This is a genomic window from Parvularculales bacterium (genome assembly GCA_036881865.1).
Lineage (GTDB): Bacteria > Pseudomonadota > Alphaproteobacteria > JAPOUT01 > JBAJNM01 > JBAJNM01.
On the sequence record JBAJNM010000003.1, the window covers coordinates 57,672 to 106,337 of the forward strand.

The 48,666-nt window shown below is 48.7% G+C and carries 41 protein-coding genes and 1 other RNA gene; 12 read left to right on the forward strand and 30 right to left on the reverse strand.

What is annotated here, in order from left to right:
* Positions 1-569 precede the first annotated feature (569 nt).
* The 17 genes from tilS to V6Z81_01675 form a co-directional block, all read right to left on the reverse strand.
* Entirely contained in the window at positions 570-1,973 is a 1,404-nt protein-coding gene (gene tilS, locus V6Z81_01595; GenBank protein ID MEG9861191.1) for a tRNA lysidine(34) synthetase TilS, read from the reverse strand.
* Between the two features lie 9 nt (positions 1,974-1,982).
* Positions 1,983-2,849, reverse strand: a complete 867-nt coding sequence (gene ybgF, locus V6Z81_01600) for a tol-pal system protein YbgF (GenBank protein MEG9861192.1) — start codon at positions 2,847-2,849, stop codon at positions 1,983-1,985.
* 224 nt (positions 2,850-3,073) lie between these two features.
* On the reverse strand, positions 3,074-3,613 hold the full coding sequence (gene pal / locus V6Z81_01605) for a peptidoglycan-associated lipoprotein Pal (GenBank protein MEG9861193.1): 540 nt from the start codon (positions 3,611-3,613) through the stop codon (positions 3,074-3,076).
* Between the two features lie 222 nt (positions 3,614-3,835).
* Positions 3,836-5,278 carry a Tol-Pal system beta propeller repeat protein TolB gene (tolB, locus tag V6Z81_01610; protein MEG9861194.1) on the reverse strand — a complete coding sequence of 481 codons (1,443 nt, stop codon included), beginning with the start codon at positions 5,276-5,278 and terminating at the stop codon, positions 3,836-3,838.
* Between the two features lie 28 nt (positions 5,279-5,306).
* Complete coding sequence (locus tag V6Z81_01615) at positions 5,307-5,972, reverse strand: cell envelope integrity protein TolA (GenBank protein ID MEG9861195.1); 666 nt, start codon at positions 5,970-5,972, stop codon at positions 5,307-5,309.
* 29 nt (positions 5,973-6,001) lie between these two features.
* Positions 6,002-6,433 (reverse strand): ExbD/TolR family protein, encoded by a 432-nt coding sequence (locus V6Z81_01620; protein ID MEG9861196.1) that lies wholly within the window; start codon positions 6,431-6,433, stop codon positions 6,002-6,004.
* A gap of 2 nt (positions 6,434-6,435) precedes the next feature.
* On the reverse strand, positions 6,436-7,194 hold the full coding sequence (gene tolQ, locus V6Z81_01625) for a protein TolQ (protein MEG9861197.1): 759 nt from the start codon (positions 7,192-7,194) through the stop codon (positions 6,436-6,438).
* A 28-nt stretch (positions 7,195-7,222) separates the two neighbouring features.
* The gene (ybgC, locus tag V6Z81_01630; protein MEG9861198.1) at positions 7,223-7,699 is read right to left on the reverse strand and encodes a tol-pal system-associated acyl-CoA thioesterase; all 477 of its coding nucleotides are present in this window, start codon (positions 7,697-7,699) and stop codon (positions 7,223-7,225) included.
* Positions 7,699-8,787 (reverse strand): Holliday junction branch migration DNA helicase RuvB, encoded by a 1,089-nt coding sequence (gene ruvB, locus V6Z81_01635; protein MEG9861199.1) that lies wholly within the window; start codon positions 8,785-8,787, stop codon positions 7,699-7,701. Before ruvB ends, ybgC begins: the two co-directional genes overlap by 1 nt.
* A gap of 65 nt (positions 8,788-8,852) precedes the next feature.
* Positions 8,853-9,452 carry a Holliday junction branch migration protein RuvA gene (ruvA, locus tag V6Z81_01640; GenBank protein MEG9861200.1) on the reverse strand — a complete coding sequence of 200 codons (600 nt, stop codon included), beginning with the start codon at positions 9,450-9,452 and terminating at the stop codon, positions 8,853-8,855.
* Positions 9,453-9,465: 13 nt separating this feature from the next.
* Positions 9,466-9,975: a crossover junction endodeoxyribonuclease RuvC gene (gene ruvC / locus V6Z81_01645; GenBank protein MEG9861201.1), complete on the reverse strand. Its 510-nt coding sequence runs from the start codon at positions 9,973-9,975 to the stop codon at positions 9,466-9,468.
* A gap of 88 nt (positions 9,976-10,063) precedes the next feature.
* Positions 10,064-10,810 carry a YebC/PmpR family DNA-binding transcriptional regulator gene (locus V6Z81_01650; protein ID MEG9861202.1) on the reverse strand — a complete coding sequence of 249 codons (747 nt, stop codon included), beginning with the start codon at positions 10,808-10,810 and terminating at the stop codon, positions 10,064-10,066.
* A gap of 72 nt (positions 10,811-10,882) precedes the next feature.
* Positions 10,883-11,527 (reverse strand): 5-formyltetrahydrofolate cyclo-ligase, encoded by a 645-nt coding sequence (locus tag V6Z81_01655; protein ID MEG9861203.1) that lies wholly within the window; start codon positions 11,525-11,527, stop codon positions 10,883-10,885.
* Between the two features lie 25 nt (positions 11,528-11,552).
* Positions 11,553-11,709, reverse strand: a non-coding RNA gene (gene ssrS, locus V6Z81_01660) — 6S RNA.
* 71 nt (positions 11,710-11,780) lie between these two features.
* On the reverse strand, positions 11,781-13,016 hold the full coding sequence (locus tag V6Z81_01665; GenBank protein ID MEG9861204.1) for a lytic murein transglycosylase: 1,236 nt from the start codon (positions 13,014-13,016) through the stop codon (positions 11,781-11,783).
* 96 nt (positions 13,017-13,112) lie between these two features.
* A complete protein-coding gene (locus tag V6Z81_01670) occupies positions 13,113-14,267 on the reverse strand; it encodes an AGE family epimerase/isomerase (GenBank protein ID MEG9861205.1) in 1,155 nt (384 codons plus the stop codon).
* On the reverse strand, positions 14,267-15,340 hold the full coding sequence (locus V6Z81_01675; protein MEG9861206.1) for a mannose-1-phosphate guanylyltransferase/mannose-6-phosphate isomerase: 1,074 nt from the start codon (positions 15,338-15,340) through the stop codon (positions 14,267-14,269). Before V6Z81_01675 ends, V6Z81_01670 begins: the two co-directional genes overlap by 1 nt.
* Before the next feature lie 107 nt (positions 15,341-15,447).
* Here V6Z81_01675 and V6Z81_01680 point away from each other — a divergent pair, with 107 nt between their 5' ends.
* Positions 15,448-16,422 carry a KpsF/GutQ family sugar-phosphate isomerase gene (locus V6Z81_01680; protein MEG9861207.1) on the forward strand — a complete coding sequence of 325 codons (975 nt, stop codon included), beginning with the start codon at positions 15,448-15,450 and terminating at the stop codon, positions 16,420-16,422.
* 19 nt (positions 16,423-16,441) lie between these two features.
* Positions 16,442-18,583 carry a TonB-dependent receptor gene (locus V6Z81_01685; protein ID MEG9861208.1) on the forward strand — a complete coding sequence of 714 codons (2,142 nt, stop codon included), beginning with the start codon at positions 16,442-16,444 and terminating at the stop codon, positions 18,581-18,583.
* Between the two features lie 20 nt (positions 18,584-18,603).
* On the opposite strand, the gene V6Z81_01690 is transcribed toward V6Z81_01685, so the two are convergent.
* The 3 genes from V6Z81_01690 to V6Z81_01700 all read right to left on the reverse strand — a co-directional run bounded on the left by V6Z81_01690 (position 18,604) and on the right by V6Z81_01700 (position 22,707).
* Positions 18,604-19,578, reverse strand: a complete 975-nt coding sequence (locus tag V6Z81_01690; protein MEG9861209.1) for a nitronate monooxygenase family protein — start codon at positions 19,576-19,578, stop codon at positions 18,604-18,606.
* 77 nt (positions 19,579-19,655) lie between these two features.
* Complete coding sequence (gene metG, locus V6Z81_01695) at positions 19,656-21,380, reverse strand: methionine--tRNA ligase (protein MEG9861210.1); 1,725 nt, start codon at positions 21,378-21,380, stop codon at positions 19,656-19,658.
* A gap of 112 nt (positions 21,381-21,492) precedes the next feature.
* Complete coding sequence (locus V6Z81_01700; GenBank protein MEG9861211.1) at positions 21,493-22,707, reverse strand: FAD-dependent monooxygenase; 1,215 nt, start codon at positions 22,705-22,707, stop codon at positions 21,493-21,495.
* Between the two features lie 360 nt (positions 22,708-23,067).
* Here V6Z81_01700 and V6Z81_01705 point away from each other — a divergent pair, with 360 nt between their 5' ends.
* Positions 23,068-23,490: a hypothetical protein gene (locus tag V6Z81_01705; protein ID MEG9861212.1), complete on the forward strand. Its 423-nt coding sequence runs from the start codon at positions 23,068-23,070 to the stop codon at positions 23,488-23,490.
* 20 nt (positions 23,491-23,510) lie between these two features.
* Positions 23,511-23,756: a hypothetical protein gene (locus V6Z81_01710; protein ID MEG9861213.1), complete on the forward strand. Its 246-nt coding sequence runs from the start codon at positions 23,511-23,513 to the stop codon at positions 23,754-23,756.
* A gap of 210 nt (positions 23,757-23,966) precedes the next feature.
* Here V6Z81_01710 and V6Z81_01715 read toward each other — a convergent pair whose 3' ends face one another.
* The 3 genes from V6Z81_01715 to gltB are packed head-to-tail and all read right to left on the reverse strand — an operon-like array spanning position 23,967 to position 30,690.
* Positions 23,967-24,446 (reverse strand): YHS domain-containing (seleno)protein, encoded by a 480-nt coding sequence (locus V6Z81_01715; protein MEG9861214.1) that lies wholly within the window; start codon positions 24,444-24,446, stop codon positions 23,967-23,969.
* Positions 24,447-24,493: 47 nt separating this feature from the next.
* Positions 24,494-25,936, reverse strand: coding sequence for a glutamate synthase subunit beta (locus V6Z81_01720; GenBank protein MEG9861215.1), 1,443 nt, complete (start codon positions 25,934-25,936; stop codon positions 24,494-24,496).
* A 5-nt stretch (positions 25,937-25,941) separates the two neighbouring features.
* On the reverse strand, positions 25,942-30,690 hold the full coding sequence (gene gltB, locus V6Z81_01725; GenBank protein ID MEG9861216.1) for a glutamate synthase large subunit: 4,749 nt from the start codon (positions 30,688-30,690) through the stop codon (positions 25,942-25,944).
* A 425-nt stretch (positions 30,691-31,115) separates the two neighbouring features.
* Between gltB and V6Z81_01730 the strand changes: the two genes are divergently transcribed.
* Genes V6Z81_01730 through V6Z81_01740 form a run of 3 tightly spaced genes read left to right on the forward strand, consistent with a single transcriptional unit; the run spans position 31,116 to position 33,064 of the window.
* Positions 31,116-31,319, forward strand: coding sequence for a DUF2282 domain-containing protein (locus tag V6Z81_01730; protein MEG9861217.1), 204 nt, complete (start codon positions 31,116-31,118; stop codon positions 31,317-31,319).
* A gap of 37 nt (positions 31,320-31,356) precedes the next feature.
* Positions 31,357-32,250: a DUF692 domain-containing protein gene (locus tag V6Z81_01735; protein ID MEG9861218.1), complete on the forward strand. Its 894-nt coding sequence runs from the start codon at positions 31,357-31,359 to the stop codon at positions 32,248-32,250.
* Entirely contained in the window at positions 32,234-33,064 is an 831-nt protein-coding gene (locus V6Z81_01740) for a DNA-binding domain-containing protein (protein MEG9861219.1), read from the forward strand. Before V6Z81_01735 ends, V6Z81_01740 begins: the two co-directional genes overlap by 17 nt.
* Here the strand turns inward: V6Z81_01740 and V6Z81_01745 are convergent.
* From V6Z81_01745 to V6Z81_01755, 3 genes are all read right to left on the reverse strand, one after another.
* A complete protein-coding gene (locus V6Z81_01745) occupies positions 33,056-33,451 on the reverse strand; it encodes a hypothetical protein (protein ID MEG9861220.1) in 396 nt (131 codons plus the stop codon). The genes V6Z81_01740 and V6Z81_01745 overlap by 9 nt on opposite strands.
* 97 nt (positions 33,452-33,548) lie before the next feature.
* Entirely contained in the window at positions 33,549-34,301 is a 753-nt protein-coding gene (locus V6Z81_01750) for a hypothetical protein (GenBank protein MEG9861221.1), read from the reverse strand.
* 5 nt (positions 34,302-34,306) lie between these two features.
* Positions 34,307-35,575 carry an alkyl sulfatase dimerization domain-containing protein gene (locus tag V6Z81_01755; protein ID MEG9861222.1) on the reverse strand — a complete coding sequence of 423 codons (1,269 nt, stop codon included), beginning with the start codon at positions 35,573-35,575 and terminating at the stop codon, positions 34,307-34,309.
* Positions 35,576-35,753: 178 nt separating this feature from the next.
* Here V6Z81_01755 and V6Z81_01760 point away from each other — a divergent pair, with 178 nt between their 5' ends.
* Positions 35,754-37,175, forward strand: coding sequence for an MFS transporter (locus V6Z81_01760; GenBank protein ID MEG9861223.1), 1,422 nt, complete (start codon positions 35,754-35,756; stop codon positions 37,173-37,175).
* An 8-nt stretch (positions 37,176-37,183) separates the two neighbouring features.
* Here V6Z81_01760 and V6Z81_01765 read toward each other — a convergent pair whose 3' ends face one another.
* The 4 genes from V6Z81_01765 to V6Z81_01780 all read right to left on the reverse strand — a co-directional run bounded on the left by V6Z81_01765 (position 37,184) and on the right by V6Z81_01780 (position 40,813).
* A complete protein-coding gene (locus tag V6Z81_01765) occupies positions 37,184-38,086 on the reverse strand; it encodes a site-specific DNA-methyltransferase (protein MEG9861224.1) in 903 nt (300 codons plus the stop codon).
* 23 nt (positions 38,087-38,109) lie between these two features.
* The gene (gene purH, locus V6Z81_01770; GenBank protein MEG9861225.1) at positions 38,110-39,690 is read right to left on the reverse strand and encodes a bifunctional phosphoribosylaminoimidazolecarboxamide formyltransferase/IMP cyclohydrolase; all 1,581 of its coding nucleotides are present in this window, start codon (positions 39,688-39,690) and stop codon (positions 38,110-38,112) included.
* 137 nt (positions 39,691-39,827) lie between these two features.
* Entirely contained in the window at positions 39,828-40,151 is a 324-nt protein-coding gene (locus V6Z81_01775) for an AzlD domain-containing protein (protein ID MEG9861226.1), read from the reverse strand.
* The gene (locus V6Z81_01780; GenBank protein MEG9861227.1) at positions 40,136-40,813 is read right to left on the reverse strand and encodes an AzlC family ABC transporter permease; all 678 of its coding nucleotides are present in this window, start codon (positions 40,811-40,813) and stop codon (positions 40,136-40,138) included. Before V6Z81_01780 ends, V6Z81_01775 begins: the two co-directional genes overlap by 16 nt.
* A gap of 253 nt (positions 40,814-41,066) precedes the next feature.
* Between V6Z81_01780 and V6Z81_01785 the strand changes: the two genes are divergently transcribed.
* The 4 genes from V6Z81_01785 to V6Z81_01800 form a co-directional block, all read left to right on the forward strand.
* Positions 41,067-41,495, forward strand: coding sequence for a DoxX family membrane protein (locus tag V6Z81_01785; GenBank protein MEG9861228.1), 429 nt, complete (start codon positions 41,067-41,069; stop codon positions 41,493-41,495).
* Between the two features lie 25 nt (positions 41,496-41,520).
* The gene (locus tag V6Z81_01790) at positions 41,521-43,515 is read left to right on the forward strand and encodes a prolyl oligopeptidase family serine peptidase (protein MEG9861229.1); all 1,995 of its coding nucleotides are present in this window, start codon (positions 41,521-41,523) and stop codon (positions 43,513-43,515) included.
* Entirely contained in the window at positions 43,515-45,398 is a 1,884-nt protein-coding gene (locus V6Z81_01795; protein ID MEG9861230.1) for an autotransporter assembly complex family protein, read from the forward strand. Before V6Z81_01790 ends, V6Z81_01795 begins: the two co-directional genes overlap by 1 nt.
* Before the next feature lie 38 nt (positions 45,399-45,436).
* Positions 45,437-48,666: hypothetical protein (locus tag V6Z81_01800; GenBank protein ID MEG9861231.1), on the forward strand; the 3,230-nt coding region annotated here is incomplete at its 3' end.

Consider the following 48,666-nt stretch of genomic DNA (forward strand, 5'->3'; position numbering starts at 1 on the left):
GTTACTGCATTATTTTACCGGTATTGAGCCTAATTGGAAGCTGGTATGCTTTAGTCCCTTTAAGCACTTCCTTTTTCTTTTCATAGTCAAACGGCGTTTTTCCCCGCTGGTCTCTCGCCTGCGGGTTAGCCTCGCGATTCAGTAGCACTTCCACCACCTCCTGGTGTGTTTATCCTACCCACTGAAAAATGAAGAGGCGTCCAACCAAGAGTAGTTGGGTACCTATATCGGCATTGCTTTTGAGAGTGGACTCAACATCCGCTACCGTAGCCGTATACCAAAATTCAAAACTCAACAATACATTACCCTGTATCGCTAGAGTTGCAGGCCATACAACCAGCAAAACGGGCCACCCAGTATCGCCGCTGGCGCTCTGGAGCAAGATAACAGAATGATTTTTGCTTTATTTTTACTTCTCTCCCGCCATATTCACAGATGCCTCCACATATTTCAGGATTAAGATCCTTGAGAAAATTTAACCGACTAAAAAACGTTAGTATTCTGGAGGCCTTACTGGGAATCCGTCCACTAAAGTATGTCGTTCCCCTAATTTTTGTTGGCGGATCTGGTCAAAGTGCACTACAACCCACGTTGTCCAACCCAAGCGGACGGCGTAGCTTAATCTCAAGGGCGGAATCTTTATACTCCTCGCACACCATATCTAAACAGGGAGTGGTTAGTACTTTATCTTCCCGCCATAACGCTGGTAAGCTAGATCGCGCAAAAGGGGGAATCTTGAAAAAATGTGGGGATATCCCAACCCTTCGCACCAACTGCTTAAAACCGTAGGTTCCCAAAGCGCGGATTTCTATAGGGCGTGCACTTATCCCCTGCAATGCCACGTCATAGCGCCCATCCCAAATGCCACGTCCATGAGAAGTTAAACGAAGAGGAGGCGCGCGCAATGCCCCTGTAGCCTCTCTTAAGACCAACACCTTGCTATCCCGCCACACAAGACGGCATCCTGCTAGCGTGCGGCCCTCACCCACAGACGCTGGGTTTTTAACTAGACACTCATGTAGAGATTCAAGCCGTGATAAACGTGGCCTATATCGACTCCCACTTACTGTCATCAACAAAATAGCCAAAGCCCTTAAACTGATTTCATCGGGAACATCACTAAAATGAGATGGAGTCAACCATCCATAACCCGCCTCTTCCAAAATTACCGCCTTGCGTAAAACATCCTGTGTACTCACCTCAAGGGACTTCCGCGTCCGTGCCATAACCTGCGCTACAGCTGCAAGGCGGGCCGGAGTTAATCCCTCATCAGCCAGATTCCCCATCAAGGCTCGCATGCGCACACGAGCAAAGCTTGTATCATTATTGGTGGGGTCTTCTCGCCAACTCACCCCCCCCTCTTTCAAGGTTGCCCGCAACTGAGCACGAGAAATTCCCAACAAGGGTCGCCACAACACAACAGAGTTATTCCTTCCTATACTGCTAGCAGGTGTCATGCGTGCCATAGCTGCCAGACCATCCACACCGCTCCCCCGTGCCAAACGTAACAAAACCGTTTCCGCTTGATCCTCCAGATGATGAGCCAACCCCAACACCTCAACCCCTTCACGGTCACACCATTCCATCATGAGATGGTAACGAGCCTCTCGCGCTTTTGCTTGAATGTTGGAGCGAGGTTTAGAGCCTATCCAGCGCAACACATGGTGAGGCACTCCCCATTGCTGACACAAAGCCGCTACATGATGGGTATCTGCCTCCGTCCCTTTCCGTAAACCGTGGTTTACCGTGAGTGCTATAAGGTTTGGTCTTTTATGACTGTCTTGCCACTTCTGTGATTCCCGCCACCGTACTAGCAACAACAACAAAGCCAGCGAATCCGCACCCCCTGATATGGCCACGGCCAAATGATCACATGTCGGACATTCATCCATGATGGTATCAAACTGCACCCTGTTCAGGGGTTGGTCATTAAGTAACGTGCTACCTAATCTATCCATTTTTCTAGTTATCATGTAAGCCCCCTAGCACTTGTTTTGGCGACTTTCTAAATTAGCGCGTTGCTGAATGGAAAGATCTGCCTCTGGATATTGAATTTGTAGCCGCTCAAATGTCTGACAAGCTTCGCTAACTTGTCCTAGACGAGCCAGTGACATGGCACGTTTCAATAAATTATCTGGGGCCTTATTGCCTCTATTGTTGTGCTCAAATCCGCTTTGAAAATTATCCGCAGCCTTCTGGTAATCCCCTTGAACGTAATAAGTTTCCCCCAGCCAGTAGAAAGCATTCCCGGTCAAATTATCATTGGGGTATTGTACCAAAAAGGTCTGCAACATTTCTTGAGCACGGTCTACATTGCGTTGCCGTAAAAGTTTTAGGGCCTCTTCATAATCAGTAGTCGGAACACCCGATAACAAAGCACTTTGGGAAACAAAGCCTAATGCGCGCGGGTCAGTACCAACATCAGAAACGTCCTCCGTCCCCGTCACCAAGTCATCTGAAATCTCTACACTCTTCTGGTCACCCTGATATGCAGCTGCGCCTGAGCTAGACACAGTGCTTAGTTGCACTCTTATATCTCGAATGGCCTCTTCCAAATCCTGCAACCGCAAATCCGTATCATTCTCGCGACGTACCCTATCTGCAGCAGTCAGATTCGCAAGATTACGCAACTCTTCAAGTTGTCCTGTTAGTTCGCGCAGAGCCCTTTCATACTCCTCAATGCGCGCCACTGTATCCGCCACCACTCGACTCTCCTGAGATATAAAAGAGTCATTCAGCGAAGTGCCTGTTGTTAGCGGTGGCTGTTGTGTCTGTTGTTGCTGCAAAGATTGAAATTGATCGTCAATCCAGCGCGGTTGTTGTAGCTCTGTTTGGGCTCTAATTTCCACAATTCCTGCTGTATAGCCCAACCCAGAAAGGAAACATATGAGTACAAACCACCCCCTGATGGTCAATGGGATTTTTACACTCGTAGCCACTCTTTTGATTCTCGCACAAACAACCATAAATTCTCATACATTGAGAATCGGCATTAGGGGTCACTAACAAAAAGTAAAACGTCTATTCTTTTTCATCAACAACCGATCGTAGCTCAGAGAAAACTGAACCCACATCAGTTAACTACCATAACCACCCGACGGTTTTGCTTCCAGCAACGCTCTTGGTTACACAAAGCTACAGGACGCTCTTTACCATACGAAATGGTATGCATTCTAGAGGGCGAGATTCCTAGACCCGAAAGATAGGTCTTAACCGAGTTAGCACGCCGCAAACCCAGAGCGATATTATACTCCCGTGTTCCCCTTTCATCGGCATGACCCTCAAGGGTTACACGAACATTGGGGTTGAGTTTCAACCAGGCCGCTTGACGACCAAGAATGCTACGTGCCGCTTGACTCAAATCAGAACGGTTCAGCGCAAAAAACACCCTATCGCCTACGTTAGCCCCCAAATCACCTTGACTACTTGGTGCGTGGGATGTTGACTCAACGCCTGTACTCAAACCCGTGCCATACGTGCTTCCAGTATTTTGTTCTGACTGGTCTTGTTTTTGGCTTGATTGGTCTTGCGGTTTATAGGAAGCACAAGCTGTTGCCAACACAAGAACAATCGATAACAAGAAAAGATGTACGCTCGCGCGATTTTGTTTCATTACAATTGCTCCTACAAATCTCAGGCTCTGCCAGCCGACTTCAGGCAGACATGCGAGTTCCTGTATAACACGTCTTTATTGCTTCTGCATAGGGCTCCCAGCCCATTATGAAAGTGCATAAGTTGCAACCCTGTCGGGTAGAGGTGAACACCACTCACTTACCTCTCTAATTAATGGTCAAAAATTGCTAATGGTCAAAAATTGCAGAAATATACCATAAAATCAGGGGGCTGGCGGTGACCATGACGGGTCAGAGGCAAACGTAGGGGCTGGCAACTGGCGGAGATTTTGTCCGGTCACATCCACCGTCCATAGTTCGGGGCCGCCATTTTCTCCCCGTGTTTCTCTGAAAAAAATTAATACCCGTCCATTCGGTGACCAACTGGGCCCTTCATTATGATACCCTTTCGCCAATATCCGCTCCCCTGTGCCATCTACCTCCATAACACCAACCAGAAACTGCCCTTTAGACCGCTTAGTAAAGGCAATCAAATCTCCCCGTGGTGACCAGACCGGCGTTCCATAACTACCTTCCCCAAAGCTGATACGCCGAGGGTTTGAGCCATCCACTCCCATCACATAAATTTGCTGGCCTCCTCCGCGGTCTGACTCAAACGCAATGAACTTGCCATCCGGAGACGGAGAGGGGGCAGTGTTGATAGACCGCCCCGCTGTTAGACGATTCGCCCGCCTAGTTTCCAAATCCATAATATAAATGTCTGAACTACCATCGTCCTCTACACTCATCACAACATGCTCGCCATCAGGCATAAAACGGGGGGCAAACGTCATGCCAGGGAAGTCGCCTACAATTTCTTGGTGTCCGGTTGCAACATCCAATAGATAAACCCGTGGTCCGTTAGGGCCATAGGCCATGTAAACAAGCTCTTGATCCACTGGACTAAACCGCGGGGTTATCACTAGCAGACGACCATCAGTTAGAGGTTGGGGATTAAAGCCATCTTGATCCATAACAGTGAGGATTTTTATCCTGTCATCTTTTGGCCCTGTCTCTGCCACATAGACGATGCGTGTGTCAAAATATCCTGCCTCGCCGGTAATACGCTGATAAATTTCGTCCGCTACTAGATGTGCCACCCGTCGCCAATTATCCTTCTCGGTCTGATATTGAATGCCTGCGAGTTCTTGACCAGTGAACACATCCCATAACCGTATTTCAACCCGCATAGTTGATGCTGTTTCACTCACAACGCGCCCTAAGATTAGGGCTTGTACGTTAATTACCCGCCAATCGGGAAAACTGGGTCGTAGGTTAATGTTTGGTGAGTTGCCGATAAAAGCGGCAGGGTCAACCTGGCGAAACAAACCTGTTCCCGCTAAATCTGATGATATAATTCGAGAGATATCCCGACCTATGCGCTTCTCCGCACCATAATTTGTGGCATTATTTACTACAAAACTTGGAATGGAAAACGTCAAGGGGTTCGTATGTCCTTCTGTAATATCAACCTCAAGGAGAGCATGAGCCGGTGTTGAGTTACCCACCACCCCGACCATCACTATCATCCCTGCCATCGCTGATAAAAAAACTGATACACCGTGCTGGTGCATGCCCCATAAAACCATTCCCACCCTCTCCGGCAACAGCTTTAACAAATTATCATTGTTATAATCAGCACTATGTATTGTCACTGTCTTAATCATCACTCTATTTCTCACTGTTCTTCTCTACCTATCTGTTTAGAACGGCACGTGGATCAAAGCGTAACACCATTTCGCGCCAATCTTTATACTTGTCTACATTGATGGAAAGGTCGAACGGTTGACATTGTCGTATAGCGCGGATGGCCGTTTCCACAGCACTGCGAAAATAACTATTTCCCAATGCCAATCTATCCTTATCCAGAGATTCTGGCGCTGCGGCCAGATAACCATCTGGCTTTAAGAATATCTTGATCGTAACCACAAGGGTTTCCGTATCTGGTGCGCCCCTTGGCACCGCCCAACATCTCGCCATTTGTGTCTTAATGGCTCGTTTAATGTCTACCGTTTCTCTGGCAGTTAACGAGGTTGTTCCTTTTTGTTGTTCTGGTTCGCTTTGTGGAGTGGTGGAGATTGACTTCTTATTGGTCAGAGGTGTGGGCAACTCACGTTTTGATTTTGTCTTCTTGTTGGACAGAGGTGTAGGGGCCTCACGTTTTAGTTCAGGCTCTGGCTCTGGCTCTGGATGCTGGAAAGATCGGACAGCAATCTCCTCAATAAGATCTTCCTCATTAACCAATTCAACCATTAACTCTGGAGAAACTGACGTAGGTGGTATCAACTGTGGTAGACCTATAATAGAAAAAAACAACACAGCTAAGTGCAACAGCGCCGAAAAAATATACCCACCACGCATAATACTAATCCGGCCTTGCTTTGTAGCATTTATCGATTTGGACGGGTCACCAGTGCAACTCTGTTAAATCCAGCCCCGTTCAGAGCGCCCATCACCTCCATAATTCGCCCATAAGAGAGGTCAAAATCTCCACGCACATAGATACGTTGGTCAACAACATGCCCCTCAACATTATCACTAATAGCAAAAAGACGTGGAATTAACTGTCCTTTATCTATCTTCGTCTCTTGGAGGTAAATATCGCCCTCAGCATCAATAGTAAGCGTCAAACGATCGCCCGCATCTACCAAAGCGCGCGCATCACTTTTTGGTAAATCAACTGGTACACCAACAGCCAACAAGGGTGCTGTGACCATAAACACAATCAACAGTACTAACATGACATCTACAAAAGGTGTTACGTTAATCTGGGTTATGGGCGTAGCTTGTCTTATGGCGCGACGCATAGAACGCGAAGGCATTGTTAGGATACTCCAACCCGACTTCGAGACAATATAATTGCCACATCATCAGAAAAGTTTTCCAAACGTTGCCGGTAAGACGCAATTTCATTATTCAGACGATTGTAAAAAATCACCGCCGGAATAGCTGCCAAAAGACCCAGCGCTGTTGCTAGCAATGCTTCAGCAATGCCCGGGGCTACCACCGCCAGACTCGTATCCTGATTAAGAGCAATAGATTGAAAACTATTCATAATGCCCCACACTGTTCCAAACAATCCAACAAAAGGCGCGACAGAACCAACCGTAGCCAACCCCAATAATCGTTGTTCAAGGCGCTCTAATTCGCGTTCAATTACTAACTCCATCACTTTTCCAACATGAGCGATAGGTTCAACATTGCCTCCCAACCCATCAGAAACAGACCCGGAAGACGGACGATCGGAGACCACCTTTTTAAGATGGTTCCACTCAGTCATAGCGCTCGCAAAAACAGCTGCCATAGGATGGGCATGCGAAGCATCAATCTGTTTCATCAACTTATCTAGAGAACGCCCACCCCAGAATATTTTTTCAAAATCTACGGCTTGTCTATGCAACCTCCTTATCAGGCGCATTTTTTCATAAACAACAGCCCATGTCCAAATAGACGCAAAAACTAAACCCAACATAACCGCCTGGACCACAATATCGGCACGCAAAATAAGCGTCCATAAACTAAGGTCTCCGTGTTGAGTGCCAGCAAGAACTGTTTCGGTTACAATAACGGCATCAGGATCCATTATGTCCTCTTAACTGATTAAATCTCTGTCACGATGTAGATGCGTAAGGCGATAAACAATGATATAAAGCATCAGGCAGTCGTTTCAATCGTCCTTCAAAATCAACACAGGCGACAGTGATATCTGCGCTCCATATCAAGGTTTCACCGCGCCATATAGTCTGCTGTATAACCAGTCGCACCCGCGTGATTCTATTAAATTGAGTACAAACCTCCAGCAAATCATCAATACGGGCAGGTTGATGAAAAGTCATGGTGATTCGATGAACAGTGTAAACCAGAGGAGGTTCTTCCGCCAACATCTGTTGATGGCTTCTTCCAACGAGGCGCAAAAAATCCGAACGACCCCGCTCTGCATAGCGCAGATAATTTGCATGATACACAACGCCAGAGAAATCCGTATCTTCATAATAGATACGCACCGGCAACATATGAACGTATTCCTTAGTCCTTCTGGACTTAATCTGTCCGGCGATATCAGGCCACTGTTCTTCTCCACCAGACATCACACACTTGTATCTTTTGTGTCTCTGTTTGTTCCGGTAGAGTTTTGCGTCTCTTTCTCATCAAACAACCCATCCTGATTCTCACCCCCTAATGAGGGAATAGGGGGCAACCCCAGATGAGCTAATGCTGCCTCTGTCAGCAATCGTCCTCGCGGTGTGCGGTTTAAAAATCCCTTCTGCATCAAATAAGGCTCTATCATTTCTTCAATAGCGTCCCGTGCCTCTCCAAGAGCAGCGGCAAGAGTTTCAACCCCTACGGGACCTCCCTGAAACTTGGTAGCCAAACAGTAAAGATAGCGATGATCCATTGAATCAAGGCCTAACTCATCAATCTCTAGTTGATGCAAAGCCTGACGGGCAGTCCCCTCATCAATGACCATATTACCAGCAACGCCTGCAAAATCCCGTACCCGACGTAGCAACCGCCCTGCCACCCGAGGCGTTCCCCGCGCCCGACGTGCAATTTCTGAAGCCCCCTCGTCGGCTACGTCAATCCCTAAAATCCGCGCGCCCCGATTGATAATCTGTTGCAAGGATTCTATGTTATAATAATCCAACCGAAGAGAAATACCAAACCTATCCCGCAAGGGAGTTGTTAGAAGACCGGAGCGGGTGGTAGCACCAACCAGCGTAAAGGGTTCTAAATCAATGCGCACAGAACGCGCCGAAGTCCCCTCGCCAATAACAAGGTCTAGCTGAAAGTCTTCCATGGCCGGATACAATATCTCTTCAACCGCTGGAGAAAGACGATGTATCTCATCAATAAATAACACATCGTGTGTCTCGAGGTTGGTCAAAATTGCTGCTAAATCCCCTGCCCGTTGAATCACTGGTCCTGAGGTGGCCCGAAAATTAACCCCCAACTCGCCTGCAATAATCTGCGCCAGCGTTGTTTTGCCCAATCCGGGCGGTCCTGCCAGCAACACATGATCCATGGCCTCGCCGCGCCCTTGGGCGGCCTCGATAAAAATAGATAAATTATTGCGCAAGTGCGGCTGACCGATAAAAGCTGCCAACCGCCGAGGACGTAATGCCAAAGTCCCCCCCTCTTCGTCCATCATGGAAGCTGAGTCTACCAGTCTGCTCACAAGGTCGTCTCGCTCGCTTGGGTTTGTACTATCATAATCTCTCCCTCATTGGCGCACGCCCCCATTCACACAGAGAGATCACGTAATCCTTGGCGAATAAGTTGTTTCGTTTCAGCGGTTGCGCCAAGGGTTCCCATAGCGCTTGCAATAGCGGATGACGCCTGAGTTTCGGAATAACCTAAATGAACCAACGCCGACACAGCTTCTCGCATGATACGAGAACGGTTATTACCAACCGCCACTACTCCCTTGTTATCCATAACAGGAAGGGCCTTGTCTTTCAACTCTGAGGTAATGCGTTGGGCTACCCGTGCGCCAACACCTGGTGCGCGAACCAGCGCCGGTTTATCTTCCACAGCAATAGCAGTAGATAATTCATCTGGAGACATAATGCCCAAAAGAGCCAGAGCTACCCGCACCCCTACCCCTTGCACATTCAGCAATAACCGAAACCAATGCCGCTCTGCTTCATCAATAAATCCAAATAAGCGCAGTTGGTCTTCTCTTACGTATGTCTCAATAGCCAGAGAGACCACCTCCCCTCGTTTAGGCAAATCCCGTAGCGTGCGTGCTGAGCAAATGACGTGATATCCCACGCCACCAACATCAATAATCAGCCAATCATCACCAGCATCATCAATAAGGCCTCGCAGCTTACCAATCATTTGTGTTTACCAATCATGCTGCACTGCTTCCCGCCACTGGTGTTGGGATGGGGCTATTATGGGCGTGGCAAACTGCAACGGCTAAGGCATCCGCTGCATGATCACTTTGGGGTGAACTCTTAGGCATGAGCTGGCGTATCATAAGACTCACTTGTGCTTTACGTGCATGCCCGGAGCCGGTTACGGCCTTTTTGACAACATTGGGCGGATATTCTGCTACCGGTATTTGTCGCCGTGCCGGTAGCATAAGACAAATCCCACACGCTTGTCCCAATTTGAGGCTTGAGACTATATCGCGATTACCAAACAAGCCTTCAACTGCCGCTTCCTCAGGATGCTGCTGGTCAAGAATCGCCTCCAACTCCTCCGCCAACAAAGCAAGGCGCTCTGGCACACTGATCAATGCATCCGGCACAATCACACCATTAGCTACATGGATGAGTTGATTGCCTTTTACGTCTACAACGCCCCATCCGGTATTTCTTAACCCCGGGTCAAGACCCAAAATACGCCGCACTTTCATAGGCCTATCCTAATAAAATTACCCCTTTGAGTTTCTTGGCTTGCCCAATTTTTTTCACAACAAAAATGATTTCTGCAGCAAAAAGGCATCAAGAAGAAAGTTTTTCCAGCACATCATCAGGCACATCAAAATTAGCATGAAAGGTTTGCACATCATCATTATCGTCTAAGGCATCTAACATGGCAATCAGGGTCTTAGCTGCATCTTCATCCAAAGGAACGGTACTTTGGGGCTTCCACACAAGAGTTGCAGATTGCGGCTCGCCGTAACGATCTTCCAGCGCTTTTGCAACCTGATGGAGTCTATCGGTAGCACAAAATAATTCGTGCAGCCCCTCTCTTGAGTCACATTCATTTGCTCCCACCTCAATAGCAGTTTCCAACATATCATCAGCGCTCGCCACACTTGAGGGATAAACCACTGCTCCCACATGGTCAAACATGAAAGACACCGAGCCATTTTCTCCTAAAGATCCCCCATATTTTGAAAAAATTGACCGAATGTCTCCTGCTGTTCGGTTGCGATTGTCCGTTAAGGTTTCCACGATAACGCCAACCCCATGGTTGCCGAAGCCTTCGTAACGCACCTCTTCATAGTTGGCCGTATCAGAATTAGAACTACGTTTAATGGCCCGTTGGATATTATCCCCTGGCATGTTGGCGGCCCTCGCCGCTTGTATGGCGGTGCGTAAGCGGGGATTATCTTCAGGACGGGGTGCACCCTGACGGGCAGCAACGGTTATCTCTCGCGCCAGCCGTGAAAACACACGGGCACGTTTTTTATCCTGCGCTCCCTTACGAAACTGGATATTTTTAAACTTGGAATGGCCCGCCATAGTAATTTTAATAGTATTATAAAACGTCCTACCTGTAAAAACTAGCACAGCGCATCCCGTCCATCACACCCCTTAACACCGACTATCAAGACTCCAGCGTTCCGTTACCACCATATCCAAAGGCTCATCATAAGGCTCACGGGGAGGTAGGCCTCTGTATTGTGCCGAAAAAGCCAACCCTACCGCCTCAATATTCCTTGTCCTGCGCAATTCTTTAAGGGTGCGGTCATAAAAACCGCCCCCATACCCTAAGCGAAACCCTTCATCGTCAAAGGCTAGCAGGGGAGTCAATATAATGTGAGGCACTACAGTTTTTGCATCTTGCACAGGCGCCATAATGCCTAAACTATCAGGCACAAGAGGATCCTCCTTTTGCCATGCGCGAAACATCAACGGCTCATCCCGTTCTATTACAACCGGGAGTGCCAAGCCCACACCGCGAGAGGCAAGCCAACCCATCAAAGGGCGAGGGTCTATTTCATAACCTATGGGCCAATAGCCTGCAACAACAGACGGCATAGTCTGCCGCATTCTAATTGCATTTTGAAACTGGTGCATCAATAAACGTGATGCTCTCCCAAAACTCAACCCAAGCCGACGTGCGGCCTGTTTGCGTAGTCTCCGTGCTTGTGTGCGGGCTTGGGCGCGGTCGTTCTCCAAGTGCGTGATAGGGATCGGCGACGGTGTTGAGTCTTTACCTGAAAAGAAATGGGGCATAATCAAATATGAGAAAGACCAAAGGCGCGATGCCGCTCTGGCCGTTGAAGCGCGAAACCCGAGACCTGAAAAACAGGTGGGTGCCGTATGAAGGAGACCACGGTCTCTCCCAGTGACAGCTCCCTATGGGATCGTAAGGCCCCGAGTATTATTATAGCTCCTTGCGAACCGAGCAGCACCACACAGATAAGACGAAAAACTCATCTTAACAATCACAAGTCTATCATTATAAAGTGATGAATGCCTAGCTAATCTAATCGTTTTTAATTTTGTTTAGCGTCAGCACCGTTGGAAAGCCATCTGCTGGTTCGCCATGAGCTTTCTGCCAATGACGAATAGCCGCCCGAGTCTTAGTGCCAATGATGCCATCAATTGCGCCAATATCATATCCCTGCGCTGACAAAAGCCGCTGCAAGGTTTTACGTTCTTCCCGCTTAAGTGGGCTAGCATTATCTGGCCAGCGTCCCCGAATTATATCACGACCCCGAAGCCTATCTGCCAAATGACCCACCGCCAACGCATACGACGTAGAATTATTATAACGCAAGATAACGCGGAAATTATCAAATGTCAGAAAAGCCGGGCCCCGATGCCCCGCTGGTAAAAACAATGATGCAGTATGCTCTCTCACTCTGCCTTCACTATCTGTTTCGTAAGGAGAAACTCCCAGTGCATCCCACTCTTGAAGGTTTTTGTGGACAACACTATCAGCTAGAGAATACTCAAATCCTTCTGGCACGTGCACTTCATAGCCCCATGGTTGTCCTGTTCGCCATCCGGATTTTTTTAAATAGTTAGCGGCAGAGGCCAACGCATCGGGAATAGACCCCCATATATCTTCACCTTCAACCCCATCAAAGTCCTGCGCATAGGCATGATAGCTTGTGGGAATAAATTGCGGATGCCCCATAGCGCCTGCCCATGAACCCTTCATATGTTCAGGGGCTATATGGCCTTGATTCAAAATCTGCAAAGCGGCGATCAGCTGCTTGCGAGCAAAAGTGCGCCGTCTCCCTTCATAATCTAGCGTTGCTAGAGCATGTACCACATTATATCGTCCCTGATATTTGCCATAGCTGGTTTCAATGCCCCATATAGCCGCCAGAATGTAGCGATCTACTCCATAATGAGTCTCTAGCCTATCAAACAAATCTCTATGGTGCGCTATCATGTTCTGTCCGGTGGCAATGCGAGTAGAAGAAACCGCTCGCTCCAGATAATCTTCAATCGCAACTGTCAACTCAGGTTGAGTTTTTGCAGCTATTATGATTCTATCATCCGGCTCAAAACCTTTCATGGCTTCGTCAAATATAGAGTCCGGAATATTGGCCACTATAACATCATGCCGCAAATCAGCACGCCATTCTTCCAATGACCGGCGTGGCTCAGGCACAACCGCACCCGCATCACAAGATCCGCAACCTAATAAACTCCCAAAAGTCAAAACCCCCCAAAGGTTAATTACATTCAAAACATGTCTTTTTACCATGAGCAATAGCATACCATGTTTCATGAAAAACTCAGGCGTATAATACCATAACAAACCCGTAATAATTTAGAGCAGTTCAACAGATCTCTCAGTCCATCAGGCCACACTCATCAAGGCCGCGAACGCTCCAAACAAATGATAAAACGTACTTGCTGGCACAACATGCCCCATAGGCATGCCCTCAGCGTCAACACAATCCACCCACAAGCCCGGCGTCACAAGAGGATCATTTAAGTAATATCTGAATAGAGCTTCAACAAAGTCCGTTATCGCGCTGGCCTCTGTCTGACCTGCCTTATATCGCACAATAAGTGCACGCAAGCGCTCTGTTTGAGGCCACAGCCGATGAGTTGGGCCACGTATCGTACCATCTAACCCCACACCATCCCACACAAGGCCAGTTGTAGAATTAATCCCCTGCTCTTCAGCAAACTGAAATAATCTATCTGGTAGCGCTGAAGAAAACGGCACACTCCAGCGCTTACAACACCACAACAACCAGACCCATTCATAATGATGGCCCGGCTCCCAAATCTCACCCTTTCCCGTTTGTATAGGCTGCCAGTCCTCTGCAAAAAACTCCCGCAGTACTCCTTTGTCAGCATCAAGAAAATGTCGCTCCAGCAACGTCACCAATTCAGCAGAGCGAACTATATAATCAATCTCACCGGTAGCCTCATAGAGAGCACCCATAGATTCCAATAAATGCATATGAGGGTTTTGACGACGGTGCCCCTCATCAGGCAATCCCTCCCGATAACCACCGTGGGTGGTGTCTAAAAGATGCGTATCCAAAAATAATAATGTACGTCTAATCAACGCTAATGCCCTATCATCCCTGCTCGCTCGGTAATACCAAGCTAATGCAAGCAAAACAAAAGCATGGTCATACGTATCTCGTAGCCCATCATAGACCGTACCCTCTGCTGTCAAACGATGACACCACCCCCCTGAATCTTCACGCCAACCATAAGAAATGAGAAACTCAAATCCCCGCCGTGCACCCTCAAGTCCCTCAGACCACCCAAGCATCGCGCCATGACTAAATACATAAATCTGTCGTGCCTGAACCCGAAGGCGTGTAATACCCCCATCCTCAACGTCCCCCTCACGGGTAAGGTATTCCCGAAACCCGCCGTGCTCTGGATTTACACCTGCACGAGCCCACAATGGCAAAGCTACTTTCTCAAGCCAACAGCGCACATCTTGCGCAACTTTACTCAATTCACCCGTTTGTACTCCCTGCTCCATTATACTTCATCACGGTGGCTCGCTTTAAGACGCTCCACTATGGCTTTAACATCCTGCACCCGATCACGTTGGGTTACCAACACCGCCTCTTCAGTTTCCACCACTACCATATCATCCAGCCCTACAAGAACTACCAAACGATGGTCTGCATGAACATAAGATCCTGACGTATCCTCCAACATCACATCTCCTCGCACCGCATTGCCTTCTCCATCATGGTCAGCAATGCTCCACAACGCCTGCCATGACCCCACATCATTCCACTCCATATCAGCAGGTATCACCACTGCCTTATCTGTGCGCTCCATCACCGCAATATCAAGGGGTAGGGAAGAACAATCCTGAAACATTGCCTCGTCAGGAGATAAAACATCTGCTTCCATAACCCCTGCTTCAAACGCCCTGCGACAGGTCTCTAGAATATCTGGACAATGACGTGACATCTCTCCCAACAAGATATCAACGCGAAACATGAAAATGCCACTATTCCAATAACACGAACCAGCCTCAATTAAACTCAACGCTTTCTCTTTGCTGGGTTTTTCTAAAAACTGTGCAACCGGCAAAGCGCCCCCTATCTCTTGGCCTTTCTCTGCTACAATGTAACCGTAACCCGTCTCCGGCCTATCTGGTCTTATGCCAAATGTTACCATCAATCCCTCATCGGCTGCCGTAGCGCCCGTGGCAACAACAGCATGAAACGCCGCTTCATCAGGAATATGATGGTCGGCAGGCATAACCAGCAAAACCGTTTCACCCGTATCCTGTTGTTCAAAATATATTGCTGCTAGGGCTATAGCCGCCGCTGTGTTACGTCCTATCGGCTCATGAATATAGCCGCCAGGATTATAATCCATCGCGGCTACAATCTGAGCCATCGAGTCACGATGTGCTCTACTGCCTACCATCAAAGCTGGACGGTATCCTTGAACAGAAATCCGCTGAAGAGTAGCCTCCATCAAGGACATATCACCGGTTAAGGGTAGAAATTGCTTAGGCTGTGCCGCACGAGAGGCGGGCCATAGACGTGTTCCCGCACCACCAGACAGCACAACAGGCTGAATTATTATCATAATAATGAAGTCTCATCCTCTATTCTTGGCTCAACCCGTATAGCGCACTCTTGTGGGATTATGCTAAAAGATATCTACTTTGTCTTGAGATTTTCTGTAAGCTATCTATGAACCAATCTTCTGCTAGCCCCTCGGCTGTTATTGCCTCGGCGCATCGTACTTTAACCCTTGAGATTGCTGGATTGCAGGCCTTGATGGATGCTCTTGATGGTCGCTTTGATCAAGCGGTTACTCTGCTCCACAAGGCACGGGGACGGGTCATTGTGTCAGGCATGGGGAAAAGCGGACACATTGCCAGAAAAATTGCCGCAACTTTAGCCTCAACTGGAACACCCGCCCAATTTGTACACCCTGCCGAGGCCAGTCACGGCGATTTAGGTATGATTACAGAGGTGGATATTATCCTAGCCCTGTCGTGGTCTGGCGAAACACCTGAACTCCATGACCTTGTAGCTTATGGTCGTCAGTTCTATATTCCCTTGTTGGCGGTGACGGCTAATCCAAACAGTGCTCTGGCGCAATCTGCTACAATTGTGCTGGCATTGCCGGATTCAGAGGAAGCCTGTCCCAATGGGTTGGCTCCCACAACCTCCACCACCATGCAGTTAGCCCTCGGAGATGCCCTTGCCATGGCTCTTCTTGAAAAGAACGGTTTCACTGCCGTCCATTTTCGGGATTTTCATCCCGGTGGACGTCTGGGTGCATCACTAGCGCCAGTGCGAGGTATTATGCACACAGGCGAGCATCTACCTCTTGTGGAGGCTGGTCTTCCTATGCAACAAGCCTTGATTACCATGTCAGCCAAAGGATTTGGTTGTCTGGGCGTTACCGATAAAACCGGCGCGCTTACCGGTGTTGTAACCGATGGTGACTTGCGCCGTCACATGGGGCCAGATTTGCTCAAGGCTAATGTGGGCGATGTGATGACCAGCTCTCCTCATACGGTAATACCGGATGCGTTGGCGGCAGAGGCCATGGCTCTTATGACCCGTCTTAAAATTACGAGCCTTTTTGTGGTGGAAGACACAGCGCCTATAGGCCTTGTTCATATTCACGATTTTCTTAAGCTAGACACTCAATAGACAGAGATGCAATAGGGTTGTGATCTATACTTTCTTCAACGCAAAGTGGGTGTTGCAAACCATTACCATCATCACAACCCTAACGCTAGCTCTTACCGGTATCAGTGTCTCTGCTCCTCTAGAGCCTAACTATAAGAACAATGATAAAACGAAGCCCCTTGTATCAGAGGGATTAGTGGTGACGAGTAGTGGTATTCAAACACCTATGCGCACCCACATTGGAAATATCGCCGTCCTCCCCCAGCAAGATGATGAACTTGTAGAACCCTATCATTATGCTCAAACCGTCAATCGCGCTCCTGGCGTTTTCATTCAGCAAGGAAGCGGTCAGGAGGGTTTAACCTCCATACGTTCGCCAGTTTTAACAGGTGGTGCGGGGGCCGGGTCTTTTCTTTATCTGGAAGACAGTATTTCTCTTCGAGCCCCTGGGTTCTCCAACGTTAACGGCTTGTTTGAGGCCTTTACGGAGGAAACTGGGAGCATTGAAATCGTGCGTGGGCCAGGTAGTGCTCTTTATGGGTCTAATGCTGTTCATGGACTTATCAACATATTAAGTCGTCCGCCATCTTTGGAGCCAGAGATTATTGTGGATATCTGGGGCGGTGAGCATAATCTGCGATACCTGCGCACCTCTGCTAGCACAACATTGTTGGGCGATGATGACGCGCTTTATGGCTGGCGGGGTAGTATGTTGCTGGCAAAATATAATGGTTGGCGGGAACACACCGGCTATGAGCTTCAGAAGACCCGTCTGCGCCATGATTATGAATATGGAAATACGACCATACGCGCTACCCTAACAGGTTTCAATCTGCGTCAAGAAACGGCAGGCTATATTTTAGGTCGCGATAATTATAAAACTCCGGCTCGGCGCACTAATCCCAACCCTGAGGCTTATCGCAATGCGTGGGCGATGCGGGCTGGTGTGCGATTTGAGAACACCCTAAGCGACACATTTTCTCTTGTGGTAACCCCTTATGGTCGGGTGAATCGTATGGAGTTTCTTATGCATTTTTTGCCGGGTATGCCTCTTGAAGAAAACGGCCATTGGAGTCTTGGCGTGCAGAATACACTCCATAAAAAAATCAGTGTAGGCGGACGCATAACCAGCGGACTGGATGTGGATTACACTTATGGCTTTCTCAAAGAAATTCAGGAAAGCGATACTGTTTTTGGACGTTTTGTTCAGGGTGTTCATTATGATTATGTCGTTAAATCTCTTGTGTTAGCCCCTTACACTCAGCTGCTCTGGCCTGTAGGTGATAAAGGCGAGTTGCGGTTGGGGTTGCGTTATGAATATACACGTTATGATTATAAAACCCGCAAGGCTGCTGGAACAGATGGGCAGTTTTTGCGCTCTCCTAACCGTACCGATAGTTTCCATGACCTAACGCCTAAAGTTGGTTATCTTTACAACTTCAGTGATAATCTGGCAGGGTTTGTATCTTTGGCGGTGGGCGCACGCGCTCCCCAAACCACCGACCTTTACCGTTTGCAATCTATGCAAACTCCGGGGGAGGTGAAATCAGAGCGCCTTAGAAGTCTTGATACGGGCTTGCGCGGGCAACTAAATTTTGTAGATCTCGCCGTAGATTTTGAATTCACCACCTATGTGATGCTAAAAGATCGTTTCTATTTTCGCGACGCCGATGGCCTTAATGTGCCTAACGGCAAAACAAGTCACGCGGGTGTCGAACTGGATTTTGCGGTTCCACTTTTTTCTCTTTCTTCTGACGATGGGTTTTTTCTTGCTGGTGCTATGACCTATGCCCGCCATCGTTATGAGTTTAACCGCCCTATCACTTCGTCTCCCGGGCAGTCCGAGACCATCCGCAAGGGGGCTGAAATAGATAGCGCCCCGCGCACTCTTGGCAATATTCGACTGCAATATAAGCAGCGGGATTTATGGAAAGCCGAACTGGAATGGGTGCATGTAGGTCGATACAAAACGGATGCCGCCAACACACATGATTATTCAGGTCATAATTTGTTGAACCTACGCATTCGGGGAGAGATTACTCCCGGCTTTTCAGCCTATGGTCGTATTCTCAACATAACAGATCGGGCTTATGCCGCCCGCGCTGATTATTTTCGCGGAAACGATCGCTACTTCCCTGGCGAGCCGCGCCGTATTGCGCTTGGCTTCCTGGCTCGCTTTTAGGACGAACTACTCTGCAAATATTAAGCCGCGAACTGTGACAAATTGCGGTTAATAATCTCTTCCGCTCTGCTCACGATGCGCTCTACCAGCTCCTTCACTGTTGGAATATCGTGAATAAGCCCTGCTACCATACCACAACTCCACGCGCCGGCATTCATATCTCCTTCCTGCATGATGCGTGGATAAACCCCGCCTACCAGTTCGCGAATATCATGAATGTCTACTTGCGCGCCCTTGTTCTGCTCGATCTCAATAATTTTATCTACCGCCGGGTTAACCAACACCCGCTCTGTATTACGCAACGGACGCATAATGAGACGGGTGTCTAACTCAGTTGCTCCAACAAGAGCTTGTTTTACATTCTCATGAACTGGTGCTTCTTTGGTAGCAATAAATCTTGTACCCATGTTTATACCATCCGCCCCCAATGCAAGAGAGGCTACCAGCTGCTCTGCCGTACCAATGCCACCTGATGCCACAAACGGAATAGACAATTCCTCAGCCGCCCTGGGCAACAAAATCATGTTGGGAATATCATCCTCACCGGGATGCCCTCCACACTCAAAGCCATCCACACTTACCGCGTCACAGCCAATTCTTTCAGCCTTAACCGAATGACGTACCGATGTGCATTTATGAATAACCTTAATCCTCGCTTCCTTCATAGCAGGCATATAGGCTTCAGGGCTACGTCCGGCAGTTTCTACAATCCTGACACCGCCTGTAATAATGGCCTCAATATATTCCGGATACGGCGGGTTCTCGAACCCTGGCAAAAACGTAAGATTGACCCCAAATGGCTTATCGGTCATTCCATGACAGCGGGTAATCTCTTTAGCTAAATCTTCCGGCGTTGTCTGAGTAAGGCCTGTTATAATGCCCAACCCACCCGCATTAGAAACAGCCGCTGCCATTTCAGCAAAGCCTACATAATGCATACCCCCCTGAATAACAGGGTGCTCAATGCCAAAAAGTTCTGTGATGCGCGTTTTCATGAATGTCTCCTTATGCCAAATAGAAACTATAGTATTGCGGTCCTGAAGTGTCTTGTCTACTGGCTCGTGGGGACTATTCAGCTCTTGGGAGGGAATCTCTCTATGAGGGCTACCTTATCGTCATCCTCAATTTTTTTGAACAATGGCTCCCCCACCGCAATTTTTCTACCAACCTGAAGTGCTGATGTCCCACAGTGAAGCCAATCTTTATCCTCAGCTAGGACTTCTGCCAAAGGTGTTGCCACCTTACATCCCAGCATCTCAAAAATACGCTCTGCCGAGCTCGGAATAATAGGATAAGCCACCACTGCAAACAAGTAACACAAATTGAGCGCCCAATAGATAATGGTGGCGGCTTCATCACGACTGACCTTGATTTTTGACCACGGCTCGGTGCGGGCTAAATATTCATTTCCCAATGCCCACAAAGCACGTGTTTCAGCGGCTAGTTTTTTGAACTCCATAGTTTCATGGGCTTTGATAATTTTTTCCATTTGATCTGTAACCCGCTCCTGTAGCCATGGGTCAGGCGTTGGGTGTTCCCCCGCATCGGGTATCACGCTGGCAAAGCGTGCACCTACAAAACTCGTTGTTCTGTTGACAAAGTTTCCCAACACATTAGCTAAATCAGAGTTAATCGCCACCTGAAATTCCTCCCACGAAAAAGACCCGTCAGAAGCCTCAGGCGCATTGGCTGTTAGATACCAGCGCCAGTAATCAGAAGGAAACAACTCAAGAGCGGTATCCATAAAGACACCACGTTTTTGGGATGTAGAAAACTTCTCGCCATACCAATTCAGCCAGCTAAATGCTTTAATTTTGTTTACCATTTTCCATGGCTCATCCAGACCCAACATGGTGATGGGAAAATTCACCGAATGAAATGCTACATTATCTTTGCCCATGAATTGAACATAGCAGACGTCATCGGCTCCCTTGTCAGTTTTCCACCAGCGCTGCCAGTCTCCACCTCCATTATGACTCCACTCAACAGTGGCAGCGATATACTCAATTGGCGCATCAAACCATACATAAAAGACTTTATTCTCAAATCCTGACCGCACCGCTCCATGACGCAACACCGGCACACCCCACACAAGATCACGGGTGATAGATCTATCTTGCACACCTTCTTTTAACCATTTAAGAGCTATGGATTTAGCCAGACTCGACCACTCACGAGAACGATCTATCCAGTCTTCTAACGGGCCAACCATTTTTGACTGTAGGAGAAACAAATGAGCCGTCTCACGAACTTCAAGGTCATAAGAGCCGGAAACCGCCGAGCGCGGCTTCAGCAAATCTGTAGGCTCTAGAAGTTTTCCGCAACTATCGCATTGGTCGCCTCGAGCGTTCTCGTACCCACACTCAGGGCAGGTTCCCTCAATATAACGATCTGGCAAAAACCGATTGTCTGCAGATGAAAACATCTGCCGCTCAACCCGCTCTTCTATCAGGTTGTTATCCTCCAGTCGGTCGGCAAACATTTGGGTAAGCTCGCGATTCTCCTTGCTGGACGAACGCCCGAAATAGTCAAATGACAAATCAAACTGCTCATACAGTTGCTTTTGTATAACATGTTGTTCGTGGCAATAATCCCCAACGGAGTGTCCCGCTTCCATAGCGGCTAATTCCGCCGGTGTTCCATGTTCGTCCGTAGCGCAAATTAACAACACCTCATGACCCTGCAGCCTCCGAAATCGCGCATGAACATCAGAGGGCAACATAGAGCCCGCTAAATTACCCAAATGCTTGATCCCATTGATATAAGGAAGAGCGGACGTAATGAGATATCTGCCCATGAAAACTCCAGTTTCATAAATGCATCGCTGAGCGGGGGTGGCACCTAACGTGTCATATCACAGTCAAAAACAATGCGATACGCACAAAAAAAGTGTGATACGCGCAAGCACGCTAGTTGACAGCTTTAAAAGCATCATAGCGCCAAATCCAGTTGCTTTGCGATTCTAAGACCCTCGGTGCCAGACGCGAGGTAGCCGCCAACACACCATACGCTATGCCCCGCGCAGGAAGATTGGAGAGATGAAATAATTTTCCATTGCGCCGTGCTGCAGCTTGAACGCAAGTCGTGCGTTTTCGGCGCAAAGCCTCATAGCGCTTGAACGCCGCTGGAATATCACTGCTTCCCGCCTGAACACACTGTGCCAAAACGGCGGCATCTTCAGCTGCCATACACGCCCCTTGGGCCATATAGGGCAACATACCGTGACAGGCATCCCCCAGCAGAGTCACCCGTCCTTGGCTCCAGCAAGCAAGAGGTGGTCGTTCAAACAGTGCCCACCGATAGGGTGTATCAATTGCCTCTACCACGGCTCTTACCTCCGGGTGCCAATCAGTGAAATACTGCACCAAATCGGCCTTGTCACTTAGTGCGACCCATGTTTCCTCGCGCCAATTGCTATCCTCTGTAATACCAACAAAATTGACCAACTCACCCCCTCGCATAAAATATGTAACCGCATGAGAGCGTGGTGCCATCCAACTGGTCGCTACAGGTTTCAGGTCTATATGCTGTAGATAATCTCTCGGCACCACTCCTCGCCATGCCACATGCCCCGTAAATGCTGCCTCTCCACTGCCCACCACGCTCTGGCGAATGGTGTTTAACCGCTTGCAAATGATAGAATGTATGCCATCAGCTCCCACTAGCGCTACGCCCTGCTCTGTGCTCCCATCTTTTATATGAACCTTAACACTCCCCTCATCTTCGTGAAAATCTGTAACCTCACGGCCAACCTCAACGCAATCGCCACACTGTGCCTGTACCGCCTCCCACAACACCTTATAAAGATCACCTCGGTGAACCTGCATATAAGGTGCCCCCAGACGCATCTCTACTTTATCCCCCAAAGATACTCGTGCAACCGTCCGTCCTGAATGAGCAAACCGCAGTTCAACAGCCTCTGGTTTGAACGCTACCTTTTCCAGCGCACGTCTTAACCCCAGTGCCTCAAAAACACGCATACCGTTAGGGCTTATCTGAAGACCTGCTCCTGCTTCATCAGGCGCGTGAGCACGCTCAAAGAGTCGCACCCTCACTCCTACCGAGTGCAGCGCTAAGGCTAATGTCAATCCCCCGATCCCTGCTCCCGAAATTAGAATAGTCATAAATGAACCAAAAACTAGAGTGTGTATTGTAATGCCGCATTTAGTAAAAACGATGTTACAGGTTAACAGGAGTACGATTATGGCTGTAGAAGAAAATAATAATTTTCAACGTAAGGGAGCTACAAGCAACGCCCACGTTGGAAAATTATTTGAAAAAATAAGTGAAAGCATTTTTTGAAAAAGAATATGACCAACTATATAAAATTTGGAGCTTATATACTTAAGTAACAATTTAAGGAAAGTCCCTGTTTACTGCTGTTTTTATCTTCCCGAAAAAATATATAAAATCAATAATTAACCCTACTGTAGGGTACAGTTTTTTGAGAAAAATGACATCTTTGATGAAAGAGTGTTCCTATCATGGATTGGCTAATTTGGCATATAAACTTTGCAGCACATAACATCTTGGGTTTTATGCCTATTGTTGCGATTGTTTATGGTTTGTTTTTTGTATTAAGAAGAAAATTTTCCAAACTACCCGACCCGTTCATTTTTGGGGCGCTCACATTTTTAATGTGTCTTTTCACAATTCTTTCAATTCCGAAATATATCTTTGAGTATAAGATAGTCTCCATGTACAAACACTTAGGGAAATATAAATTAGGTAATGAGGCACGCTGGGGAAATTTATCTGAGCCCCTTACTTTGTTTAGCACACCTATTGGGTTGTTTCACTTTATCAGTCCTATACCCGAGGTTGTGGTTGGATATGAAAAAACAGGGCACGTAATTCATATAGTTCGTATATCTACCGATATGATGAAGCACCTGTTATTCAGATAGTAGATGCAGATTGCGCTGATATGACAATATCAATATCAGAACCTGTAGATGGGATGTTTAAATACGGTTTGTTTTTTGAAGAGATGAACAAACATCAGCAACAAATATATTGCGATACTGACTACGAATATCAAGCGAAAATATTCTATTGTAAATACAAAATTCTAAGTAAGTTAACATTATCTAAGTCAAAAGATAATTTGATTAGAGATGTAAATGAGCAATGTAAAAGAGAAAATGCTATAATTACCAAAAACTTCTCTTGATATAGGAATCTCAAAGATAACGAAACGACACGGCTTTGATTTAGGAAGTGAAGAATCACTGATTTTGGTTGAATGCAAATCGCATACTTGGATGAAGAGTGTCAGCGTGCCTTCCGCCAAATTAACGACATGGAATCAAGCAATGTATTACTTTCATCTTGATCCAAAGAAGTACAAGAAGTTGTTTTGCATCTTTCAATCATCTGATCCTCATTCCTCCGACAATTCTGAATAAATGCCGTGCCAATTTTTATCCCCCAAAACAATATTGCCGGATACATCCTGCTCCCATTCCTTACGCACACCCTTAGAATAGTTTAGATAAAGGTTGCCATCCACAATCGTCCATGCCTCAGGGTCAATCGGCGCCGTGTATCCCCGCGAAATGGCATAAGCACAATAACCACCATATTGCGGTGCATATTTTTCTGGATGGGCGGCAAACACATCGCGGTTTTCCTCGCTGGCAAATCGCCACGTAGCCCCATGCCACACATATTCATACGCCTTACTACCCGTAGTTACCTTACCTTGTGTGAAATACGCCACAACATCCGCACCCTCAACGGCCACATGGTCCTTTGTGTTAATGCCGCCGCTTACACCTATATCAGGGGTTAAACTAACCGCTAACCCCGCCGCTAAAACTGCAATACTCACAAACAAATATGCCATACGAACCGGCGTCATTCTTACTCTCCTCGTAATCTTGAATCTTGAGAACCGTCCCTACGGCCTTACCGAGGCAGGATGCTCTCTCCCATAAGATAGCCGTCTACCGCCCGCGCCGCCTGACGGCCCTCCCGAATTGCCCACACTACCAACGATTGACCTCGACGCATATCCCCCGCCGTAAAGATTTTATCTAAATTGGTTTTATAATCCCTATCATTGGCTGCAACAACACCCTGCTCGGTTATCTCAACCCCCAATTCTTCCAATAGACCATCATAAATCGGATGCACAAATCCCATTGCTAACAACACCAGATCAGCCCTCAACACGAACTCCGTGCCTTCAATGGGCGTCATAGAACCATCCAAACGCACACACTCAAGAGTAGTGACCCGCCCACCTTCAGATTCAAAGCGTTTTGTCATCACTGAAAAATCACGCTGCGCCCCCTCCGCTTGACTGGACGAGGTACGCATTTTCAAAGGCCAATCCGGCCATGTAAGAGCTTTATCTTCGTGAGCAGGTGGTTGTGGCATAATCTCCAACTGAGTCACCGACAACGCCCCCTGTCGAAACGACGTACCAATACAATCAGATCCCGTATCACCCCCACCAATTACCACCACATGGCGTCCCCCCGCCAGAATGGGTGTTATGCCATGGGATACCTCATCAAAAACATTGTTTGGAATTTCACCACTAATTCGTCGGTTTTGTTGGGTGAGAAAGTCCATAGCGAAATGAATACCCTCGAATTCACGACCCTCAATAGGTAAATCACGAGGGGTTTCAGCTCCACCCGTCAACACGATCGCATCATGACTTTTCACCAATTGCTCCGAAGAGACTGTCAACCCGACATGAGTCTGACAATGAAAAGTTACTCCCTCGTCTTCCATTTGCTGAAGGCGGCGATCAATCAGATCTTTTTCCATTTTGAAATCAGGAATTCCATACCGCAACAAGCCACCGGGTCGTGCATTCTTCTCATAAACATGAACATCATGACCCGTCCGTGCCAATTGTTGAGCGCATGCCAACCCTGCTGGTCCGGATCCTACAATCGCTACTTTTTTGCCGGTTATGGAAGCCGCCGGTTTTGGAACAATCCACCCTTCACTCCATCCTTTATCTACGATGGCACATTCTATGGTCTTGATGGTAACGGGCTGATCTTCAATGTTAAGCGTACAGGCCTCCTCACAAGGGGCGGGGCAAATGCGCCCGGTGAACTCGGGAAAATTATTGGTTGAGTGTAACACCTGACATGCCTCTTGCCAATCATCCTGCCAAACGAGATCGTTCCAGTCAGGAATCTGATTTTCCACTGGACAGCCCGTATGACAATATGGAATGCCACAATCCATACAACGCGCTGCCTGCTGACGGGTTTGTTCATCACCCAGAGGTAAAACGAACTCACGATAGTGCCGTACGCGATCTGAAGCAGGCGCATAGTGGCGATCTTGTCGTCCAATTTCCATAAAGCCGGTAACTTTGCCCATGGATGTTATTCTCCCGCCGCCAAATGGTGATAATCGTCCCGGACGGCCCCCACTTCTTCCAAAACGCGGCGGTAATCCACCGGCATAACTTTGCGGAACAGCGGATGCCACACATCCCATGACTCTAAAATCTCACGTCCACGCGCAGAGTCCGTATAGCGCACATGATTGGTAATGAGATGATGAAGACGATCAGCATCATGCCGCACCATGTCACTCATTATGTCCACCAGACCACGCCTTTCTAAATCCCACCTCTGGTGATGATATTTTTCCGTGACGTCGTTTTCTACCGTAATTGGTTCAAGGTCTACCATGGCAAGGTTGCATCGCTTGTAAAGCTCGCCGTCTTCATCAAGCACGTACGCAATGCCTCCCGACATTCCTGCCGCAAAGTTACGACCCGTAGACCCCAACACCACCACAACGCCTCCAGACATATATTCACAACCATGGTCGCCAACACCTTCTACTACGGCAACGGCCCCTGAATTGCGAACAGCAAAGCGCTCGCCTGCAATGCCCCTATAATAACACTCACCGTCAATCGCTCCATACAAAACCGTATTGCCGACGATGATACTCTCCTCTGCTACAATCGGTGACTTACGAGGTGGATAAACCACAAGACGACCTCCCGATAACCCCTTGCCGATATAGTCATTAGCATCGCCTTCCAGCTCTAGACTTACGCCGCGCGCCAAAAATGCCCCGAAACTTTGCCCCGCAGACCCTGTAAACTTAACTGCGATAGTATCTTCAGGCAGACCTCTGTGGCCATAGCGCGATGCAATCTCGCCCGAAAGCATAGCACCTACGGCGCGGTCTGTGTTGCGCACCGGCATCTCCAGACGAACCGGAGTTTTATCCTTCAGAGCTGTCTCTGCGTCTTGAATAAGGCGACGGTCAAGAACGTCTTGAACATCATGACTCTGAGATTCGTTATGATAAACAGAAACCTCATCAGCAACGTCTGGCTTAGCAAAAACCCTAGAAAAATCCAGATGCTGTGCTTTCCAATGATTAATAGCCTCATCTTTGTCAAGAAACTCAGAACATCCTATCATCTCATTGACTGTGCGCACGCCCATGGCTGCCATCATCTCACGCATTTCTTCAGCTACGAAGAAGAAATAATTAATGACGTGCTCCGGCTGTCCTGTAAATTTTCTACGCAACTCAGGGTCTTGAGTAGCAATACCCACAGGACACGTATTCAGATGGCATTTGCGCATCATCAGACAGCCTGCCGCAATCAAGGGGGCTGTAGCAAAGCCAAACTCATCGGCTCCCAACAAAGCGCCTACCACAATATCCCGTCCGGTACGCAAACCACCGTCTACCTGTATGGCAATCCGACCGCGCAGACGATTCAACACTAACGTCTGATGAGTTTCCGCTAAGCCTATCTCCCATGGTGAACCGGCATGCTTAATAGACGTCAACGGACTAGCTCCTGTCCCACCCTCATAGCCAGATATGGTTACATGGTCTGCCCGTGCCTTAGAAACTCCGGCTGCAACAGTTCCTACCCCCACTTCAGAAACTAACTTCACACTTATGGCTGCTTGAGGATTGACGTTCTTGAGATCAAAAATCAGTTGCCCTAAATCCTCAATAGAATAGATATCATGATGAGGCGGTGGCGATATAAGACTAACGCCGGGGGTGGAATAGCGAGTCTTGGCAATAACCGCATCCACTTTATGACCAGGTAACTGTCCGCCCTCTCCGGGTTTGGCCCCTTGTGCTATTTTTATTTGTATCATATCGGCGTTGGCCAAGTATTCTGCCGTTACACCAAATCGCCCTGAGGCTACTTGCTTAATGGCAGAGCGTGCTGATTCTCCGTTGGGCATAGGACGAAATCGATCCGGCTCCTCACCGCCTTCTCCCGTGTTGGACTTGCCACCAATCCGGTTCATCGCAAATGCTAACGTAGTATGAGCTTCACGACTGATAGAGCCAAACGACATAGCTCCTGTAGAAAACCGCCGCACAATGTCCACAGCTGGCTCCACCTCGTTCAATGCTACAGGCTTGCGGCCCATCTCTGTTGCACTCTTGATGCGAAACAGGCTCCGCATGGTCATCAGCTTTTCATTTCGCTCGTTTACTTGGGCTGCAAATTTTTTATATTTTTCAAGGTCGCCCCCCCGCACCGCATGTTGCAAATCCCGCACTGTCTCCGGGTTCCACACATGAGACTCGCCACGCACCCGAAACGCATACTCTCCGCCGACATCAAGAGCGCTCTGCAACAATGGATCATCGCTAAAAGCTTGCTGATGGCGACGCATCGTCTCTTGCGCCAACTCATCAAGACCAATACCTTCGACGGCTGTCGTTGTCCCCGTGAACCATTGATCTACAAAAGCGCTATTCAAGCCCACCGCATCAAAAATCTGCGCACCACAATAAGATTGATATGTAGAAATTCCCATCTTGGACATTACCTTGAGAATCCCTTTGTTGACAGCCTTGATATACCGCCGAACGACCTCATCGTCACTGACGTCCTGCTCCATTTTGGGCTTCATGGCAGCCAAAGTTTCAAAAGCCACCCACGGATTGACAGCCTCTGCGCCATAGCCTGCAAGACAGCAGAAGTGATGCACCTCCCGTGCTTCTCCTGTTTCCACCACAAGACCTACAGAGGTGCGCAATTCGGAACGTATAAGATGATGATGCACCCCCGCTGTAGCCAACAGAGCCGGTATCGCCATACGCGTCTCGTTCATCAAACGGTCTGAGAGAATAATAATGTTATACCCCTCACGCACTGCCTGCTCTGTGCGGGTGCACAGCTTTTCAAGCATGTCCTCCATGCTGTTACCCCCATGCTTGATATCAAAAGTAATATCCAGCGTGCGGGTCTTAAAGTGATTATCAGAAATCTCGCCGATGGTGCGGATTTTCTCTAAATCCTCATTGGTCAACACGGGCTGACTAACTTCCAACCGCTTCATAGCGGGGGTTTCTTCAAGACCCAGCAAATTTGGTCGCGGGCCTATAAAAGACACTAACGACATAACCACCTCTTCACGAAGAGGATCAATGGGCGGATTGGTGACCTGTGCAAAGTTCTGCTTGAAATACGTATAAAGCAGTTGAGGTTTATCCGACAACACGGAGATAGGTATATCGATTCCCATAGCGCCGACAGCCTCTTGTCCGGTTTCAGCCATGGGCAACATTAAAAACTTCAAATCTTCTTTTGTGTAGCCAAACGCTTGTTGGCGTTTCAAAAGAGATGTATTAGAGCGCCGCGATGAGATATCAAGGCCGACGGGAATATCTTTTAGTCTAATCTGCGTGCTATCCAACCACGACTGATAGGGATGACTTGAAGTCACCGCCGCCTTAATGTCATCATCGTCAATAATCTTACCCTTCTCCAGATCAATCAGAAACATTTTGCCCGGTTGAAGTCGCCACTTTCTGATGATGCGTTCCTCAGGAACCGGCAATACACCAACCTCGGAACCCATAACCACCCGATCATCATCAGTGATGATAAACCGCGCGGGCCTAAGGCCATTGCGATCTAGCGTTGCCCCAATCTGTCGTCCATCGCTGAATGCCACCGCAGCCGGCCCGTCCCACGGTTCCATAAGAGCTGCATGATATTCATAAAATGCCCGCCGTTGTGGTTCCATAAGAGGATTGTCCATCCATGCCTCCGGAATAAGGATCATCATGGCGTGAGCCAGCGAATACCCCCCCCGCGTTAACATCTCTAACGCATTATCAAAAGCGGCTGAGTCCGATTGCCCCGCTGGAATAAGTGGCCAGAGTTTTTCTAAATCATCACCAAAAATATCAGATTTCATAGTGCCCTGACGCGCTGCCATCCAATTGACATTACCCCGCAAGGTATTGATTTCACCATTATGGCCAATCATCCGATGGGGGTGCGCCAACCTCCACGCCGGAAATGTATTGGTAGAAAATCTCTGATGCACTAGTGCTATAGCACTCATCGTTGCCGAATCATGAAGATCTTTATAATAAAGATCCAACTGATCCGACAGCAACATCCCCTTGTAAACCAATGTGCGCGCTGAGAAAGACGGCACATAGAAAAAATCATCCGCTACGTCGTTCTGTAAAGCGGCAACATTATGTTCAATGGTTTTGCGGATAACAAATAATTTACGTTCAAACTCATCAATATCTATCACCCCCGCCCCGCGAGCAACAAACGCCTGTCGGTGCACTGGCTCCGTGGGACGCACACTAACTCCTAGGCACCGATTATCCACCGGCACATCACGCCAGCCGAGAAATTTTTGACTCTCTTCTTTACCAGCCCTCTCTACACTCTCCTCAATAGCCATACGCAATGCCTTGTCCTGAGGCATAAAAAATACACCCACCCCATAATGGCCAGCCTCCGGCAAACGTACCCCTAAACGGTCCATCTCCCGTCGCATTAACACATCAGGTATCTGAAGTAAAAGACCCGACCCATCTCCCGCTTTAGGGTCAGCGCCCACTGCTCCCCGATGCTCCAGATTCTCAAGTATCTTCAAGCCATCCCGAACAATTTCATGACTGGCAATGTTCTTGATGTGTGCTATAAAGCCAACTCCGCACGCATCATGCTCATGACGAGGGTCATAAAGACCTTGCCGTTTGGGGCGTATGGAGGAGTTTATAGCCACACCCTCTTGTCTTCCTGTCAGTTTGGCTTGTTTCGTCACAATATGCTCTGCGCCTCCTGCGCTTCCTACTTCTGTTCTCTCAAGCAACTGGAACTCCCCACTCTCCCTTATAATATCTCTATCATGGCAGATGGGGGGGGGAGGAATCAAGAAAAGTAGTCAGGGTTGTTGACTTTTATTTATAACGGATCAAAACTGTCAAAAAACATCGTGTAAGACACTCCGTCGCACCCTCCCCCTGTCGTCCTCTTCTAGCACTTAACCCCATCATGCCCTAGTAACATTTTATTGTTATGCCATCTCCTTAACATTTATACTTTTTTGTTCTCAAACATAAAAAACTTTTCTATGATGGCCGGGTTAACCAACAATGACTAAAAAAGCACTAACAAAACTCGGGAGGTTACATTTATGTTGAAGAAAAGGCGATCTCAGCGGTCGCAGTTGCTGGTGACATGACAGTATCGGTAGCTTTAAATACGTCTCCCGCTGTAGCCCAGAACAATAATGCAATGGAGAAATGCTATGGCATTTCTAAAGCCGGCAAGAATAATTGTGCGGCAGGTCTCAGCACAACATGTGCCGGTACATCTACCATTTATATCAAGGTAATGCCCGTAAGCTCGTGTCCTCGGGAACATGTACCGGTATCGCATCACTTCATGGTGGCGGAAGTCTTACAGCTAAGCACGCCCCTCTGCCCGGGTAATCTCTGAAACGGGGTTTACCGGTTACTTAAAAGTGTGATCTCCCTTGGATACAGAAACCTATAACTTCAACTCAGTTCCGGCACGCACCGGGATCGGGCTGAAGGGGTGTCATTACACTGACGTGTTAGAACGCCAGCCCAATGTCGGATGGTTTGAAGTGCACCCCGAAAATTATATGGGGGCAGGTGGCCCCTCCCATTACTACCTTTCAGAAATACGAAACCATTACCCCTTGTCTCTTCACGGGGTGGGGTTATCTCTTGGTTCTGCGGGCTCCCTCAATACCAATCACTTAATGCGGTTGGCAAAACTGATTGAGCGTTACGACCCGGGTCTTATATCTGAACATCTGGCATGGTGTGAACAGAATGGCCGGTTCTTTAATGATTTACTGCCAACGCCTTTGAACGCTGGCAGCCTTGACGTTATGGTTAGCCATGTAATGCAGACGCAAGAAACTCTAGGCCGACAGATTCTTGTGGAAAACCCATCCACCTATTTACAGCCCGCGCCTGAAGATTATGACGAGCCCGGATTTTTAAAGGAACTCGCGCAGCGCACGGGATGCGGTCTGTTGTTAGACATAAACAATGTCTTTGTGTCGGCCTCTAATCATAAGTTTTCCGCTCATGCTTATCTGGATGACGTGCCGCCGCACCTTGTACAAGAGGTACATCTTGCGGGCCATACAGTACAAAACACAAAATCAGGTATTGTGCGCATAGATGATCATGGCTCACGGGTATGCGATGCCGTGTGGGATTTGTTTCACTACTTTATGGAGCGCCGTAGCGCACCGGTTCCTGTTCTTATTGAATGGGATACGGACGTACCCACTCTTGACCTGCTTTTGGAAGAGGCCGCCCGTGCAGACGCTACTATGGAACATGCATGCCAATCAACTCCGTCGGATCTCTCCCATGACAAGATTGCGTGATTTTCAAAACGCTTTTATTTATGCTCTTGAACATGGCGATGACACTTCTCTTACGCCTCATTTTCGGGAAGAGGATGTGGTCATCAAAAACCGTTTTTCTATTTATCGCAACAACGTCATTTACAGTTTGACAGAAGCGCTGAAGGCAGCGTATCCGGTTGTAGCGCAGTTGGTGGGAGATGAGTTTTTTTCTGCTACTGCCCGGGTTTGGCTTAAAGATAATATGCCTCAACAAGCATCGCTGGTTGAGTTTGGGGATGCGTTTCCGGAGTTCTTAGATGGGTTTGAGCCTGCACAGGCCATACCCTATTTAAGTGCGGTGGCGCGTCTGGAGAGAGCGCGATTGCAGGCTAACAATGCAGCAGACGCTACCCCTCTGGATCCTGTTGTTATATCGCAAATATCACCGGAAGATTTACCCGCTGTGATCTTTCGTCTTCATCCGTCTTTGCGCATGGAAACCATCGGTTGGCCTGCGCACCTTATATGGGACGCCCATCACAAAACCTCGGCGGGAGGTTATGATACAGAGAGAACAGCCGAAGCGTTAGCCACCCTTAACCTTAAACCTCAGCAGACGCACCTTGTAATCATACGCCCCCATCTGCGCATCACAATGGGCGTAGTAGATGAGGGCACTATGGTCCTGCTACGTCAATTTTCTCAAGGAGAAAAGCTACAAACCGCCGCCGAAGTTGCTCATGAAGCTACCACAAATACCGGCGCGCCGTTTAATTTGTCTGTAGCATTACAAGATTTATGGGCTAAGCAAGTCTTTACGGGTTTCCATAAAGACCGGTCATCATCACCGTGAAACTCCGCCAACGTTGTTGCCTTTGGTGACACGGCCACCACCGGGGAGATGCCACGACCTATCAAACGTATCAGGGCCGAGATTATAATTGTGTCTCGGCGTTTCAGCCTCAGTTGGTCGTGCTAACTGATTTCTCTGCTCCTGCAACGATTTATCCCGCTGTTGCTGCAGTCTAAGCTCCTCAGCAGCCTGCCTAGCCGCTTCCTGAGCAGCCCGTTGAGCAACTTGAGTAGCCCGTCTAGCCTCTTCTTGACGAAGCAAATCTTTATCACCACCGGCTAAGGCAACGCCTCCTGAGACACCCGACGTCACAATCATCAGGCAGATTAACACTCCCTTAAAAAGGCCTAGTGCACTTTCTCTGCGTAAGCCACAGTTAATCGTCATCTTCTTCTATCTCCTTCTATCTATTCCGAAGTGGTAAGGCCAAGCTGGTATCGGGATTGCCGCCTGTCTCATGGGTAGCAGTCCGATATGCGTTTTGTCAAGGTAATGCCTCCCGAGGTGGTAAGGCCGGACTGGTATCGGGGTTACCGCCTGCCTCACGAATAGCAGCCCGATATGTACTTTGTGACGTAAACGGCGCATGAGCCTTATAGCGGGAAGATGTTATAGGTTTCAACTGTCCGCCGGAGTGAGGGGGTACCTGAAACCATTCCCCCTCTCGCCCGATAACCGGAAATGATTTTCGCCGCCGCGAGAAAATCCGACGTATGGAGACTGACTGATTTATAAAAGCGTCACGTTCATCATCATCTCGTGCAAACATATATTCATATGCCGTTATAAGCTCCCGCACAAAACGTGGCTCCACAATATGAAGATTGGACATAACCCAGCACCGATCCGCAAACGTCCAATAGTAAGATAATCCTACCAATTCTTTCTGCTTCGTAAAATACGGAAAAAAAGGAAACGCCCGACAAGCCAGTGAGCGATTTTCTCGTTCACAAAACGCTGCCCCTTTACACTCGATAGCTCGACAGACGGAAGCTAGATCATCCACTACCTCCCGAGAGGCTGCATCAAATGGTTTGAACCGCCGCCATAAATCTGTCCGGCTTTTAAGCAAATGCCACTCTGCTTTGTCTACTACAGGAATGGCATTGCCAGTATCGCAACACACGGGGGTGCCTCCATTGAGGGGTGCACAAAACTGACCGCAATCATGGCGGCGAGAAATGGCACTGCCGAACATCTCATAAATGCGGGAGAAATCTTCAGGTTTAAGAGTCATAACGTTTACCGAAACGCCCGGCCTTCACGGGCATAGGCGGAGGCTGAATTAAAAATATTGATAGACATAAGTGCTGTCTCGCTGGTGGCGCGTTTGTCATATACGTCCGCAACAAGAGATTGCACAGCTTCATTCTCTGGAGCCGCCTCCAGAGCATAATCGGCCAGATGACAAGCCAGCCGCAAATCACCAGCTTTAGCCAGAGCCTGTGCGCGGGCTGCAAGGGTTTCAACACCTCCAACAAGAGTGGCTATCTCGCGGGCCAAATCAGAACGCGGGGCAGGTTTGAGTTCACTGGGACGTCCTGTCCACCAGCCACCATAAAGCCGCACGATATTACGCACGATAAACTCAGTGTCGTCATAGACCGGCTGCAACCATGGGCTCTTACTCACCGGCAATTCAACGTCATGGACAATATCCACATGAGGCGGCGACCCATTATTAAGAGCCTCCACGGTACGGTTGTGTATGGTTTCGAGAAACTCTGCTGTTTCTAGGAGCATATCTTGAAGTTTCTCTGGCTCATTGACCACAGGCCCTCCGTGTCCCGGTGCCAAAGAGCACGGACGACACGCCGCCATAGCCCGCAACCCATGGGCCCAGTCCAAAGCAAATCGTTGTACCTTTTGCGGATTACCTGCATTCGGCACACCCCAGATGAATAAATCTCCCGGACACAAAACCTCTCGGTCAGGACAGAAAACCCATGTGTGGTCATCTGTCTCTCCCCTACAATGATGAATCTCAAACGTAACGCCCCCCACTATAATATCCATGCGGTCACGATATAACGTATCTGGCGTAATGGCGGGTGCTTTGAAATTATCGTAAGCGCCGGTGTCTACATCCTGAACTGCGCCACCAAACTGACGGGCATTAAGGGCTGCATTATGGGCTGATGTTAAGGTATAGCGGGCGAAGCGAGCGGGCATATCCTCGTGGGCTATAACACGAGGACGCGTTTGCCCCGGTACCAAAAAGGCTTGCAAGCCAAAAGCGTGGTCTACGTGGCCTTGGGTGAAAATTGCCGTATGAATGGGTTTGTCGGTTTGGGAGCGCAAACTTTCTGCTAGATGGGGGCTTAGAACTTCCAGACCTGAATCTACTAACACTACACCCTCATCGGTTTCAAATCCTGTAACGCCAGAAAACCGTGACTGAAACCAGCTACGCTCTCCAACCTCTACCGGCCCGCCGGACCAGAAAAACTTAGCTTCCTCTGGGGGTTTTCCCCTCATCTGCTGAAATTTATCCCGTGGATTATCAGCCATGTTTGTGACCCACTTCTGCTTACGCACTACTCAAATTGTTTTCTCTTTTCTATAGCAAAGAGTTCGCAGATGCCAGCGCCTATATTCTATTCTCAATCTCTATTCATTGACACCTCCACCCTTGTTCAGGCTAGACTGCCGCCACTATGGCTATTCTCACAACACACCAGAATTAAATATGACCGTTGCTGACATTGAAACATCCTTAACGGGCCACAAAACCGCCAGCCGGATAGGACAAGTCAGCTGGGCACTCTTTGAGTGGGCGCGTACGCCTTATGTAATTCTCATTACCATTTACATTTTTGCCCCTTATTTTTCATCCACTGTGATTGGTGACCCCGTTAGAGGTCAGGCACTGTGGGGATATATCAATGGGTTTGCCGGATTTGTCGTTGCGGGCTTTGCACCTTTCCTTGGTGCCATTGCCGACAATGTTGGCAACCGCAAACCATGGATCATCTCCATGACGGCGATTATGGCACCTGCTCTTTTTCTCTTGTGGTTTGCCATGCCCGGGGGAGGGGTACTTGACATCGCCTTTATCACGCTTCTGATTGTCATTATCACCGTCGCCTACGAGTTCTCTACAGTATTTCACAACGCTATGTTGCCCGACATAGTCTCCTCCCGGCGAGTTGGTTTTTTGTCTGGGCTTGGGCTGTCGTTGGGCAACGCGGGTTCACTTATTTTGCTCATTTTTATGTTGTACGCCTTTGCCTTGCCCGCAAGTGGGGTTACGTGGGGTTTTATTCCCGATGCTCCCTTATTTGGTATTGACCCCTCACTCTACGAAGAGTCTCGCATATCCGGCCCCTTGACGAGCCTATGGTTTGTTATCTTTGCCCTGCCGCTCTTTTTTCTCACTCCCGATGTACCCCGTAGTAGCCTTTCCATGGCGCAATGCATACACAAAGGTCTGCGTTCCGTTATCAAAACATTGCAGCGCCTGAAACATTATAAAAATATTGCTCTCTATCTTGTGGCCCGCATGCTCTACAATGATGGCAAGACGGCAATTTTGATATTTGGTGGCGTTTATGCCTCAGGAACATTTGGCTGGGGAGCTACAGAATTGCTCATTTACGGGATATTTCTGAGCGTTTTTGCTGTGTGTGGTGGTGTCTTTGGGGGTTGGCTGGCAGATATTTTCAAAGCTAAAACAGCCATCATGATAACTATCGGTGGAACATTGATAGGGATGATAACGGCTGCCTCTATGCAGCCGGACGAGATTCTCTTCATGCCCTTTGATGCCAAAGCCGCTGACCCTGTGTGGTCATTAGGATTTCTTGACCAATGGCCCGAAATTTTTTACATGGCGGCAGGTGCAGTGCTAGCTGTTTTTATTACGGGAGCTTACGCCACCAGCCGCACCATGCTGGCACGTATTGCGCCACCTTCCATGATGACAGAGTTTTATGGTCTTTATGCTCTTTCCGGCACGGCAACCGCTTTTGTGGGACCAATGCTTGTAGCCTTTTCTACCGATATAACAGATAGTCTGCGGGCCGGGTTTTTGTCTATATCTGTGCTTCTCGCTGCCGGCATGGTGGGTATGATATGGGTGCGTGAAGAAACCTCAGTAGCTATGGAATAAGAAAGCCGTTACATCTTACGAGGCGTACACTCCATTACCGCCTTAATGCGCTGGTTGGCACGTCTCACGTAATCTGCCTCAATTTCAAAGCCGATAAATCTGCGCCCCTCCAACAGTGCCGCCTCTCCTGTTGAGCCACCACCGGCAAACGAGTCCAACACAAGAGTGCACTCTCCTTTATCACTAAAGATGCGGATTAAATGTCGCAACAACGCAACTGGCTTGGCCGTTATATGACCGTGGCGGTCTTTTGGCTTGTCGGCAGGAATAATTGTGCCGGGCATTCGGTCTGTCTCAATCACCGGATTGGAGATATCAATCAAGCCCGTTCTGTATTGTAACCAATTGTCAACAAACGTGCCCTCACGAGGTTTTTGTCCTACGATAATAAGCTCCATCCGGGGCTTGAGCTGCGGTGTTTTGCGACCGCCGAGGGCTTTAAGAGTGCATGCTTTTTTATCTTCCGACCAATCGGTACGGCGACGGACAAAATGGTCCTGACTAAACGCCTTAGCCTGTCCCTCATACGCCCAGGCACATATGTCGCGTATTTCAAAGCCCGCTCCTTCCATAGCCATCGCTGCATGATGAGAAAGCCGCGCCTGAGCAAAACACAATGCAAAACCACCAGGTTTCAAAACCCGCAACCACTCTTGCGCAACGGGCTCTAAAAATCTGGCAAGACGCAACCCTTGAGAGGAGTCAAACTTCATACCTACCGGAAGGCCCCCGACCACCCCTGCCTTGCTCCGGCTTTGTTTTATGCGTTTATCATTCCAGTCAGAGCCTAGCCCGTCCAGAAAATAAGGGGGGTCTGTCAGCACAAGATGAACGCTGTTAGCCTCCAAACCTTTAAGCAACTCCCGACAGTCTCCTTGCTTGATGGGTGCGTCTTTTTTTTCAACAGCCATATGAAGACCATCCCCCCGAACATCTAATGCCGAAAGTGACGCACACCGGTAAACACCATAGATATTGTGTGCTCATCTGCCGCTGCAATAACCTCTTCATCACGAACCGAGCCTCCTGGTTGAATGACCGCGCTTGCTCCCGCTTCCAGCGTTGCCAGCAAACCATCAGCAAACGGAAAAAACGCATCAGAAGCCGCCACAATAGAGCCACCTTTCGGACTATCATAATGTCCATGCTCCTGCGCCTTCCGGGCGGCAATACGGGCGGCATCAATCCGACTCATCTGCCCGGCACCAATTCCAATGGTTGCGCCATTGCGGACATAAACAATGGCGTTGGATTTAACAAACCCGCAAACCCGAAACGCAAACAACATATCTTCTATCTCTTCTGACGTTGGAGTGCGCTTAGTGACAGTTTTCAACATCCCCTCGGTAGTACGGGGTCTGTCACGCTCTTGAACCAAAAAACCACCTGCAACCGATTGAAACGCAAGTCCGGCTTTTCCCTCTGGTAGGCCATCGGTCAACAACAAACGTAGATTTTTTTTGGCTGATACAATGGCACGGGCTTTTTCGTCAGCATCCGGCGCTATGATGACTTCTGAAAAAATATCTACAATCCCGGAGGCCGTATCAGCATCCAACGGGCGATTAATAGCAATCACACCCCCAAAAGCACTTACAGGATCGCAGGCCAGCGCCCGCTCCCACGCATGAGACAGGGTATGGCCTACCGCCACACCACAAGGGTTGGCGTGTTTTACAATAACAACCGCCGCCGCTTCATCGGGATTAAACGAGGCTGCCAATTCAAACGCCGTATCTGCATCATTGATGTTATTATACCCCAACTCTTTGCCTTGCACCTGACGGGCGGTGGCGACGCCCGGGCGTTTATCGGACGACAAATAAAACGTTGCCTTTTGATGAGGGTTCTCCCCATAACGCAAGCGCTGACGCAACGAACCGCCAAATAACCGAATATCCGGTGCGTCATCCTCTCTTTGTTCGGCTAGCCATCCGCTAACGGCCGCATCATAAGCCGCTGTATGAGCGTAGGCTTTTTGAGCTAGACGCTGACGCAACTCCGATGAGGTTGTGCCCTTGTTTGCCTTTATATTATCCAGAACTGTTGCATAATCATTAGGGTCTGTAATGACCGTAACATAGTCATGATTTTTTGCCGCCGCTCGTATCATGGCCGGACCACCGATGTCTATGTTTTCAATACACTCGTCAAAACCCGCCCCTGAGTTTACTGTTTCGGCAAAGGGATAAAGCGTTACTGCAATCAAATCAAAAGGGTGTATGTTGTGGTTTTTCATGGCTTGTTCATGGTCTGGATTACCCCGTATTGCTAACAGGCCGCCATGAACTGCTGGATGAAGGGTTTTAACGCGACCGTCCATTATGGACGGAAAGCCGGTAATGTCAGCTATGTCTTCAACCGCCAACCCTGCTTCTTTAAGATGATGTGCTGTGCCACCGGAGGCAATCAGGCTTACGTTATAGCCCGCAAGATTGGTGGCAAATGCCGCCAGACCTGATTTGTCTGACACGGAAAATAAAGCACGACGGATGACATTGTGAGAGGCGAGCATAACGCAGACTTAATCCTAGACAAAGTAGGCACGAGATATCTGCATTTGTTATCCCCCATGAAACCCATTATGACAAGAGCACTGAATTTTATACTCTTACCGACAACCCACGGTTCATTTTACACCGACCTTGGGCGTTAAAGGGTGACAAAATACGCCAGTACACCGGCGAGGGTGGCGATGCCAGGGTCTTTACGCACCAGCATGGATGCGGCAACTGCGGCAAATCCAAAGCCGACAGGCAGAAGAGTGCTATTTTCTATAGAGGTTGAAAGAAAGGGCGCAATGATAGTGACCGCCATAGCAGCCAACAGGCAAGGTCCTAGCAGAAAAAGCCACGCCGGAGGTTGGCGGTGTGCATGTCCCCTGGAACGCCAGAACAAAGGTGCGGCGCGGGTTATGTAAGTAGCCACCCCGATGATGACTATAATTATCCAAAGGGTAGTTATTTTTTCCCCCAGAGAATAAGAGCGGCAATTGCTCCGGCAGGGATAGCAAACTCAGCATACCCAAGGACTATAGTGAGGTAGGCTAACCCTCCGGCAACAATCATGGGCCCAAGGTTTGTGCGGCTTGCCGTAGACCAGATAAATGAAAAGAAAAGAGCCGGAAGAGCAAAGCCAAGGGCTTGGTGAGTTCTAGGAGAGAAGGTGTGAAGTATATCACCGGCGGCAATTCCGAGGCTGGTTCCTACAACCCAGACGGCAAGGGCTGTCATGGAGAGACCCACAAGCCAACGCTCTGATAGGTGAGCGTCCTTATGATTGCTGGCGTTCAGGACAGTTGCAAAAACCTCATCCGTTAATCCGTAAGCGAAAATGGCGCGAGCGGGTGGTCGGGGTGAAATTCGGGAGACAAGCACAATGCCATAAAGCGTATGACGCAGGCTTGCTATGATAGAAAAAAGAGCAAGAAGAATGAGCGGTGTTCCTGAGGCAAGAGCGCTCAACATAAGCACCTGATGAGCGCCGGAGAACATAACAAGAGACCATAGCGCGCCAGTCAGGGGTGAGAAGCCATATTGTGAAGCGGCAGCCCCCACGGCAAAGGCGGCAGGCAAATAGGCCGCCGCTATGGGCAACGCCGCCTGGAGGCCACTGCTATGTGTTTCTCGTTTTATCATGGGGGTCTCCGTCACAGGTTCATATTGCCGTCATAAACTCATATTGAGAGTTGTTTTGTATCTGTTTATTAAGGGAAAATTATCTGCTATGGTCCGTGATGTATAGGGTAGGTCTTTGGGGAGGCCTCTTATTAATAGGATAACAAGCAGATACAAGGAGGCGGCCATGAATGCATCAATAAACAAAGGCCGTTTTGGCATTTTATTAACGCAAATAGTGGAGGTTTCTCTAAAAATATGTCGGATGCTCCCTATGACACTTGTCGTCTTTTTGGCAAGGTTGGCTATGGCGCGCGTGTTTTTTGTCTCTGGACAAACCAAGGTAGCTGGTCCGGAGGTCTTTGGCGTTATTATTCCAACGTCCGTGACATCAAGCACGTTCTTTCTGTTTGAATATGAATACAACCTGCCAGTTATTTCGCCCGTTATAGCAGCCTACGCCGCAACCATAGCGGAACATCTGTTACCTGTTTTGTTGGTGCTGGGGCTGGGAACACGTTTTGCTACGGTAGCCCTTGTGGTTATGACGTTGGTTATTCAGTGGGTCTATCCTGATGCTTGGTGGAATATACATATGTGGTGGGCTTTAGTCTTGATGTTTATCATATCCTGGGGACCGGGCGTTTTGTCTATAGACCATCTCATCCACAAATCTCGTGCCCGCGGGGGCAGGGGTTTGTAGGCCTGCCGACTTTGGTAGGCGGCTTATGGAGACAAATCGCTTTGGTGCGTGGTCTTCACCTCTTTCGGCAGATAGTGTTGCGCGTCAAGCCGTGCGATTGGGTATGGTTCGGCTTGGGCTGGGGGGGATTGTCTGGAGCGAGAGTCGTCCTGAAGAGGGAGGCCGTACAGCTATTTGTCATAAGCCTTTTGGGAGCCACGCCTCAGATTTGATCCCGGTCCCTTTTTCGGCACGATGCCGAATTAATACCTATGGTGGCGGTGAGTTTCTTGTGCAGGGTGGTGATGTGATTTTCACCAATGATGCCGACCAATCTTTGTATCGGGTAAGGGCTGGCTGGGAACCTCAGCGATTGGCGGGCGAAGAGGGGGTTAGTCTCGGAGATTGCTGTTGCGATGAGGTGCATGGGCGACTTTTTTGTATTGCAGAACAGGAGGTGACAAGCGGCTGGCCGATAGCGTGTTTGATGAGGGTTGATTTGGATGATGGGCAGATGCGAGAAGTGGCAAGGGGACGGGATTTTTATACAACACCACGGGTAAGTCCTGATGGTGTGCACCTTGCGTGGTTGGCGTGGGATTTACCTTATATGCCTTGGGAGGCGGCGGAATTGTGGGTGGCGGATATTGATCGGAAGGGAGATTTGGTTGACCCACGCCGGATTGCCGGTGGCCGGATTATCGGCAGTAAGGGGTATGGGGTATTTCAGCCGGAATGGAGCACTTCGGGTGACCTTTTTTTTGTGTGGGACAAAACGGGATGGGGCAACCTTTATTGTTGGCGGGAGGGTGAGGCGTGTCGTCCTCTTTGTGAGGCGCAGGCTGAATATGGTCAGCCTCAATGGATGTTGGGGATGAGCAGTTTCGCTGTGCTAGACGGAGAGCGATTGGCGGTGCGTCCTTTTAGGCGAGGGGTGGAGAGTTTGGCGGTGCTTGATTTAACAACCTCTAAAGAGAAAACCATTGAAACGACATTTCAGAGTTTTAATTCTCTGGGAGCAGAAGGAAATAGCATTGTGGCGATTGTCGGAGGAGCGGCTACAACATCATGTATTGCCTTGTTTGATGCAGAGGTGGCCTCTTACGATATTATCCATGACCCTATCGGTGATGCTGGTGGAGCAACGTTCTTGCCGGAGGAATTTCAAAAACCGCAATTTATTAGTTTCCCGACGACGGATAATGCAGAGGCCTACGGTCTTTATTACGAGCCGCGTCATTTGGCGGCTTCTCCCCCACCGATCTCTTCTTCGTTGAGCGGGTCCCCGCCGTTAATTGTATCATGTCATGGTGGGCCAACGGCCATGGCAAATCGGGCGCTTAATCTGAAAGTGCAATTCTGGACGAGCCGGGGGTTTGCATGGTTAGACGTAGACTATCGTGGCAGTTTTGGTTATGGCCGCGCCTATAGGGAGGCTCTTAATGGTCATTGGGGGGAGGTGGATGTGCAAGATGCTATGGCAGGTGCGCGCTTTCTGGCAGATAGTGGCAAGGTGGAGCCCTCGGAACTCTTTATTACTGGCGGGAGTGCCGGCGGATATACAGTTCTTTCTGCATTGGTAGCATGTGATTTATTTAGGGCGGGAGCGGTTTATTATGGAATCGGTGATTTAGAGCGCTTGCAGGCCATGACGCACAAGTTTGAAGCGGGGTATGTATCAACCCTTGCGGGCACTGTCTGGCAGAATGGGGGGGAGATAACTCCCACTGGTGAAGATATACTAAGATCCAAATCGCCTCGTTATTATGCTGACAAAATCAGCGCACCGGTTATTTTCTTTCAGGGGTGTGATGACACAATAGTGCCGCCTGAGCAATCACGGTATATGGTGGATACACTTTCCTCGCGCAATATTCCGGTAGCATGTATGATGTTTGAGGGTGAAGGCCACGGGTTTCGGGGGGCTACAGCCATTCGTCAGGCTTTGGCGGGTCATTATGCTTTTTATACTCGTGTTTTGGGGGTTCTTGGAGCACAGCACCTACAGTCTCTCAATATTGTGAACGAAGAGGCTCTTTGATGGCGTGGGCAAATGGGTTTGAAGGAATACATCGTTTTCTCATAGGGTCTGTAGTATTTTTGGCAGGATGCACATCGGGTCTTATAGAAGATTCATTACGTACGATTCTTCCCGCTGAAAGCCGCTTGTTTGAAGAAGCCTCCTCTCTTGTCTACACAATGTCTTTTGAAGACCTTGAAGATCAGGATTTGTTGGAATTTTTAGAGGAAGTATCCAGCCTGAAAGCGCAGCAAGGTAGTGGCGTATCATCCTTTGGAGTTTTGCGGGGGCGGGTTGCAGATGATGAAGTAACTTTTACCAAAGCCCTGCAGTCTGTAGGATATTTTGATGCATCGGTAACAGGGCATGTGGCCCCACCGTTGCAAAATCAAGGGGGAAGAAGAACTCACGTTATCTTTGTTTTTGATATTGGCCCTTTGTATCCCATTGCAACCTTTGACTTTGTTTATGAAAAGCTCGAAAATGTGCTGTCTGAGGATACCCTACTCCCAAAAGACGCTTTTGAAATTGGCCTTGAAAAAGATGCCCCGGCCCGGGGTGATACAATCCTCTCTTTCGAAGATAAAATAATAGAGACCCTTCAGCAAAGAGGTCATCCTGTTGCACATTTGGGAAGCCGCTCGGTGGTTGTAGACCGCAAAGCTAAAACCGTTGCGGTGACTATGAGGATTGCGCCTGAGCGGGTAGTTATTTTTGGCTCTCTGACGATTACCGGTTTGGACTCTGTGAATGAGGCGTATGTTCGTTATTTGGTGGGATGGCAAGAGGACACACTCTATGACGTTAGGATTACAAATAGAGCGTCCACCATCTTGCGGGAAACGGAGTTGTTTTCGACTGTTGATTTTGATCCTGTAAAACCTCTTGAGGAGGGAGGGGTTATTCCTATGACCCTTGAACTGAAGGAGCGCGAAGAATATTCTGTTGGGGGAGGGGTGCGTTGGTCTACGGATGATGGGGCGAGCGTTCGGGCGTTTTGGGAAAGTCGTAATCTGTTTGGTAATGGGGAAGCGTTGCGTTTGTCGTCAAATTACGGTGATAGTTTGAAAAGCATATTGAGTGTTTTTAGTCGCCCGCACTTTGCCCGTTTGGACCAGAATCTGGATCTGGGTTTGGAGGTCGCCGAAGAAGATACAGATGCTTATCTTGAGCGGCGCTTTAGGTGGTTTGCTACAATTGATCGACGGATTTCAAATAATTTGAGTGGTAGCGCCGGAGTTACCTATCTATCCCTTAGCGATAGAGCAGTAGGGGAGCGGCAGGAGGCGCGATTGATAGGAGTGCCGCTCTCTCTGCGGTGGGATTATTCTGATGATTTGCTAGACCCTCGTAGAGGATGGCGTTTGAGTATAAGGGCAACACCTTACATACGGGTTGGCAGTTTAAACGTAAGCGAAAGGACATTGTTTGTTAGATCGTCCGCTTCGGGGTCTTTTTATGTGTCACCAAACTTTTTGGAAGATTTTACTTGGGCTAATCGTATAGCTGTTGGATCTATCGGTGCGAACTCTTTGGATGATTTGCCACGGTCTTTGCGTTTTTATACAGGCGGAGATGGTTCCGTTCGCGGTTACGAACGCCAGCGGGCTGGACGTATTGACAAAAATGTACAGCCTACTGGGGGGCGCTCTTTCTCTGAAATAAGCAGTGAGGTGCGCTATTACGTCTCTGATGCCATAGGCTTTGTTGCCTTTATTGATGGCGGTAACAGTTATGAGTCGATTGTACCTGATGATACAAAAGTATTCTGGGGTACAGGCGTGGGCATGCGCTATAACAGTAGAGTAGGCCCTATCCGGCTGGATATTGCTACTCCTCTGGATCGGCGTAAAGATATAGACAGTCAGGTTCAGATTTATGTATCATTGGGGCAGGCTTTCTAAGGGGTTTTTGTTGTGTTCTCCATTACTGTCATTTACTCATGAAAGCTTTTCTCCCCGCTACATTATGGATGATAAGACTTATACTGGCAGGGGGGTTTTTGATTGCCGGGTTGGGTGTGCTGTCATCCTTTGTTGGGGTAGCGGTTTTGTTTCATCCCGAATCACGCGCTGTCCTCACAGAGTTGGTAGGAGACAGGCTGCAACGTTCCCGCAGCACAGGGCTCACAATTGATCATATTTCGGGTCTGTGGCCTATCGGGTTGCATCTTGAGGGTGTGCATTTATCTGATCATGACGGGATGTGGTTCTCCATAGGGTCGATCAATTTATCATGGCAACCCGCAGCGCTTATGGAACGTACATTCCATATAACAAATCTTCAGGCGCAAGATGTAGTGCTCCATCGTGTGCCGGATTTGCTTCCGGAGAATATTCGCTCAATTGAGAGTATTCCCGTTGAAGTTATGCTGTCTAATATTGCTATTGCTAATTCAATGGCCAGTCTTTTTTTGTCGCCGGTGAATGTACGCATTGACAACATGGAAGCCTCGTCCATGCAGATTAACTCTGTTATTAAAGAGGTGCCTGCTAGAGTGATGGTTCAGGGTGAGGCTTATTTGAGTTCCGATGTGATCGAATTCTCTCTTACGGCGTCACGGCGTGATGGAGAGCAGGGGGAATTAGATCTCTATAGTGTAGTGAAACCTGCAACCCGTGAAGGAGAGGTGGTATTAACACTGGTAGATGGACATAGGGAAGGGGAGGGGGTTGTCGCGGGGTTGGTAGGTATTCCGGCTATCGGACCGATGGCGGCGGATGTAAGGATTTCCAGCACTGTGGAAACGCTGGAGGTGGACGGGAAGATTACTGCGGGGCGTATGGGTAGTTTTACCCTGATGGGAAAAGGCAATTGGGCGGAGAATTTGTCTCTTGAGGTGGCGGGGCATGGGCAGATAGGACCCTTCTTACACCCGCATCTCACTTTTTTAGATAGCAATCGGTTTACGCTTGCATTGTCCGGTGTGTTGGAGGGGGGTCATTTGAATGCGTCCAATATTATGTTTGAATTAGGGAGTATTAACGTTGAGGGTAATGGAGAGATACATTATTTGGCCTCCGGCCGACTTCCTTTTCAGGTGTCGGGGTCGGTAGCGGGCCTGTCTTCCCTTCGGTCTTCTCGGTCCTCCTTATTGCCATCGCCGGAGAGGACAGTGCTCGATGGCTTGAGCGGAGAGAAGCCGTCAAAGGGTTTATGGAGCAATGTGCTAGGCAAACTGGCGCACCGCTTTGACGTTGATGTTTTGGAGGTCAATGCTGAGGGTGAATTGAATAGCGTACGGGAGGAACTGACTCTGTTTAAGGTTACGGCCCAGAGTGGGAGTGCGATAAAAGCGTCATTTGAGGATATAAGCGGTAGTGTGGATTCTGGGTGGCAGGCGCGGTTTTTCGGGGGCATGGACGGTCATATGTTAACGAGTCCCCTGTTGCGGCAGATTGCCGGTGCGTCTCTCGAGTTTGGGGGAGCGGTTAGTCTGGCATCTGATGGCAGTGTAACCATGGAGGGGGTAACGATTACATCAAAAGAGACGGATTTTGCTCTTGATGGTTCTTTTTCCACTCAGGCAGTCCGTGAGGGTGGGAGCGGGGCCGTAAAGGCCGACTTTACTATGTCTCTGGCCGATGTTGCTGTTCTTGATTCTTCCCTTTTGTCCGGGGCTTTGAGTATTAAAGGGCGCATAGAGGGTGTAGCACCAAATTATTTTGTTGATGTTACCGGATATCTTGAAGATGGAAGTTTTAATAATCACACCATTCGGTTTATGGAAGCGGCTTTGTCTCTTCAGGGTGATACGCCGGGCCAGGGCAGTCTTGTTATTGATGGGGGGGTGGGTCGTACTATGGTGACCATGCATCCCCGGTTACAAAATGATGCTACGCAACTGGTTCTTGAAAAAATTGAAGGTCACGTTTTTGACATACCTGTTTCTGGGATATTGCGTATTCCTCTGGAGGAAGATGCTGTAGTTACGGGGCATATTGAGGGGCAGGATGGGGCGCTTGACACTTTAGCAGAGATTGTAGGCATGTCTGTTGGGGGAACAGTTGATTACACGTTGTCCTTACAGGAACAGCAGGGCCAGCGTGCGGCTCTTACAGTGAAGAGTGACGTTATTACATCATCTTTTGGTGGTATTTTGCTTGAAGAAGTGCAACTTATAGCATCACTTTTGCCACTCGGGGAGGCTTTTTCAGGCCAGATAGAGGCTCAGCTAAAAGCAACGGGAGGCAGTATTGCAGGACTTGGCCTTGAGGCTGCAACAGTTTCTATAAAAGGTGTATCGGATAATTTCAACTTTGCGGCAGACATGCAGGGGGTTGCCGGTATTCCATCGGGTCAAGCCTTTGCAAGTAGGTTCAGTGGCAGAGTGATACGGCCAAAGCAAGAAGAGGTAGACGTTCGCATTTTTGTTGACGACACGCTCATCACTCTTAATGACATCACTGTTGCGCAAAATAAAGGCCTGAGCATGAATTTAAAAGAGGGGTCTTTTGATATTGAAGGGCTTGCTCTTCAAACAGATAAGGGAGGAAAGTACGGTTCTCTCGCCGGTAAAGTGAGGCTTTCAGGCGAACATTTGATGGGAGATATAAAACTCAACCATATCCCTCTTGAACTAACGGCGTTTTTACCGATGCCTTATTATCCGACAGGTTTTGTATCGGGTGCAGGTGTGGTGGATACGTTTCAGGAGGTGGGACAATTTTCTTTTGAGGTGAGTGGTATTCATGTTTTAGAGCATTTTTCCGGTGCCGCTCTTCCGCTGGTTGCAGGTGGGTATGTAAAAGGCGGTTGGCAGCAGGATGTGTTGTGGCTTAACGGAAGGTTTGATAATGCGCTGAGTGATGGCACGCAGGGTACACCTTTGATGTTTCATATGACCGTACCAGTGGACCGCACTCCTGCCTCGCCGGTACCGATACTTGTTGAGGAGGGTGTTGTTGGGGGTGCGCTCACATGGCAGGGGCCTGCCCATATTCTGTCTGTGTTTTTGGAGCAGGAAGGACAGCGTTTTATAGGCAATGTGTCTGTTGATCTGGCGCTGTCCGGTACGGTGGATGCACCGGCACTACAAGGAATGATGGCTCTGGAAGGGGGTGTCTTTGATTATATTGAAGGGGGGGTGTTTCTGGATAACATTCATTTTGAGGCTCAAGGAGAAGATGGGCGCAGTTTAACGTTTGTCTTATCTGCCGAGGATGGATTAGG

Bases quoted from the DNA above. Each gene is read 5' to 3' on its own strand.
- tilS (MEG9861191.1), bottom strand. From the start codon at position 1,973: ATGATAACTAGAAAAATGGATAGATTAGGTAGCACGTTACTTAATGAC.
- pal (MEG9861193.1), bottom strand. From the start codon at position 3,613: ATGAAACAAAATCGCGCGAGCGTACATCTTTTCTTGTTATCGATTGTT.
- tolB (MEG9861194.1), bottom strand. From the start codon at position 5,278: ATGATTAAGACAGTGACAATACATAGTGCTGATTATAACAATGATAAT.
- V6Z81_01615 (MEG9861195.1), bottom strand. From the start codon at position 5,972: ATGCGTGGTGGGTATATTTTTTCGGCGCTGTTGCACTTAGCTGTGTTG.
- V6Z81_01620 (MEG9861196.1), bottom strand. From the start codon at position 6,433: ATGCCTTCGCGTTCTATGCGTCGCGCCATAAGACAAGCTACGCCCATA.
- tolQ (MEG9861197.1), bottom strand. From the start codon at position 7,194: ATGGATCCTGATGCCGTTATTGTAACCGAAACAGTTCTTGCTGGCACT.
- ybgC (MEG9861198.1), bottom strand. From the start codon at position 7,699: ATGTCTGGTGGAGAAGAACAGTGGCCTGATATCGCCGGACAGATTAAG.
- ruvA (MEG9861200.1), bottom strand. From the start codon at position 9,452: ATGATTGGTAAGCTGCGAGGCCTTATTGATGATGCTGGTGATGATTGG.
- ruvC (MEG9861201.1), bottom strand. From the start codon at position 9,975: ATGAAAGTGCGGCGTATTTTGGGTCTTGACCCGGGGTTAAGAAATACC.
- V6Z81_01650 (MEG9861202.1), bottom strand. From the start codon at position 10,810: ATGGCGGGCCATTCCAAGTTTAAAAATATCCAGTTTCGTAAGGGAGCG.
- V6Z81_01655 (MEG9861203.1), bottom strand. From the start codon at position 11,527: ATGCCCCATTTCTTTTCAGGTAAAGACTCAACACCGTCGCCGATCCCT.
- V6Z81_01665 (MEG9861204.1), bottom strand. From the start codon at position 13,016: ATGGTAAAAAGACATGTTTTGAATGTAATTAACCTTTGGGGGGTTTTG.
- V6Z81_01670 (MEG9861205.1), bottom strand. From the start codon at position 14,267: ATGGAGCAGGGAGTACAAACGGGTGAATTGAGTAAAGTTGCGCAAGAT.
- V6Z81_01675 (MEG9861206.1), bottom strand. From the start codon at position 15,340: ATGATAATAATTCAGCCTGTTGTGCTGTCTGGTGGTGCGGGAACACGT.
- V6Z81_01680 (MEG9861207.1), top strand. From the start codon at position 15,448: ATGAACCAATCTTCTGCTAGCCCCTCGGCTGTTATTGCCTCGGCGCAT.
- V6Z81_01690 (MEG9861209.1), bottom strand. From the start codon at position 19,578: ATGAAAACGCGCATCACAGAACTTTTTGGCATTGAGCACCCTGTTATT.
- metG (MEG9861210.1), bottom strand. From the start codon at position 21,380: ATGGGCAGATATCTCATTACGTCCGCTCTTCCTTATATCAATGGGATC.
- V6Z81_01700 (MEG9861211.1), bottom strand. From the start codon at position 22,707: ATGACTATTCTAATTTCGGGAGCAGGGATCGGGGGATTGACATTAGCC.
- V6Z81_01705 (MEG9861212.1), top strand. From the start codon at position 23,068: ATGGATTGGCTAATTTGGCATATAAACTTTGCAGCACATAACATCTTG.
- V6Z81_01710 (MEG9861213.1), top strand. From the start codon at position 23,511: ATGACAATATCAATATCAGAACCTGTAGATGGGATGTTTAAATACGGT.
- V6Z81_01715 (MEG9861214.1), bottom strand. From the start codon at position 24,446: ATGACGCCGGTTCGTATGGCATATTTGTTTGTGAGTATTGCAGTTTTA.
- V6Z81_01720 (MEG9861215.1), bottom strand. From the start codon at position 25,936: ATGGGCAAAGTTACCGGCTTTATGGAAATTGGACGACAAGATCGCCAC.
- V6Z81_01730 (MEG9861217.1), top strand. From the start codon at position 31,116: ATGGAGAAATGCTATGGCATTTCTAAAGCCGGCAAGAATAATTGTGCG.
- V6Z81_01740 (MEG9861219.1), top strand. From the start codon at position 32,234: ATGACAAGATTGCGTGATTTTCAAAACGCTTTTATTTATGCTCTTGAA.
- V6Z81_01745 (MEG9861220.1), bottom strand. From the start codon at position 33,451: ATGACGATTAACTGTGGCTTACGCAGAGAAAGTGCACTAGGCCTTTTT.
- V6Z81_01750 (MEG9861221.1), bottom strand. From the start codon at position 34,301: ATGACTCTTAAACCTGAAGATTTCTCCCGCATTTATGAGATGTTCGGC.
- V6Z81_01755 (MEG9861222.1), bottom strand. From the start codon at position 35,575: ATGGCTGATAATCCACGGGATAAATTTCAGCAGATGAGGGGAAAACCC.
- V6Z81_01760 (MEG9861223.1), top strand. From the start codon at position 35,754: ATGACCGTTGCTGACATTGAAACATCCTTAACGGGCCACAAAACCGCC.
- V6Z81_01765 (MEG9861224.1), bottom strand. From the start codon at position 38,086: ATGGCTGTTGAAAAAAAAGACGCACCCATCAAGCAAGGAGACTGTCGG.
- purH (MEG9861225.1), bottom strand. From the start codon at position 39,690: ATGCTCGCCTCTCACAATGTCATCCGTCGTGCTTTATTTTCCGTGTCA.
- V6Z81_01780 (MEG9861227.1), bottom strand. From the start codon at position 40,813: ATGATAAAACGAGAAACACATAGCAGTGGCCTCCAGGCGGCGTTGCCC.
- V6Z81_01785 (MEG9861228.1), top strand. From the start codon at position 41,067: ATGACACTTGTCGTCTTTTTGGCAAGGTTGGCTATGGCGCGCGTGTTT.
- V6Z81_01790 (MEG9861229.1), top strand. From the start codon at position 41,521: ATGGAGACAAATCGCTTTGGTGCGTGGTCTTCACCTCTTTCGGCAGAT.
- V6Z81_01795 (MEG9861230.1), top strand. From the start codon at position 43,515: ATGGCGTGGGCAAATGGGTTTGAAGGAATACATCGTTTTCTCATAGGG.